Here is a 57,671-nt window from a genome sequence, read left to right as displayed (position 1 = left end):
CATGTGACGATCACCCTGACCGAAACCGTCCTCGGCTACATCATCGGCACCGGCCTCGGCGTCGGCGCGGGTGTCTGGCTCGGCCTCTCACAATCGGCGGCACGTATTCTCGATCCCTTCATCAAGGGACTCAACGCCATTCCGCGCGTGGTGCTGGCGCCGATCTTCGTGCTGTGGCTCGGGCTTGGCCTCTGGTCCAAGGTGGCGTTGGCAGTGACGCTCGTCTTCTTCGTGACGTTCTTCAACGCCATGCAGGGCGTGCGGGAAGTCAACCCGGTGGTGCTCTCCAATGCACGCATTCTCGGCGCCAAGCGCTCCGACCTGCTCCGTCATGTCTATTTCCCGGCGGCGGCGAGCTGGATTCTCTCCTCGCTGAGAACATCGGTCGGCTTTGCCGTGGTCGGCGCGATCATCGGCGAGTATCTGGGCTCGTCGGCGGGTCTCGGGCATCTAATCGCCCGGGCGGAAGGCAATTTCGACGCGGTGGGCGTGTTCGCCGGTATCCTCATCCTGGCCGTGTTCGTCCTGCTGATCGACCTTGTGCTCGACATGGTCGAAAAACGCCTGATCAAATGGCGGCCAAACACCAGCGAACGACCCGCTTAATAGAGGGCGTTTGAGGGAGGGGCGATCCTGCGCCAAGGTTGGCCAACGACCTTTGCCCGTAGTGTAGGTGCTCTCAACCAAGTAGAGAGACTAGCGTGGGATCGCCGGACCGAGTACGTCGGTGATTGCCCAGGTCAAGCCGGGCGGAAAGACCTTGCGGTGGTTTTTGCCCGGCACGACCAGCGACTTTACCGTCAGGCTTCGGTAGCCACGTTGCTTCAGCTGCGACTCGAATGCCCTCATATCGCCAACCATGTCTTGGGTATTGCCCCCACGAGCGGCGTCGTGGCGACTGACCTCTTCTCCGCCGACAAAGAGCAGGACATTAGCCTTCAGGTCTTTATTGGCTTGGGCATAGTTGGCCTCGAACCGCAGAATTGCATGGTTCGCAAACCAGATGGATGGGCTGCCGAGTATGTAGGTGTGGAAGAGGTCGGGTTCGGTCAGCAGGATGTGCGCGCCAAGAAGCCCTCCATAGGAATGCCCCAGATAGATGCGCCGACCGGGATCGGCATGATAGCGGCTTTCGACAAAGGGGATCACGGTCAGACGAAGATAGCGCTGATAGGCTTCGGCTCCGCCATAGGCAGTGTCGCCGGGTTTGCGGGGAACCGGGGTGTAGTCGCGCTTACGGCTCACTTCCAGGCTCTCGCCCTTCGCATAGGACAGGCCTACCAGAATAGGCTCCTCCGCCAGATCTCCCTTTTCGTAAAGCGCTTTGATCTGGCAGGCCACGGGCCGTGTCCCGCGATCACCATCGGCCAGATATATTATCGGGTAGCGCGCCGATGCATTGGGGGCGTAACTGGCCGGCAGGCTGATCTCGACATTATAAGACCGCCCCGAAATCGGGTCTGGCACGGACAGCGTCTGGACGCCACCCGGATCGCATTCATTCCACTTGACGCGCTTGGCTTCGGCCTCACCTGCGAACAGTGAAATAGCAACGGCTATGATGATGTTAAACGGGCGCATAAACCGTAATAACTCCGTGGAATTATGTATATTTGGGGGACTGTTTGTTACAGCAGATGAAACTTACGAGCTATTCCCCGCCCTGTTGCGCCGTGCTTTGGGGCGTGCGTCCCGAATTCGCGCCCAGTTCTACGCTCGCCAGCGTCCAGCCCTGCGTTTTGAGCGTGCTCTCGATCCGCCATTTCAGGATTTCCATGATCAGCTCTTGCTTCACCGCTTGATGTACCGGATCATCCCATAGATTGTTGATTTCCCTGGGGTCATTGTCCATGTCGAACAGCTGGCCTTCCTCACTGTCGACGAAGTGGACGAGCTTGTAGCGCTGGCTGCGGATCATGGTCATGAACGCCGAGCCGCTGAATATGCGATCGCCGGCATGTTCGGAGAAAACGAACTTCCTTGGCTCGCATGACGCGCCATTCAAATAAGGCAGAAGCGACTGTGCCTCCATCCAGCCGGGGACCGGCAGGCCGGCGAGTTCGAGGATGGTCGGCGCAAAGTCGAAAAGGGAAATGAGGTCGTCTACCACCCTCCCCTCCGCCACGCGACCGGGCGACCAGACGATGGCGGGGACGCGGACGCTCTGCTCATACATCGACCATTTCTGGCTATGGCCATGGTCGTTGAGGCTGTCGCCATGGTCGGAAGTGAAGATGATGATCGTGTCTTCCAGCACCCCGCGCCGCTCGATCGCGTCGATAAGCAATCCCATCTGGGTGTCGATCATCGAGACATTGGCGAAATAGTGTTGGCGCTGGCGGCGCAATTGCTCCTTCGTCGGATCCGGAAGATGCACGACAGCGTCATGATCGACGGCAAGATGCTGCTCGCGGAGTTTCTTCAAGGCAGTCGGCTGAGCAGCGATATCTTCATCGCTCAGGATGGGTTCGGGGAGATCGGCATCGGAGTAGAGATCGAGATATTCCTGCGTTGGATCATAGGGCGGATGAGGACCTGGAATGCCGATCTGTAGGAAGAAAGGCTCCTCGCCGGTATAGGAATCGAGCCACATTCGCGCGAGTCCCGGCACGAAATTGTCCGAATGGAGATCGTCGGGAAGCTCCCAGACGAAGGCGCCGAGCGATGAGCGGTAATCCTCCCGCCGGCGATAGGTGACGCGGCTGGGTTTTTCGAAGCCACGCGTCCATATCGCCTTGTCCCACTGATCGAGATAGAACGGCAGGCGTGACGTCGCACGGTCCTTGTTCTCCACGACATGGCGCTCGTGAAAACCGAAGGAATCCTCGAAAGGCGAGGTGTGCATTTTGCCGACATTGACGCAGCGATAGCCGGATTGCGCCAATAGCTGCACCCAGCTGAACGCCCAGGGCTCGTCATTGCGGAAGACGCCATTGGTATGCGGATAGACGCCCGTGAACAGGCTCGCGCGTGACGGCGCGCAGGAGGGCGAAGTCACATAGGTCTGGCGGAAATAAGTGCCTTCCCTGACCATACGATCAAGGTTCGGCGTCTTCATATAGGGAAAGCCTCCGGCGGCGATCGTGTCGAAGCGCTGCTGATCGGTGATGACGAAGATGATGTTTGGGCGCTTTTGCGATCTGGTCATCTATTCCTCCCCTTGGTGACCGGCATTCTATGGAAAAACTACTTTTATTACATTGACTTATCAATGAATTCCTTGATGCTGAATTAGAAATGTTTTTCGTCCCCGTGACGATGATTTTCAGGGAGTTGGCGTTCTATGGCAACCGTGCTGATCACTGGCTGCGACCGCGGCCTTGGCCAGGAATTTGCGCTGCAATATGCGATGCAGGGCGACCGGGTCATCGCGACCTGCCTTGATCCCACTGGGCTCGCCGCCCGTCATCAATTCGGCTCCAATGTCGAGCTCGTCCGGCTGGATGTGACGGATGGGAACGCCATCACCCGGCTTGGCCGCGACCTTGAGGGGCAGAAGATCGACATCCTCATCAACAATGCCGGCATTCCCGGTCCGCATCCGGCGCTGGAGGATACCGATATCGCGCTATGGCGCAGCATGCTGGAGGTGAATCTCATCGCGCCCTTCGTTGTGTCCAAAGCCTTCATCGAGCATGTCGCATCGAGCGACCGGAAGGTGATCGCCTTCATCTCCAGCCGCATGGGCTCGATCGGACTCAACAATAGCGGACGATCCTATGCGTATCGCTCCAGCAAGGCAGGCCTGAATATGGTGATGAAGAGCCTCGCCATCGATCTCGCTCCCCGGCAGGTTTGCGTCATCGGGCTCCATCCGGGCAACGTGGCTGCCCAGGGCGAAAGCGGCCTGTCGGTAGCGGCGAGCGTTGAACGGATGCGCGCGGTGATCCAGGAACTCGGCCCGCACCAGACGGGAACCGTTTACAATTACAACGGCCAGATCTTGCCATGGTAGCGGGCAATCCGGCGGCGCCTACCCCTTGCCGCCCGTCCTGATATTATAGGCGACCCGGAATCCGGTATTGCTGGAGGCGCTGTCGGGGGAGAGGCCCATGCGGGCGGCGATGCGGTAGCGGTAGCAATAGCTCTTATGGCAAAGGAATGAACCGCCCTTGAGCACCTTGTCGCCGTTCTTTCTCGCCTGCTCGTTTCGGACCACGGCATGGCGCGCCAGCGAGCGGATGCGGAACGGATCGGCCGTCCACTCCCAGACATTTCCGGCAAGATTGTAAAAACCATCCTCGGTCGGTGTGAGACTGCGCGCCGGCGCGGTGCCGAAATATCCGTCAGCCATCGTATTGTGATGGGGGAAGCTGCCCTGCCAGATATTGCAGAAAATCTTCGTGTCGGTCGGCTCTTCCTCGCCCCATGGATAGCGGCGGCGGTGGTTGCCGCCCCGGGCCGCATGCTCCCATTCCGCCTCGGTGGGAAGCCTGCCGCCCACCCATCGCGCAAAAGCCACGGCATCGTTCCACGAGACCTGCGTCACCGGATGGTCCATCCGGTCCTCGATTGAGCTCCCAGGCCCTTCCGGCGATTTCCAGGTCGCTCCTTCCACCCGTCCCCACCATGGCGTAGTCGCTACATTGTTCGCCGCGATCTGCCGGTCCCGCATCAATCCAAGGAATACGGCGGAGCAGCCGAACTTCTCCGCCTCCGTGACATAGCCGGTCGCCTCGACGAATGCGGCGAAGCGCTTGACGGTCACCGTCTCGGCCTCCAGCAGAAAATCATCGATGGTGACCTTGCGTTCCGGACCCTCCCCATCGATTTCCAGCGCCGGCTGATGGGTTCCGACGAAGGTTTCGCCGCCTTTGACGAGGATGGGCTCCCCTTCCCTTCCGCGCGGCAAAATTGTCGCGGCTTCGCCCGACCCTGCGCTCCCGTTGTTCCGACTGACCGCAGAACAGCAATCTCTCATCATTATCCTCACGAGCTACGATTTCAAAATGGCTGTCGAAACTGGCTTCGAGCTGCTCACCGCATTGCCTATTACACTTGCTTACGTATCCCTGCGCTGGTTTTCGGGTCTGCGTAACGCCAGCTAAGGCAGATGTGATATTGCAGGCACGATCAGGGACAAACCAGACAGCAGCAGGAGCACGAACACCGATCGTCTTAAGGCACTGGCCGAAACCGGAGGCGGCCATCGGCGCGCGATATAGGAAGCTGCGACGACGCTTGGCAAGCCGGCAAGGGCCCACAACAGCGTATGATTTTGCCATTGCCCTGCGATTGTCACGAGGGCGAGACGTGACAGGGAATTAATGGCGAAGATAGCAACCAGGGTTTCCCGGATCACCGCATGGGACATGGGCTGACGATAGAACTGGTAAACCAAAGGCGGGCCAGCCGTTGAAAAAAGGCCGCCCATTAAACCGCCGATGGCGCCATATGCAGCAAAGACCGGCCCCGAAGATTCCGTGTCCAGAGGTGAATATCGGCGGATCAGTTGCATGCTCGATAGTAAGATCACCAATCCGAGCACCATCCTGACCACCGCCAGCGATTCGGACGCGAGAAAATCGAGCAGTGCGTAACCTGCAACAACCATCGGCAACGCGCCGGTCAGCGATAGCAGCATGGGCTTTGCTGCAATATGGCGCCATCCGCGCCCAAGCATGACAACTGCATTGGCGAGAGTGAGAATATTGATAACGATGGCGGCCTCTGTCAGCGGAATGAGCTGGGTGAGAGCCAGAAGCGCAAAGATGAAAAATTCCAACGGTTCGCTCACGATCCGCCAGCTACAAGAACCAGCGACTTGTACGGCTCGAGACCAAGAAGGTCTGGCACAACACCAAGACCCGGCCCGAGTGGAAGTTCGACACATCCCAGCTCTATCGAAGGCCAAGCCGGCACAATGGCATCGCGCAGCGGGTTGGGATTGACGTCGATCTCAAGCAGCCCATCTCCGCCTGCCGCCGCCAGGATGTGAGCTGACGCCGCCAGGCCGATGCCGGCTCCGAGGAAATGCGGGCAATAGCGCCGCCCTACCCGCCTCGCAGCATTGGCGACGGCGAAGCATCCGCTCGGACCGCCCCATTTGGCCGCATCCGGCTGGATGATGGAGAGATGGCCCGCGGCGATGGCGGCATCGAAGGCGGCAAATCCGATCAGGTTCTCTCCGCCTGCAAGCGGGATGCCGGTCGATCGCGAAAGATCCGACCAGATATTCGCTGGGGCGTCCACCCGGATCGGCTCCTCCACCCAGCCGAGGCCTAGATCACTAACAGCCAGCAGAAACTTCCGTGCCTCCTTCGCAGAAAAGCCCTGATTGGCGTCGGCATAAAGGGTTTCGTCCGCCTCCAAAGCGGCGGCAAGCCGACGGACGCGTTCCAGGTCGCTGTCGAAATCGAAACCGACTTTCACCTTGAAGTCCTGATAGCCATTCTGGCGGGATTGCGCGACGATCGCCTCAGCATCGCGAATGTGGATGCCGCTGGCATAGGCACGCACCACAGTTCCTGCACCTGGCGAAAGCGCCCCGGCAAGAGGGAGGCCACGCCGGCGCGCGGTCAGATCCCAATAGGCCATATCGAAGCCGGCAATGACCTGCGCATATGGACCGAACTCGCCGGTCTGGAGACCGAGAATTTCGGTCGCCGCCGTCAGTTCCTTCCAAAGCTTGGCAGGCTCGGGCAGCGGCCGGGCAATGACGCGTGGCGCGACATCCGAGACAAGCAAGCGCGCGCGGTGTTCCGCGCCGCAAGCTGGCCAGTTGCACCAGATTTCACCCCAGCCAACCGTGCCATCCCGATCTTCGAGCCTGACCAGCACCGCTGGCCGGTCTCGCATCGTGCCGAACGATGTGGAAACAGGGCGATTGAGCGGAACGCGGAAGACATGAGCTTCCACGGAAATTATGGTGCAGTCGGAAAAAGCCTCTTCTGCCTTCATCATCAGCTATCCTGCTAAAAATCCGCCATCGACGGCATAGACGGTTCCGGTCACATATCGGGCAGCAGGCATCGCAAGGAAAACAACCGCACCGGCCACTTCGTCCGGGCTTCCCCACCGTTTCAGCGCCGTGCGGGCTGCGATGCGATCGCGATGCGCGATATCCTTGCGGCCCTCAACATTGATTGCTGTTTCGATATAGCCGGGCGCGACCGCATTCACCCGAATCCCTTCCTCCGCCCAAGCGAGCGCCAGCGCCTTTGTCAGCATGACGACACCGCCTTTGCTGGCGCAATAGGCCGGAATGCGTGGGAGCGCAGCGAAAGCATTCATCGAAGCGATATTGACAATCGATCCGCGGGTTGCCGCAAGAAGCGGGCGGAAAGCCATCGCCGTGCGGAATGTACCGGTCAGATTAACGTCCAGCACGCGCTGGAAGGTTGCGATTTCGAATTCCTCATCGCGAGCGAGAATGCCGGCACAATTGACAAGCACGTCGACCCGTTTGAAACGGGACGCGTACGCGGTAACCGCGCCGTCGGAGGTTACGTCCAGCACGTCGAGGTCTACTTCCGGCAGGCTCGCCAGGGACGAGCGGTCGAGCGAGGCCTGGTCGTGCCCCGTGGCTGTGACCTTCGCGCCGCGTGCGTGGAACAGCGTTGCGATTGCGGAGCCGATATCGCCCGCGCCGCCAATGACGACGGCATGGAAACCCGTCTGAAAGGAAAACGGGTCGTTCATCCCAGCCATCAGATGCCTGCCACCGCGACATATTTCAGTTCCAGAAAACTCTCGATGCCGTAAGAGGACCCCTCCCGACCCAGGCCAGACTGCTTGACGCCGCCGAACGGCGCCATTTCGTTGGCGAGCATGCCGGTATTGACGCCAACCATGCCGGCCTGCAGGGCTTCGGCCACGCGCCAGACACGTCCCAGATCGCGCGAGTAAAAATAGGAAGCAAGGCCAAATTCGCTGTCATTCGCCATGGCGATAACTTCTTTCTCGTCGCGGAATGTGATGACGGGCGCGAGCGGTGCGAAGGTCTCTTCTCTTGCGACCTTCATCGCCTGCGAGATTCCGCTCATTACGGTCGGCTCGAAGAACGTACCGCCCAGAGCGCTGCGCTTGCCGCCTGTAAGGAGAAGACCACCCTTGGCGAGCGCGTCGGCGATATGCTCCTCGATCTTTGCGACAGCCCGTTCGTCTATCAGCGGTCCTTGGCCGACGCCGGCTTCGGTGCTGCGTCCAAGCTTCAGGGCCGAAACTCTATCGAGCAGTTTTGCTGTGAATTCCTCGACCACTGCGTCCTGAACATAGATTCTGTTGGCGCAGACACAAGTCTGTCCGGCATTGCGGAACTTCGAAATCATGGCGCCTTCGACTGCCGCATCGATATCGGCATCATCAAAAACAATGAAAGGGGCGTTGCCGCCGAGTTCGAGGGAAAGCCGTTTGATACCATCAGCCGCTTCTTTCATCAGCCAGCGGCCGACGGCGGTCGAACCGGTAAAGGTAATCTTCGCCACTTTCGGGTTGTGACAGAATTCCAGGCCGATCGGCTGCGCCTCGCCGGTGATTACAGAGAAAACACCCGCCGGCACGCCGGCGCGCTCCGCCAGAACGGCGAGCGCGAGAGCCGACAGCGGAGTCTGCGAGGCAGGCTTCAGGATCATGCTACAGCCGGCGGCGAGTGCCGGACCGGCTTTGCGGGTGATCATGCCGTTCGGAAAATTCCACGGCGTGATCGCTGCGCACACCCCAACCGGCTGCTTCAACACCATAACGCGTTGGTTACGGTTAGGACCGGGAATAAGGTTCCCGTCTATCCGCTTGGCTTCTTCGGCGAACCATTCCAGATAGGCGGCATTCGATATAATCTCGCCTTTCGCCTCGCTGAGCGGCTTGCCCTGCTCCGCGGTGAGAATATGCGCAAGATCATCGGCATTCTCAACGATCAGATCAAACCAGCGCTTGAGCACGGCGGCCCGTTCCTTGGCAGATCGTAGCGCCCAGTCGATTTGGGCGCTGGCCGCTACATCAATCGCCTCGCGCACGATCGCAATGTCCAGATTGGGGACATGAGCAATAACCGATCCATCATAGGGATCGGTTACTATGATGGATTTTCCATTTTCGGCTGGAATCCAATGGCCGGCTACATAGGCTTTGTCCGTCAGCAAAGACCTGTCTTTCAAGGCCGGAACCGGTTGCGCCGATTGCTTTTCCATTTTCTCTCCTCCCCGCGCGGCTCAGGCCGCCAAGTAGCTACTGGCAAAGTCACCTTCATTGCGGATAGCGTGGAAGGAAGGCACGGACGCCTTCCAGCGCGATGCCTTCTTCGTCGTCAATGCGCTCAGGCTGTTCAACACCGCGACGCCTTCCTCGGAAAGCGCCTTGCCGACCGCGTCCGTATCCGGAAAATGCGAACGGATCGCGTTGAGCCAGATGGTACGCCCGGCAAGGAAACCGGACGCACCGGACGCATAGGCGTAATCGAGCACCAACTCGAACTTCTCCGGTGCCGCGCCACCGGACAGCAGCACCCATGGGATACCGGCGCCGGCGCAGATTTCACCCACCGCATCGAATTCCCTCTGGGCGGCCAGAACTGCCTCGCTGCCGTCGCGCGGCGGCAGGCTGCTGGCGGCGAGAGGGCTTTCGAGCTTCAAAAGGTCGACGCCATATTCGGGCTTTGCAAATTCACGCACGCTCTCGATGACGAGCTCCGGCAGCTTTCCGGGTGACTCCACATAATCAGCAGTATGCCCTGCCGATCCCAGAAAGGGGAAGACCAGCAGTTCCAGAACATACGCAATGTCATGACGCCGGCAATCCTCGCCGATCTTGCGGACGAAATCCTTTTGATGCTCCAGCACATCGGCGGACGCATCCGGCCGGTACCACGCCAATACCTTGACGGCGTCGCCGCCGAGGCGCCGTATTTTCTCGACGCTCCAATCCGCGATAACCCGTGATTTGCGCCCGCCCGCCGTCTCTTCCGTTCTATGATCCTCGAGCGTGACGATCAGGCCGCAATCAGGTGGCAACACGTCGATTGCAGCCGGGATGGCATAATTCGGGTCGAACAGCATCGAACTGCAATGAGGCGCGAGCTTTTCGACCAAGAGCCGCTTGGCCGTAATCATATCGGAGAAAGGCACGGCTGATTTATCGATACCGCGCGCCGCCGCAATGGCGTCGAAGAGCGGCGGGCGCTGGTCGAGCGCCACCATGCAAAAATGCCCTTCGCGGTTGGCTAGGCGAGCAAGACCGCGCGTTTTACCGAGTGTGAGCATAGGATTTCCTTTCAAAATGACTTCAGATCGTCGAGGGAGGGAATGGCTGCGCGTCCACCAGGCCGCGTGCATTTGAAGGCGGCGACGGAACTGGCAAAGAGGAAGGCGTCCGCAACACGCAGATGGGCGCCAAGGCCGAAGGCATAGGCGCCGTGGAAGACGTCACCGGCGGCCGTCGTGTCGATGGCCTCAACGCGGGGCGCGCCCAGATCATGCAAACCGCCGGAGTCGCGCCAGGTCAGGCCGGCGGGACCGCGCGTTACCGCCACGACGCGGCAGCCGAAGCCGGCGGCGCTATCGAGCGCTTTCCCATCTATATCGCCCGCAAATCCTCGCAGTCCCGGTTCTGAGAAGATCGCATGGTCTGTGAGCGGCAGAAGCCGTTCGAACATTTCGATATCCGCCACGTCGCCGTCGAGAACCGTCGGTATTCCGCGTCGTCGCGCTTCCGCGAAAAGGGCTTCCGCGCCTTCCGGCCAGCGCGGGTCGGCAAGCACGCAATCGGCAGAAAGCGCGGTGAGCGGCAGCCATGAAGCGTCAGCCGGGTAACGGCCACGAAAATTGACGATCTGCCGTTCTCCGCCGGCATCGACGATGATGCCCGAGACCGACGATGCGCCGCCCTCGAACAGCCGGAAATTCCTGATATCGACGCCTTCGGCGACGAAGCCGTCCGACATGATACGGCCGGCTTCGTCGTCACCCGCCCTCCCCCAGAAGGATGCCCTGCCGCCCAGCCTTGCTATGGCGACAGCCGCATTGGCCGCCATGCCGCCCGGCTCGGTCAGGTGATCGCTTGCGCGGATTTTCTCGCTGCCGCCGGAAAATGGCGTCCCGACGCGCCAGACTCTGTCAAGCGCGGACAGGCCCAGACAGACCACGGCCGGCGATGCGTCCGCCGGAAAGGCAGAGATCGGAATCATCGGATAGCCCTTCCGTCCGTCTTGTCGAAGACATGCAGCCTGCCGGGTTGGACCGTGAAAGCAAGGCGATTGCCCACCTTGGGACGCAGTTCAGGATCGACACGTGCGACGGTGCGTGTTCCCGCCAGATCGAAATGGACCAGTGTGTCCGACCCCAGCGGCTCCACAAGGTCGATCATCGCGGGTATGGCACCCGGCACGCCATCACCCGGCACAAGATGTTCCGGCCTGATGCCGAGCAGGGCTTCGCTCTTGTCGCCAAGCGCAAACTGTATCGATGGAGGAACCGGCGCTGCCAGATCCGGTGCGCCTGTAAAGACGAGACTGTTGCCCGAGCGCCGGATGTCGAAGAAATTCATCGCCGGCGAACCGATGAAACCGGCAACGAACTGGTTGGCCGGCGTCTCGTAAACCTCTTCCGGTCGGCCATATTGCTGCACTTCTCCGCCCTTTAGTACGACGATACGGTCGGCCATCGTCATCGCCTCCACCTGATCGTGGGTGACGAAGACCATTGTGGTCTTCAGGTCCTGCGAGAGCGCCTTGATCTCGGTGCGCACCTGCCCGCGCAGCTTCGCGTCCAGGTTCGAAAGCGGCTCATCGAAAAGGAAGACCTTCGGATCGCGCACGATGGCCCGTCCCATGGCCACCCGCTGGCGCTGGCCTCCCGACAAGGCTTTTGGCTTCCGGTCGAGGAAAGACTCGATATGCAGCAGTGCCGCCGCGCGGCGGACGCGCTTGTCGATCTCGGTCTTGGTCATGCCGCGCAATTCAAGTGCGAAGGCCATATTGTCGTAGACCGTCATGTGCGGATAGAGCGCATAATCCTGGAAGACCATGGCTATGTCGCGCTTCGACGCCGGCACATCGTTGACTTTGGTGTCGCCTATGAAAAGCTCACCAGCGGTTGACGGTTCTAGCCCGGCGATCATGCGAAGCAGGGTGGATTTCCCGCAACCGGATGGGCCTACGAAAACGACGAATTCCTCATCCGCGATTTCGAGATCGAGCCCGGGGATAATGGTCAGGTCGCCGAACTTCTTGACGAGATTCTTGATGGTGATCGAAGCCATGGGGTTACCCAAAAGACAGAACGGGTTTGATGAGCTTGCCTTCGGCGAAGCGCGCGAAATTCTCCGGCAGGTCGTCAAGGCCGAAGGCCGCATCCACGAGGCGGCGATAACGGTCCTTGTTCGCGCGCAGCAACGCGACATTCGGCTCATAATCGCCGATGGGAAAATAGAAGGTACGGATCATGTAAAAGTCCTTGCGGCGGAAGACCTTGCCCTCTTCGATGGTCCAGGGCGCAGCGTTCTCGCCCACAAGCATCAGCGCGCCACGCGGCAGGATCAGTTCGATGCCGAGATTTCGCGCGGCATGCGCGCCCGAGCACTCGAAGATCAGCTGGAATCGCTGGTCCCGTGAACCGACCGGATGCGCTTTCGCGCCAAAAGACACGGCAATCGCCAGCCGTTCCGGATTGGGATCGCTGATATGGATGTTGTCGTAGCCAAGGCTCGTCAGGGCGAGCACCACGCCGAGCCCCACGGGACCCGCCCCCATGACGAGGACCGGTGTTCCTGCGGCCGGGGGTGCCAGCGGCATGGCGAAGCGGACGGCATGGGCCGAGGTGCCGATCGTATCGAGGAGCAGCGGCGCCAGATCATCCTCGATGTCATCGGGCACCGGCAGAAGGCAGTTTTCCGGAACCGGCACATATTCGGCGTAGCCGCCCGGACGGTTCCAGCCGATGAGGCTCGATACCTCAAGGCACATCTGGGTGTCGCCCGCGCGGCAGGCGTCGCAATGGCCGCAGTGGAGAGGAATGTAAACCGCGCAGCGTTGGCCATGACGATGATGTCCGGGCTGATCCACCACGCCTGATATCTCGTGACCGGCGGTAAATTCCGCACCCTTGTGCCAGAGCTTGAAGTCCGAGCCGCAAAGGGCAGTGCGCCGTACCTTGACGAGCACTTCGCCGTCTCCGACCGGCGGCAGGTCCGTGGTTTCAATGGTTATTCTGCAATCGCCATGGAAAACGGAGGCGCGCATGCGGGCATTTTTCCTGTCTGTCATTTCAATCATCCCTTCACGGCGCCCAGGGTCAGGCCAGCGACGAGCCAACGTTGAACGAGGATTGCGAGACCGAGCGGTGGCAGTGCAATGAGAGTGGCGGCCGCCATCAACGAACCCCATTGCGTGGATCCTTCGCCGATAAAATTGAAGGCGGCGGCGATCAGCGTCTTGGTGTCAGAATTCGAGAGGATCAGCGCAAAGAGGAAGAAATTCCAGGAGAAGACGAAAGCGAGGATTGCCGCTACGGCAACTCCAGAGCCGACAAGCGGCATGGCGATGCGCCACAGAATGCGCGTCACGGAGCAACCGTCGATCTGTGCCGCCTCGAAGACGCTGCGCGGAATATTGTCGAAAAATGGCAGCAGCACCCAGATGACGATCGGCATGGTGATGACGGCGTGGCTGAGGATAAGCGCCGTGTAGGAACCGATCAGCCCTACCTCGCGAAACATAATGTACCATGGCAGGAGAAAGAGCGTTCCGGGCGCCATGCGTGCTGCGAGCGTCAAGATTGCAGGCCAGGTGACGCGCGACCACGAAACGGCGAAAGCAGCCGGAATGCCGAAAATGAGGCCGAGCAGCGTCGAACCGATCGTCACCACGAAACTGTTGACGGCATAGGAGAAAAAAGGCGTCGTTCCCCATAGTGTCACATAGTTCTCGAATGTCGGCTTGAATATCAGCGTCGGTGGATAGGCGGTCACCTCGAAAGACGGCTTGAAAGAGGACAGGACCATCCAGACGGTCGGCGCGAGGATAAGAATGCCGGCGATGGTGAGCTGGGCTGTGTTCAGCCAATGCAGCCAGCGGTCGGAGCGTGAGTTGTTGTTTATCGTCATGTTCCCCCTCCCCTACCAGGCAACCGCGTTGCGCAGGCGGCTGAGCATGAGTACGGCGGCGAGGACGATCGCCGACAGTGTGATCATCAGCGCGCTGGCATAACCAATGTTGAAGAACTCAAAACCGACCCGGAAGCCATAAATGTTAAGCGTATTGGACGCATTTCCCGGTCCGCCCTGGGTGGTGATGTAAATGATATCGAAAAAGCGAAGCAGATCGACGCTGCGCAGGACCGCGGCGGTCACGATGGTCGGCAGCAGAAGCGGGAGGGTAATGCGCCGGAAAATGTGTGCCGAAGATGCACCATCGATTTGGGCCGCCTCATAGACGCTTGGCGGCAAGGATTGCAGCCCGCCAAGCACGATCAGCGCGACATAGGGAGCCCACTGCCATGTTTCGATGAGCGTGATCGTCGGGATGACCCAGGTCGGCGATGCTAGCCACTCGGACGGAGGGAGGCCGATGGATGTCAGAATATAATTCGCCGCGCCGAGCGAGGGGTCGAGGATGACCAGCCACATCATGCCGGCCACCACGGGCGGCATCATGAAGGGCGATATCAGCAGCGAGCGCATCAATCCCGACAGCCGCTTCGAGTTGAAAAGCAGCATGGCGAGATAGATGCCGCCTGCCAATTGCAGCATCAGCGACAGGAGATAGAGGGCCAGGGTGACGTAGAGCCCGTTCCAGAACTCGCCATCATGGATAAGTGTGCTGTAGTTGGCGAAGCCGGTAAAGCTCGCCTCCCCCGTTGTAGAGAAGGAATGGAAGCCAAGCCAGATCGTATAAACGACAGGGAAGGCAATCATCGAGACGGTGAAGAGGACCGCCGGTGCGGACAAGGCAGCAAGCTGCCGTCCCTGGCTGTTGGTTGAGCCTGGTGTCATGATCCAGTCTTTCCAATAATATTCGCCCGGCGGCGACAGATCACTTGCGGGCGATAAGGCCGTTGAGTGCGCTATCGGCGGCGGCGCACGCTTCTTCGACCGGTTTCTGCCCCAGAAGCACGACCTGCACGACCTGCCCGATATAATCGCGCGATTCCGGATTGGCGACGATCGGGTATCCCACCTCGGAAGAACCGCTGGCAGCAAGCACGCCAAGCGCGGACTGCCAGCTTGCGCGCACCGGCGCTTCGGCGACCCAGGCCTTGTATTCTGCATTGTCCAGAACGGAGGCGCGCGGCGCGGAAATACCATGCAACGCCAGACGCTTTTGCATCTCCGGGCTTGAGGCCCATTGCACGAAATACCAGGCCGCATCTTTTTTGGCGCTATGGCTGGAAATCGCAAGACCCCAGCCGATCGCAGTTGGCACCGAGCCCGCCTCGCCTGCCGGCAGCGGAATGATATTGGTGTCCTTCAGCCGCTCACCGCCCTCCATAATGGAACGAAATTCATTGGAAGACTCGAATGCCATGACAGCGCGCCCGCTGCGATAGAGCGCGGAGATCTGATGAAAGCTGTAGTTCGCAGCACCCGGAGGACCATATTCCCGCATCAGATCGCCGTAATAGGCGATCGCATTCCGCGCTGCAGGCGAGCAAAGGGCGGACTTGCCGTCAACCATATAGGTGCCGCCCATATTGTGCAGCACGTTGCTGAACGTATAGGCAAGGGCCGGCTTCAGGCCTCGGGAAACGAAAGGGGTGAGGCCGCTCTCGCATTCCTTGAGCTTTTTCGCGGCCGCGCGCAGATCATCAAGGGAGGCAGGCTTGGCGATGCCGCATTTCTCGAAAAGGTCGGTCCTGTAATAGAGCAGCGGCCCCTCCAGATTGAGCGGAATGCTCGTCAGTTTGCCGCCGAAAGTGGCCGCCTTTACCAGTGCCGGGCTGATACCGGCGAAATCATAATCAGGCGCAACGGCATTCTGCGTATAGGCCGAAAGGTCGGCATACCAGCCGGACGCCGCAAACTGTTCCCCTTCTCGGGAAGACAGCGTCATGAACACGTCGACCTCATCGCTGCCGGAGTTCAGCACCGTGATGAGACGCTGGCGCATTTGCTGCTCGTGGTAGGAATCGATCCTGAGCTTGATGCCCGTTAGCTGCGTGAATTCATCCTTATAGGGCAATATCGCCTGGAACCAGGTATTGTTGTTGGCAAGGAAGGACACGGCCTCTCCCTCATGAGCCTTCCAGTCGAATGCGAATGCGGATGACACGACGCCTGATAGCGGCAATGCGAGGGCCACGGTATGGACCCAACGGTTTTTCAGCATGCTTTCCTCCCCAAAGGACGCCTGATGCGACGGATCGAGCGCTCCTCCTCGAGCGCGGAACCAATGTAAGCGGTTACATAAATTATTTTGCGTATGTCTGTCAATCGATCAAATCTCCACAATAGTCATTGCTTCTAGAATGAAAAATCCGTTGACAATAGAAAATGAACGCCCCAATGGGAATGTAACGTTACATGATCGAGCGTGGGATGAGCAGCGAGAAAGAGAAGACAGGGATACGAGAAGTCGCCAGACTATCCGGTGTTTCGACGGCAACGGTTTCGCGTGCGCTCAATAACCCCCAAAGCGTAAGCGAAGAGCTGCGCGCCCGCATTCAAAGCGTGATCGAGCAGACCGGCTATATGCCGCATGGGATGGCACGAGCGCTCTCGAGCAACCGTACGCGCACGATCGGCGCGATCATACCGACCATAGACAATGCCATGTTCGCGCGCGGTATCGAGTCGCTCCAGAAATATTTGTCCTCGCGCGGCTACATGCTCATCCTGTCTACCAATGGTTACGATATCGATGTCGAACTGGAGCAGGCCCGCAACCTCATCGGCCGCGGTGTCGACGGGCTTATTCTTCGCGGCGACTGCCACCATCAGGCACTGCGCGATCTGCTTGCGGCGCGCGATATTCCTTTTATCAATGTGGGCATTTATAAACCGAACCAGCCTTACCCGAGCATTGGCGTGGACAATGAGGCGGCGGCGCATCGAGCCATGATGCATCTGATCGAGATCGGGCACCGGCGCATCGGCATCGTAAGCGCGCTGCTGCGCAACAACGACCGCGCAAGCGCCCGTGTTCGCGGGTTTCGTAGAGCGCTCGAAGCGCACGGCCTGGAATTACCCGATGCATGGCATGTGGAGGTGCGATACACGCTTGATGACGCGCGTGAGGCGGCAAGGCAGATACTTACCCGCAAGGATGTCCCGACCGCAATCGCCTGCGGCAACGACGTGCTTGCCTATGGTGTGATGCTGGAAGCAGAGCGGCGTGGCCTGACCGTCCCGGCCGATCTCTCCGTTATTGGCTTCGACGATCTCGAATGGAGCCGCCATCTCCGTCCCGCGCTGACCACGCTTCATGTACCGACAGACCTGACATGGAGGGGAGCGGGTGAATATCTCCTCGCCCGGCTCGATGGGCATAAGGTGCCTATTCATTACGAGGTTGATTACGCCCTCGTCATCCGTGAATCCACAGCTTCACCTCGGGGTCATTAGATAGCCCACATCAGGTGTACGGAGATCTGTTACTAGCTAATAAAGAGAGGAATAAATGCAGTCCCTTTGCCTCCAACATCTGTCACGTCGTTTAGGGAAGTTCCCCGCGGGGAACTTTCTCGGATGTAGCTGATTCTACATCCTACGTCAGTCGCATCATGTTATTCTGGTCCTACAGTAGAGTTCCCCGCGGGGAACTCTACTGGTATTGATGCGATGGCGCGCAGCGGCGGCATCGTCGCCTTGCGGTCCTTCTTGCGACAAACTCGAAGAAATGGGGATCAGTGCACGATGCAGATATGCACGATGGTCTGCGGAAATACCACGCCGATGGCTTCGGGGAAGCCCTTGAGCCCATCCACGAGGGAGATCAGCTTCGGATCGACGCTACTGGTCCGGTCACGCGGAATCGACAAATCCATCCGCGGCGTGCCGATCAGCACCGTCTTCTTCGAATGTCCGTTGCGACGGTTGGTCCTAAGACTGTCTAGATAACGAACCGAACGCTTAATGCGAACCGCACTTTGATAGTGGGCGTGCCAGAGCATAGCAGGCTCCCAACCATCGTGCCGTCTGCTGCTAGCCTGGTCACCTTGCTATAACTAGCACAGTACCCACGTGAGCCTAAAAATTCCAAACGCCGATCAGCAGGCTCGGTCTGACCGGCGACAACCTTTTGACTGCTCCGCTCGCGCTGCTACATCAAGCATCACCACGGAATATGATAAGAACGTGCGAACCAGCGAGTTGCCATCAACTCGCCGCCACGACAAAGTTTTGCTGCCAAGCGCAAGTATTTCGGGGGAGGGGAGCACCAGACAATGGGTTGCTGGAATACCATGGCGTGGCGAAACTGTATCATGTCTCCCCGTCCGCCCGTGTGAAGTTCCCCGTGGGGAACTTTGCCGCTGTCTAGGGCCCTGATTAAGGAAGGGGCAGGCGAGAAGCTTATTGTTCGCAAACCCTCCTCGCTCTTCGATTTTTCCAGCAGCAGCTAATTGAGTCTCAGCCGCGCCAAGTATGATGCAATAGTACGTGAGTTACGATACCAACGTACCTTTGGCAATCGCGTTCGGTAGGGCGTCGATCAATATGTCAACAAGCCCGAAGTTAAGCCTTCGTCGATAACAGCTAGGGTTTAGGCGTGGAGCAAACAAGAGGTTGTCCTTGGTCAGACCGGGTCTACTGATTGGCGTTTGGCACTTTTAGGCTCCCGTGGGATCCTGTGCTAACTATAGCGATGCAGCCAGATTGGCAGCAAGGCGGCGCGATGGTTGGAAGCCAGACATGCGGTAGCGTAGCCCCCAACCCTCTGGTAGATCAGTTTATCACGCTAGTCGCGCTCGAAGCGCCGTACCAGTTGGGCTCGATGTCCTTGAGCCCTGACAAGCCGCCGGAGCACTGGCTGACAGTCGCCTCTAACACGCCCCTCCGTCGGACAGTATGCCTGTCCGTAACCGCTGACAGCGCAATTGCGCGATCTTGTCGGCAATATATGTCGTGGATCGCCACGGGCTAGTTCTAGGCCACGAGGGGTGATCGGCTATACCGACAGGGCCTTCCGCTTCGAAGCGCTTCACCCAACGCCTCACGATTTTGGCCCTCACGCCATAAGTCAGGTTGTGGATATTCCATTCGGCCCCCAAGAACCACTAAAGTTTAGATAACTTCAGCTCCGGCGAACGGAACCGAGCAGATAGCGTCCGTCAAGGTGGTGTAAATTTGGGTGTAGGCCCGGGCCGTCATAATCAGGCGGCTTTCGGTGTAATCTGGAGAGGCTTTTCCATCCTCGATGGTTGGGGTATTGAGTTCAGCCATGCCCTCGATTTGCATGTATCGGTTCTGAAGCTGACATGCGTCGTTGGCTTCGAGGAGAACTGCGCCAATCAAACGAACGATGCTGTTTTCGTTCGGGAAGATGCCGATGACATCGGCGCGGCGTTTTACTTCCTTGTTGAGCCGTTCCAGCGGGTTCGTGCGGTGCAGCTTGGTGCGGTGCTGGGCGGGGAAGGCCATGTAGGCGAGTACGTCGGCTTCGGCATCGTCCATAAAAGGTGCCCAGCTTCGGCCATCTGACGCGAAGCTGATCGGCGACATGCCGCCATGTCTGCACGGCGCCGGCGTGGTCGGGGCTGGATGAAGGCCTGACGGATGGCGGCGGCGACCATGGTGTGCTGGCCTTTGGGAACATAGGCCAGCACATTGCGCATGGCATGGACCCAGCATCTTTGCCATGTCGCGCCAAGCACACGGGTAATGGCGGCCTTCAGTCCCTCATGGGCGTCGGAGATGACGAGCTTTACGCCGGTGAGACCACGACGCGTGAGATCGCGCAGGAAAGCGCTCCAGAACGGCTCGGCTTCGGAAGGGCCGATATGCAGCCCGACAATCTCGCGCTTTCCTTCCGTGTTGACGGCCACTGCGATTATCGCCGCCACCGAGACGATGCGTCCGCCTTCGCGCACCTTCAGATAGGTCGCGTCGAGCCATAGATAGGGCCAGTCGCCCGAAAGCGGCCGCTTGAGGAAGGCATTGACCCGCTCGTCGATATCCTTGCACAATTTCGATACCGATGATTTCGAGATGCCGGTCATGCCCATGGCCTGCACCAGTTCATCAACCTTGCGCGTCGAAACGCCATTGATCCACGCTTCCTGAATCACGGCAACGAGTGCTTTTTCCACCATCTTCCTCGGCTCCAGAAAGCCGGGAAAATACGCTCCGCTTCGCATCTTCGGGATCATCAGGTTCAGCGTCCCAAGCCGTGTGTCGAGCGAACGCTCGCGATAGCCGTTGCGCCAATTCTGGCACGCTTCGCCGCGCTCGTAGCGACCGGCGCCGATCAGGCCGTCGACATTGGCCTCCATGGGCAGTTGCAGCACGCTTTCGGCAATCGCGCGAAGAAAATCCTTGTCGCCGCTCTTTGCAGCGAGCTCGGCAAGCGGTAGTCTGTCTTCGGTCATCGGGCTCTCCGTTTCGGTCAGTTGAAGTCGTCAAACTCCACCTTCTCCGACGGACCCGGTGCCCACCTTGCGCCTTGAAAAAACGGCAGCGTATTCTCCACCGCAGTCTCCACTCAAAACGCCTCCGAATTTACACCACCACCGCGGACGCTATCACCGAGCAGCCAAATACCTTGGCGATCCTGTCCCCCCCTCCTGGTTAAACTAATCCACACTTGCAATTGATGCCCCAGGCCGAATCGGATTAGGCATTTAGTTGCGGAAAAATTTCGAAATTTCGGATTTCGGAGTAGTTACGTGGTTGTTAACGGATCGTTAACCACAATATCGGTTAATTCAAGCGAGCGACCACCAAGGATTCTTTTTATGACGCGACATCTCAGCAGCCTAGCCTTCATGGAGAATTTCTCCAGCAAGCTCGAATTGGCGTTGAACAATCTAAGTATGGCGCAGTTTCCTCCCGATGCGCGCCGGACGATGAGAAAGTTTACTTCGACCGAAGTCGCCGCTTTGCTCGATGTGACTGAAGCTTACATTCGCCAAGTCACGGCAAAAGAGCCAAGCTCGGCGCCGGAAATCGTCAATGGAAGGCGTCTTTATACACTTGAGCAAGTCCTCGAACTGCGCATGGCGCTTGCCGAGAATGGCCGCAAGAAATGGATGAACCCAAGACGCACCGGAACTGAACAATGCCAGGTGATTGCCATTACAAATTTCAAGGGCGGCTCGAGCAAAACGTCTACCACGATTCATCTCGGACATTACCTGGCGCTCAGGGGGTACCGTGTTCTGGCGGTTGACCTCGATCCTCAAGCATCGCTTACCGCCCTCCATGGCAGTCTGCCTGAATTTGACTATCGTGGCGGCGACACTCTTTACTCTGCAATCCGGTTTGAAAATCCGGTGCCGACGAAAAATATCGTCCATAACACGCATATCATTGGCTTTGATGTCATTTGCGCAGGCCTAGAACTAACAGAATTTGAAACGGCCGTCGCTCTTGAAATGCGCCGGGCCGGTGGAACGGAGTTCCTGCTCCGTGTATCTCAAGCGTTGGAGCAGGTCATCGATGATTACGATTTCATCCTTATGGACTCCGCGCCGTCGTTGAACTTCTTGACACTTTCCTCGCTTACAGCTGCGACAGGCGTCGTCATCCCTGTACCGGCCCATATGCTTGACGTGGATTCAACGGCGAAATTCCTAGAATTGGCCGCCTCATATATGCAGATATTGAATGAAATAGGACCGACGACGCAATGGGATTTTGCCAAATTTCTGATCACCAAATTTGAGCCGAATGATCATCCGCAAGCGAATATGGCAGCACTTATGCGGCAAGTATTCGGCGACGACTTGCTGCTCAATTCAGTCATCAAATCGACAGCGGTGGCAGACGCTCTAACATGGAAGCAAAGCCTTTATGAAGTTCAGCGCGCTCGGTTCTCGGCGCCAAAGACCTATGATCGCGCAATCGAGTCGATCAATGCCGCGAACGCCGAACTCGAGGCCCTCTTCTGGAAAGCATGGGGGAGAGCATGAGCAGGAAGGATTCGAAAGGTCTGTTTGCGAATGTTCTCGGCCAATTAGAGCATTCGGCTGATAAGGGAGAAGTGCAACGCTCCACTTCGCCGCATCTATTGAAGGTTGCAGCCGGCGTTCGTCAAATCCAAGAACGTAGCGAGCTTGCAGAGAAGCTGCTCAAGGACGGCGGCCAAATTATTGAGATTGAACCAAACGAGGTATTAGCTTCAGCCATACCTGATCGCTTTTCGTCAGCTTACGATGAAAGCAACCTCGCAGATCTGATTCAGTCCATGCGAGAGCATGGGCAAAGCACCCCCGGTTTAGTTCGTCCGATGTTGGGCGCATCCACGCGCTTCCAAGTGGTTTTTGGTCGCCGAAGGCTTGCGGTCGCAAAGCTTCTTGGCATCAAGTTCAAAGCGATCGTTCGGGAACTGAGCGACGAAGATGCTGTCATCTTTCAGGGCGAAGAAAACAGCAACCGCAACGATTTATCCTATATCGAGCGCAGCCTATTTGCTCACTCGCAGGAGATGGCTGGGTACAGCAGAGACGTAATCTGTAAATCTCTACGCACTGGAAAGTCCCATATTTCTGAAATGATCCGGCTAGCGGCGGCGATACCACGCGATATTCTTCTTAAAATTGGCCCCGCGCCTGAGATTGGGCGACGAAAATGGATCGATTTTGAGGAGCGTTGGTCTACCCATAAAGATCCTTTGAAAAAGGCTCTCGTCGTGTTGGAACAAGGCTCTATCGCTGTCGCATCAAGTGAAGCCAAGTTCGCTGCCGTTTTCAATGCACTTGCCCACACTGAGTCATCGGCTGTGACGTCTTCATCCGCCACTAATTTGATCTCGCACGGTCTCGTGCTTGGTCAGATACAGCATGGGAAATCCACTTCGAAACTCACTTTCAACAAGTCGGTACCAAGTGAGTTTGTTGATTTCGTTGCTGAACAAATAGAAAAGCTGCACGATCAGTTCATGCAGAAGCACGCTGAGCATAACATAAATCAGAAACCAGGAGACTAAGCCGCAAAAGAAAAAGGCCCCCGGACGACGAGCGTCGTGGAAGCCTTCCTCATGTTTCGCACCCTGAGAATCGCATTTCCACGAATCACTGTCAAGAGTCCTTGTGACTTGAGCGCCGTTTTGGTGAGCGGATTTCTTTTGCCTTTTGATAGGTGAAGGAAAATGCAGACGCATGTATCAACGACGCCCTTCGGGCGGCGAAGGGTGTCGCTTGGCCAGATTTCGAGCCAGAAAGCGGCGCGGGAGATGCCCGAGGACGCTACCGTCCAGAAATGGCATGTCTTCCAGCATATCCGCGAGGCCAAGGACCTGCTCGGCGCGACCGATCGTGCCCTGGCGATCCTCAACGCCCTGTTGTCGTTCCATCCTGAGACGGCGCTGGCGGGGAACAGCGAACTCGTGGTCTGGCCGTCGAACGAGCAATTGAGCGCGCGCGCTAACGGCATGCCTGCGACGACGCTGCGACGGCATCTGGCCGTGCTCGTCGATTGCGGGCTCATCATCCGGCGCGACAGCCCGAACGGCAAGCGCTTCGCCCGAAAGGGTAGGGGAGGGGAGATCGAGCAGGCCTATGGCTTCGACCTGTCGCCGCTCGTCGCCCGCGCCGCAGAGTTCAGGGAGCTAGCCGAAGCGGTACAGGCCGAGAAGAAGGCTTTCCGGGTTGCCAAGGAGCGACTGACGCTCGTTCGCCGCGACGTCGTCAAGATGATCGACACGGGCCTCGAGGAGGGCGTGCCGGGGCCATGGGGCAAAATGCAGCTTGTCTATCGGGAGATCCTTGCGAAGCTTCCGCGCAGTGCGCCGCGACAGGTGATCGATGCGGTCTGTGAGGAGTTGAATCTGCTCTGGCAGGAAATCCGTGACATATTGGAATCCTTCGTGAATTCTCAAAATCAGGACGGCAATGAGTCCCATTCCGGTCGCCACATACAGAATTCAAAACCAGACTCTTATTCTGAATCTGAATTTGGCTCAGGAATAAAACAAGAAGCGGGCAGCAGCGTTGCGGATAGCGACAACGTTCGTACCCTGCCCAAACGGGAATTGCCTTTGGGGATCGTGCTGGACGCCTGCCCCGGCCTGGGCCAACTTGCCAACGGCGGGGCGATCCGGCATTGGCGCGAATTTCTGGCTGCGGCGGAAAAAGCCCGGCCGATGCTGGGGATCAGCCCGAGCGCCTGGAGCGAGGCCCGCGACGTGATGGGCGCGCAGCAGGCGGCGATCACGCTGGCGGCGATTTTCGAGCGATCGGATCAGATCGGCAATGCCGGCGGCTATCTTCGAAGCCTGACGGAGCGCGCGAAAGACGGTAAATTCTCCACCTGGCCGATGATCATGGCCCTGCTGCGCGCCAAGCTTGACGGGCGGAAAGGCGCGGAGACGTCAGGCGGAAAATCGCCGGCCGCAAGGGGGGAGGAGGGCGACCGACTGCAGATTTCCGAGGCGCTGCTCAAAAGCTTGAGGAAACCGGGAGCGTGATTGGTGAAGGCCAGATAGCATCCCAGGTTTCAAGCCTGCCGGACAATGGCGGCGATCGCGTTGACGAGCAGGCGCGAAGCGGTCAGCGCGGACAAGCCGTCAAGATCGGCGGGAGGATAGAGCTCGACAAGGTCGAAACCCACGATCCTCGCCCGCTTGCCGAGACCGGCGATCAGGTCGATGACCTGCGTATAGGTGAGGCCTCCGGGTGTCCGGGCCGCGACGCCCGGCATGATGCTGGGATCAAGGCCATCGCAGTCGAGAGTGACGATAACCTTGGCGCCTTCCGGAATATGCCGGAGCGCGGCGTCGAAGCCGTGGGCATGAACCTCGCGGGCGGTTACGAAGCGGCTGCCATATTGTCGCGCTGCTTCGATCTCGGCGGGGCGGGCGCTGCCGACGCCGCGAAGGCCAACCTGCACGATACCCGCCACATGCGGCATTTCGCTCGCGCGCCGCATCGGGCTCGAATAGCCGTAGGGCTCACCATGAACCTCATCGCGCCAATCGATATGCGCATCGATCTGCAGGATCCAGACTGGCCCATGACCCGCAAAACCGGCGAGAAAGGGAATGACAACGGAATCGTCGCCGCCAAGCAGAACCGGCACGGCAGGCAATGCCAGGATATCGCGTGTCTTTTCCTCGATCCGTGCGCGGTTGCCGGCATTGTCATGCATGGTGGTTGGGATATTACCGGCATCGACGCAGCACACCGGCTGGCCGTCGAACAACGGGCTGCCGAGGTCGAAGTCCCAATGCGAAACTAGCCCGGCATCTTCCTGGCTCGCGCGGCGGATAGCACCGGCAGCCAAGGCATGGCCGCTGCTGTCCTTCCCCAGATAGGTGCTGCCGTGGCCGGCGCCGAAGATCACCGCGCGCGGCTTGACGCCGTCGGTGAGACGATCAGGTAAGCTAAGAAACGAAGGCGAGGTGCTCATGCCTGAATCCTGATTGATGCTGGTGCGGCGGAATTTGCGGAGCCAGCCCATCCTGCATTTAAACACATCGCCCACTATTATGCAGCACTGGCGTCCTGATCGTCGTCGCTGCCGACCAATCCTATCCGGCGCGCACGGTCGAGGAGGTTCTTTACCGATGAGGGCGACCATTTCGATCCGCCGCGCGGAGTGCGCTCGTGGAGCTTTTCGAGTTGGGCCCCGATCTGGCGCAGGGTAAGTTTGGGGTTCGACGCGTGTATGCTGGCTACCAGCGTCATCAGGCGGTCCTCGGGCGGACGGGGACGGGACTTCTTCAGCAAAACTGGATCCGCCATGCCTTCAGCGACCAGCCATTTCACCGCGCGGCGCAGACGCTCCGGCGTCCAATCCAGCCCGCGCTGCTTCAGCACACGCGCGATATCGTCCCAGCTGTGGTCCGGGCGCATCCGGCGAACCGTCGGTAGCCATTGGTTGGCGCTCGTTCGCACGCGGTCGCCATAAGCCGCCTTCTGCGCAGCAGTCATCTTCGCCAGCATGTCAGGCCGCTTTTCGCGAATGCCGGGGTTGCCCGGCAGCCTGCCTTTCGCCTTTGCTGCTTTGATCCCCGCCTTGGTTCGCTCGGAGATCAGAGCGCGCTCGAGCTGCGCGACGGCGCCCAGGACCTGCAGTGAGAACATCCCTTGTGGCGTCGAGGTGTCGATCGGATCATAAATCGACCGAAAATGCGCGCCTTTCGCCGTCAGATCTTCGATCACCTCAAGCAGATGGCTGACCGAGCGCGCCAGACGATCGAGCCGCACAACGACCAGCGTGTCGCCCTTGCCAATCTCGCGGATGAGCGTTGCAAGCGCAGGCCGCGCGCGCGATGCGCCGGAACCGTGCTCCTGAACGACAATATCGCAGCCGGTCGAGCGCAGTTCCATCTCCTGCGCCTCGGTCTCCTGCTCGTCCGTCGAGACGCGCGCATAGCCGATGAGTTTGCCACTTCGGTTGCTCATCTCATTTGCCTTTGAAGAATTCGAGCTGCAACGTGTCGCTGCCGGCAACACGAATAAATAATGTGTCGCTAGAACCGCTAAACGTCGACATATCTGTTCGCTCTGTTTGGCTCACAGTTGCTGAAACTCCCGAAGATTGAGCGCATAGCGTGTGTGGCGGCGCTCGCCGGTGCGTGTCAGCGCGCCTTTTTCCACAAGATCATGGAGATCGCGCGTCGCCGTGGCGCGCGAGGTCTGCGTGATGGCAAGATAATTTTCCGCGCTTAACCCGCCCTTGAAACCCACTGGGCCCTCCCGAAACAGGCGTGCGATGACCTTCTCCTGGCGTTCATTGAATTTTCCGCGGAAGCGGTCATAGAATTGCGCCTTGGCGATATAAAAGGCCACGCGCGCCAGTGTCGTCTGCTGCGCCTCCACAACGGTTTGCGCAAAAAAGACCAGCCATTGCGTGATGTCGAGCGTTCGCTGATTACGCTCGAGCTGTTCGTAATAAGCCTTGCGATGCCGCTCGATCGTGTAGGCGAGAGCGATCAGGCTCGGCTGTCCGATGTTCTGCGCGAGAGATTTCTCCGCGAGGGCCCGGCCAAGCCTGCCGTTTCCATCCTCGAAGGGATGGATACTTTCGAAATATAAATGGCCTATTCCGGCGCGGGTCAGCGCGGGGAGGGGACTTTTCCCTTCGGGCGCCGATTCGTTGAACCAGTCGATATAGGCGTCCATCTCGGCTGGAACCTGATTTGAGGGCGGCGCTTCGAAATGAACGACGGGCTTGTCAACACGGCCGGATACAATCTGCATGGCGTCCGCATGCGTCCGGTAGCCGCCAATCGTGCCGAGATGGTGGTTTTCCGTCATCAGCATGCCGTGCCAGCGAAACAGGGTCGCGTGGTCGAGCATGTTGGACCAACTTTCATAGACATCGGCCATCATTTCCGCGATGCCGCGCTCTTGCGGCTTTACCGGCCGGTTGTCCGCTTCGAGGCTGAATTGCCGGCGCAGGGAGGATTGCACGCTCAGGCGGTCGAGCATTTCGCCCTCGATCTGCGAGGTTTTCACAGCCTCGTCGCTTAGAAGCTCGATCCGCAGTAAACTTCGGTCTGCGTCGCCGATGTGACGGACAGTTCCGATCACTTCGCCCGAAGCCAGGAGAAATCGCCTCTCCAATGGTTCGAACTGCGCGGCATCATAGGTGAAATGGGGCCAACCTTCCTGCGTCCAGTTCCATTGCATGAGCTATAGAACTCCTTTTTATAACTCATTATATGTCGAAATCGCGAGTGATAGCAATATAACTATTCCTCATGCCGGGTCCGCTTGTCGGAAAGCCGTTCCTCCTGAAGACAGCTTTGTCCCGTCAGTGCAGTCCACTGTGACAAATGGCCAGGGCTTTTGAGACAAAAGCCTACCATCAACACTTTTTCCAAATGCAGAATATGGTGATAAATGATCGCTTGTAAACGTCTCCAATGCAGCTTGTCCGACGTTACTGTCTCCTGAAAGATCAGTGTTTCAGCTTCAACGGCCGCCGCCTGCAAACGTGGTGGATGACATGGCGTCACCCTGCGTCTCGCCGGATTTCGGCGTAAATTGTCTCAATCCGAGCGGCCTCTGCGTCGCTGAGCGCCGAAAACTCCTTGTCGCGAGCCCGCTTTGACAGTCGCCCTTCGTTCTGGCGTAGGAAGCGGAACAAGAGGTCCAGCGAGCGATCGGGCATGTCGATCATTTGCTGCACTTCGATCTTGAACGCGTCATAGATGCGTAGGAATGCCGTCTCGGCCGGCAGATCCACATCGATCGTTCGGGCTACGCATTCGAACAGGAATTCGGCGTGCGGCGTTGCGTCGAAGTAGCGGTAGAAGTCTGCGGTGTCATTCAGCACCGCGACATTGCCACGATCCGTTGATTGCCAACGAACCAGCGGCAAAAGGCGGCGTGAGTAGCTTTCCAATACGGTTCGATAGGCATCGATGCGGTCCAGGATGACGGACGAGACCGGAAAGACGAGACCGGGAGGGTTGAACCCGCGCTCGGCGAGAACATGATGGATCAGATAGCGGTGCAGTCGACCGTTTCCGTCCTCGAAAGGGTGGATGTAGACGAAGCCGAAGGCGAGAGCCGCGGCAGCGAGAACAGGATCGAGGCGCTGTGCCGCGCCGTTGTCGAAAGAGGTCAGGCCGTCGATCAGCGAGGGTAGATCTTCATGTCGGGCGCTGACATGATCCGGGATCGGTGCGCCCGTCACGCGATCATGCTCGCCGATGAAGCCGCCCTCGACGCGCAGGCCGAGATGGACGAAGCGCGCGTCGCCGATGACAATGCGCTGCAGCCGCTCCAGTTCGGCGCGGTCTATCGGCCGGCGGCCGGCTTCACCGATCACCTGGCCCCAGCGCTGGATGCGATCTTGCGGCGGATCTTCTCCCTCGATCTGGAAGCTCGAGCGTGAATCCTTGAGCAGCAGGAATGCAGCGGTGCGTGCAAGCAAGTCCGCCGGCACTTCGGCGATCAACTGCTGCGCTTCATCGCCAAGTCCGCGCGCAACGAACGCTTCGAGTGCGGGCGTACGGAAGATCATCGGGCAGAAGGCTGGCGTGCCGGGCAAATTGTTCTTCACCCGATGTCTTGTCGAACTCGTTCCGCCCACCGCGAATTGCCGCTTGGGATCGACGACAAGGGCATAGGTGCCCTGTGTCGCGTCGGGCAGATCGAGCCGTGTATCGAGCAGCCATTCGTAGAGAAACCACAGCCGCCGCGCATAGGCGCCAGTAGGCGCCGCGCGCACCAGGTTGGTGATCGGTACAGGACCTGTTTCCCGAAACAGGGCTTTCAGAACCGCAAGATCTAGCCCTTCATAGCGCAGCGCGAAGGTCAGGTGTCCGGCAAGGTCATTGTCCGGCTGGTGGCGTGGGGTATAAATGTTCCAGCTCTCAGCCTGATAGACTTTGTGGCGTGGACCGATCGCGGACAGGGTGATTGGCACGGGCACGGGTAATTCAAAGGCATCGATGAGGGCCGCATAGCCGACAGGGATGGCGTCTTCCGGCATCCAGCGGCCGTGAAAAATGCTGACCGCGCCTGAAAACGGCTTTCTTTGTCCCTGCTCCATGAATCCTGATATCCGGTTCTGAAAATTAGCTTCGGTGAGAAACTCTCATGAAATTCGATCATCCGCAATGAATTTTGATGACAATGAGGCTAAATTTGCGAAGATTGATTCTGAGAGGCAGTGTAAGCCAGAAACTGTTCTACAAGCGGCTGATCGACCTGGCGGACAAACGCTACGATGAGCATGTGAGCGAGTTGGAGAAGAAACATGGATGATCTCGACAAGCTGATACAGACGCTGCCCGAAGATGAACAGCGGGCAATCGCTGCCCGCACCGAGGAACTCGTCACCGCGCACAATCTGCGCGAATTGCGGGCGCTTGCCGGACGGACGCAGGAAAACGTGTCTGCCAGGACAGGTTTCAAGCAGACCAACGTCTCACGGCTGGAGAAGCGCGCCGACATGAAGCTGTCGACGCTTCGCGATTATGTCGAATCGCTCGGCGGCACGTTGAAGATCGTCGCGGATGTCGCAGGCAAGAAAGTCGATCTTTCCAGCATCGCGGCGCGCTCCCGACACGGTTCCAAGGTGTGAACGCGCCACCGGCAGGGCAGGGGGAGCTACAACCCCGCCGCCTTGGTGAGATTGACGCGGAAGCGGTCGCGGCGGCGCTGGTAGCGGCGGGTCATCTCGGCGGAGGCATGGCCGAGCTGCTTCTGGACGTGGCGCTCGTCGACCGCGGCCGAGGAGGCGAGGCCGGCGCGCAGCGAGTGGCCGGCGAATTTCAGGCCCCGCTCGCTCTCCGGCAGGTCGCCGCGCAGGCCGGCGGCGCGCGCGGTTTTCTTGACCAGCCGGGCGATTTCCTGGTCGGCGAGGCGGTCCGGTCCGACGTCCTTGCCCTGGCCGCGGACGCGGCGGAACAGCGGCCCCCTGGCGATCCGCGCGAAGGCGATCCAGGTCTCGACCGCCGTCACCGGGCAGGTGCTATGTGACGAGCCGCGGCCGATCTCGACCTCGCGCCAGCCGGTCTTGCCGTTGAGGGTGATGAGCAGGCCCTTGTCAAAAATCTCGATCCAGCCGCGGCCGTCCTCGCTCTGGTCGCGGCCGAGATCGAGCCCGGTGATTTCCGAGCGCCGCAATCCGCCGGCGAAGCCGAGCAGCAGCATGGCGCGGTCGCGCAGGCCGCGCAGCGTGCCGCGCGGGAGCGTCTCGAGCATGGCGATCAGATCTTCGGGCAGGATGGCTTCCTTCTGCCGCGGCGGGGCGGCGTGGGTGTTGCGGATGCCGGCCATCACCGTGGCGATGGCGCGGTTCTTGCGGTCGAGCGGCATGCCGCGCTGGGCGCAGTTCCAGCCGATCGCGGCGAGGCGGCGCTCGATGGTCGAGACGCTGTTCGGCGCGCCAACGGCGCCGCCGGAGGCGCAGGCGGTGATGTAGAGCCCGACGATTTCGGGGTCCGGGGGGAGGGGCGACAGGTTCTGGCGCCGGCACCAGGCGCAAAAGTGCCGCCAGTCGGACGCATAGGCGCGCCGCGTGTTGGCCGAGGAGGCCGCCTGGACATAGGCGCGGGCGCGCGCGGTGAGGGCCTGCAGATGCGCCGGCAGGGCAGGGGCGGGCGTCTCGGTCGGGGCGCGGCCCATCTCCAGCACGAGATCGACGATGTCGGGCAGCTCGCTGTCGAGACAGTCGCCGGCGACGGGCGCGGCGGGCCCGACCGCGGTCTGCATCCCAGCTGAAGGCTCGCCATCCGCGGCCGTGCCCCGTGATCGAGGAGCGCCCGGCTGCGGGCCGTTTTCGGGATTGTCGTCGCTCTGAGAGGCCATTTTTGGAGGATTTCACAAAACGAACGATAATGCAAACTTATCGGACATAAAACAAGCGCGACATGTGCGGCGGTTTTAGGCGGATTGGAGGGAAATAAGCGCCGTTGCTGGTTGGCCGCCGAGTCGGCGAAATCAACCCCGCAATGCGCTGCCAGCCCCGCCGTCCTTTCCCGCCGCGCAGCGGTGCTGCGCCCGCGCGGCATCCCGGAGGTCCGGCGGATGCAGGGTTTTTGGCCGGTGCAGCCCTTGCCTGCATCCGAAGGCCCGGGACGAGCACCCGATCGGCAATCGCTGGCGGCAGCGTCTGGTCGCCGACAAGCTCAAAAGTGAGCAGAGCGAACACGCACAGGAACTGTGGGCCGGAAAGGGGAAAGCGGCGTTTGCAGAGGAACAGGCAACAGATTCGGTGACGACCTCATAGAAGCAGCAAGATTGCGCGTGACCGATGGCGGGCAGCGCGGAGACCCACATATCGCAGCGCTGCACGCCATCGCGCGGCTGGCCGCGCATCTGCTTGTTAGTTCATGGGTTTTGGTCGAAAACTGTGTCGCTAGTTTTGGGAATTGCGCGACACGCACATTGGGCTATAGTCAGCGAATAGGCTTGGCCCGCGCCTCCTCCCTCCCATCGGGGAAGTATCGTTCATACGGGGTATTGAGATCATCGAACCATCTGTTCGAGCGCCGCATAAGGAGGGGTTGCGTTTCCTGCTCGGAATGGAGGTTCCTTGATGAAGCTGTCTGCTCCAATCTACCAATTGAAGCGCCGAGCCAAATTGATGGCTCGGAATGAAAAAAATCCTCTGCATACGGCGTTGGACCGCATAGCACGCGATGAAGGTTTTGCAGGGTGGAGCTTGCTTTCCGCCCGAGTTGCAACGTGTGCAGCGGCGAGTGAAATGCTGTCCCGGCTTTCCGATGGCGATATGCTCTTGCTGGGAGCGCGGCCGGGTCATGGCAAGACCCTGCTCGGGCTTCAGCTCCTGCTCGATGCCATCCGTGACGGCCGGCGAGGTGTCTTCTTCACCCTCGAATATACCGAGCAGGAAACCCATGCGCGTATCCGGTCACTGGAAGGCGAATCGTCGGGCCTCGGTGCTGCTCTGGAAATCGTGACCTCTGACGAAATTTGCGCTGACTATATCATGCGCCATCTTGCCGATGCCTCCCCAGGGACGGTCGCCGTTATCGACTACCTGCAAATCCTCGATCAACGGCGAAACAAGCCCGAACTTTCGGAGCAAATAACTACCCTTCAAAAATTCGCTCGAAAGACCGGCATTATTCTCGCCTTCATCTCCCAGATTGACCGTTCATATGATCCGGAGGCGAAGCCTTTACCGGATATGCAGGATATACGCTTGCCCAACAAAGTAGATGTGGGGCTTTTCTCAAAAGCGTGCTTCTTGCATGAAGGTAAGGCGCAGTTTCGTGGCGCTCCAAGCAACATCCGGCGGCGGCGGAAATTCGGCGGGACGTGTCGAAGTTCAGCAGTCAGCCGATCCGTCCGCAATCGGGATCTTGTACACAAAATGGTTCGAATCCCTCTTGATCCGCCAGCCCCGCCGATTTCACGCCATGGCCCGATATTCTGCGCGATGGCTACTCATTCACCGCCGATTGCCGCATTGGACGTCCAACCGGAATTGGAATAACACGCAGGCCTGCACGTAAGGGCAGGAATCGCCCCATACTTGGCCGTTGCCGGGCAGCGGGACGTGTCCTTGACCCGCAATCGGTGGAAGTGCACGCCGTTGAGGCCGTGCAATACACCACCGACCGCAATCGTGTTCGATGGCACCGCCATGAGAATGTCGATCCGCCGTTCTGACAATGCGGCCGCGTTCTCGCCGGCGATGCCTCGGCTCCTAGTCTGACTGGACGTGCAAGCCGGAGCACGAAGCCGCTCTTGATGCGACTGACGCCTTATCATAGCGGCGCGGAAAGGTACCCGGTCACAGCATCGCTTGGAGCGATCCGATCGCCATCCCGATCTTTTTCGTAACCGATCGAAGCGGGGCGCAGTCAGGATAATGATCGGTCAGGATCTTTCTGGCGCGCTCGAGACTTTCGATATGCCGTTCAGGCGTTGGTGTGCCCTTGGACGTTCGTGCGCCATCTTCCTCGTGATAATAAAGGTCGAAGAAAACTGCGTCCGACAGCGACTTTCGGTCGTGTTCACATTGCACCCAATCGTCGAGCTCGCTCCGGACGGAATCGATACGTCTGTAAACTCCGGCGCGCTCACGCGTCTTGACCAATACGTTCTTCAGCAGACCGCCCACCTCGGCATGCAGTTCCACTGGCATTGTGGCCTTGGGTCGATGCTGGTGTCCGCCGAGTACGAGACGATACCCAACGGAGTTGGACGGCCCACGGGGCGCTGCCGTCTTTCGCTCCGCTGCTTTCTTGAGTTTGCTTGCAGCGTCGGCCTGCTCGCCTGGCGTTTCGAACGTCACCCGGCTGTCGAACACCACCCTGTCGCAGTTATCCGGTACGATCGGAGGGGCCGTCTTCTGCAGGGCGTCCACGACGCCTTCAAGCGAATAGCCCTTGCTGGCATCGGCAACAAGATAAAGCTCACTGCCGCCTTCCGGATAATACATCCCCTTCCACGAGGGCTGGACGACCGACCAGTTGTGCTCGCGCGCCCAAGCTTCCCGCTCCGCTTTCTTGGATCGAACACTGGCGGCATAGGGTTCGTCCGCCGCAACGTGGTGCTTGGCGATCGGATCGTACCAGACGCTTCCGTGATCGTGTCCAGGCAGCCGTGCATTGTGGCGCCCGCGAGGTTCGACACGGGCGTTTGACGGGCGCAACCCGGTGGCGTCCAGAAACTGTAGAACCCTTGCTGCCCCGCAGGACTGGGCGAGAGCCACGTCCGCCGAATCGGGCCGGTAATCGGCAACGACGTGATCGGAAGCGTATCGTCTGAAGCGCCCGAGTTTATGAGCGTGCCTGTACTGCGCCGGCTTTATCAACTCGTCGAGCGGTTTCGATATGATCATGCGGATCGTCTCACGACCCGAAGCCCGAGTTTTTCCATCCCGCCAATAGGTGGAGATGTAGATGGCATATTCAGGATTTTTGACCCCCGTGGTCCGTTCGATTAGTGATCGACGCGCATGGGTGAAATTGGCAAAGCCAGATGCCTTGGATGCTTGGTCCAGTGCTTGGCTGTGCTTGATTTTGTCTCTTTTGGAAATCGCCTTCGCAAGGCGCTTGATGCCCTCGATCGAGGACGGCCGAACGTCAGTTGTGGACATGCCAGTTCTCCTGGCTCGTTATGAAGCGTCACCCGTCAACCACCTCGCGAGCCCGAACATGACATGATCGGGGGAGTTTGAAACGGCAGTGCTGTCAACAGCTTTGCGATGACGGGCGGCACGCTCCTACCAAAGAGCGAAGACTCACAGCCTACCTCCGTTTTGCCGGGTTGAAAAGATCTCCGTGCAGAAGAAACAAAGACGACGTTAAACGATCCGGAAACTCCGGGGGTGAGGTTGTCGAGGATTACGGACATGTCGGACTGACTTTGTGTGTCCACCCCGTATCCTTCCTGCGGACGGAACTCAAAAGCCGCGGCGTCATCACGTGCGACGCGGCCATGGCCCCCGGGGGTCGGTTCCGGCTGACGAGATCGACGACATAGAAGAACCGGCCGCGTGTGCCATTGCGGATGAGCGCTCGTGCAATGGCGATGGCCAGATGGCTCTTAGGGTGTAACGCTTGATCTCGCCACCATCGAGCAGGAAGATCCAGCGACCTATGCGATGATCCGCAAGGCTGACACGCTCGGCACCTTCCAGATCGAATCCCGGGCCCAGATGTCGATGCTGCCGCGGCTGAAACCCCAGACCTATTACGACCTGGTCATTCAGGTGGCGATCGTTCACCCCGGTCCGATCCAGGGCGACATGGTGCATCCTTACCTGAGACGGCGCGAGGGCAAGGAGGCGGTCGTCTATCCGAAGCCGGAACTGGAGGCTGTTCTCGGCAAGACGCTGGGCGTGCCATTGTTTCAGGAGAGCGCCATGAAGGTCGCGATCGTCTGCGCTGGTTTTACCGCCGACGAGGCCGATGCGCTCAGGCGCTCTATGGCGACATTCAAGTTCACCGGCGGCGTCAGCAAGTTCAAGGACAAGCTCGTCCAGGGGACGGTGAAGAATGGCTACACCGAGGAATTCGCCGAAAAGACCTTCTCGCAGCTCGAGGGTTTTGGCTCCTATGGCTTTCCCGAGAGCCATGCCGCCTCCTTTGCCCTCATCGCTTACGCCTCGTCTTATATCAAATGTCACTACCCGGATGTGTTCTGTGCCGCCCTCATCAATGCGCAACCGATGGGGTTCTATGCGCCAGCTCAGATCGTCACCGATGCCCGCGCCCACGGGGTTGCGATCCGACCGGTCTGCATCAATCGTTCGCGGTGGGATTGCACGCTGGAAGAGATCAGGGGAACCGACGACCATGCGGTGCGTCTCGGTATGCGTTTGGTAAAGGGCCTGCCCGAACAGGATGCGGCGAAAATTGCGGTGGCGCGTGGCGACGATCCGTTCGTTTCCATCGACGATATGTGGCGGCGCGCCGGTGTGTCGTCGGCGTCCCTGGTCAAGCTGGCCGAAGCTGATGCGTTCCGACCATCCCTCAAACTTGAAAGTCGCGATGCGCTCTGGGCGATTAAGGCCTTGCGCGATGAACCGCTTCCGCTGTTTGCCGCGGCCGCCGATCGCGCGCAGGCGGTCATTGTTGAACAGCAGGAACCGAATGTGGCGCTTCGGCAGATGACCGAAGGCGCCAATGTCGTCGAGGACTATGGTCATACCGGCGTGACGTTGCGTGCCCATCCGGTCAGCTTCCTGCGCGAGGATCTCACCCGCCGAAACATCGTCACCTGCACTGACGCGACATCGGCGCGTGACGGGCGCTGGCTGATGACGGCCGGTCTTGTCCTGGTGCGGCAGAAACCCGGCAGTGCCAAGGGCGTCATGTTCATGACCATCGAGGACGAGACAGGCGTTGCCAATATCGTCGTCTGGCCAAGCCTGTTCGAAAAGCAGCGTCGCGCCGTGCTCGGATCCGCAATGATGGCGATCAACGGCAAGATCCAACGGGAAGGCGGCGTCGTGCATCTGGTGGCGCAACGAATGTTCGATCTGACCAGCGATCTGGCAAGCCTTAGCGAGCGGGACACCTTCCGTCTGCCGAGCGGGCGTGGCGATGAGTTCGCCCACGGATCACCGGGTAGTCCAGATAGCCGTGAGCGACCGCCGGCAGGTGTGAAACCGCGGGACATGTTCGTCCCCGATTTGCACATCGATACGCTAAAGGTGAAAGCCCGGAATTTTCAGTGATGGGAATACAACTTCGGGCGCAGTCGGTCCCGATTTCCGCCGTGCCGGCGGCGCTTCACTAGATGATGAAGGAGATGGCAACACCGGCCAGCACGAGTTGCGTCCTGTCGGTGCCGTGCGACAGGACGGTATCTACAAGGGCAGGAAAAAGAACGTCGATGACACCGAAATCCGCAGGCGGATCACTGCTGGGGCGACTAAGGCCGCCGTCGCCCGGGACCTGAACATTTCAAGGATGACGGTCTACCGCTCAAGTCGGCATCGGTCAGATTGGCATGATTGAACGAATTGCCGCCCAGATTGGTCCCGGTGAAATCCGTGCCTTTCAGGCTGGCGCCGTCCCATTTCATGCTACCCAGCGCGGATCCGGCAGGGACACCCAAAGGTCTGCGCAAATTGGTCGGTGGCAAGATCCGCGAGGAGCTGATTGTTGGCGAACTGGCCCGACCTGTTTCGTTGCGCCGCCACGATGCTGCCGGCAAGATCAAGCCGAGCCAGTTGCTCCGTAAGCTTGCCTCCTACCCACGCCAGAACGATCTTGGGGTTGCGCTGCGGGAGGTTGGTCGCGTGGAACGGACACTTTTTATTATAGAGTGGATTCTCGACACCGACATGCAACGCGTGCCCAGATCGGCCTCAACAAGGGTGAGGCCCGCTCGCCAATAAAGCAAAGCGGGGCTCGATTAGGTCGATGTCATCAGCTGTGCGTTCATGTCGCCGGGCGGTGACAGAGCAATTACTGTTGGAGCCCGGGATAGGCCCAAACACCTGATACGCGCATCAGGTCACGATAAATCACCAGCCGCTCGTCTGTCCCAACCTTTGCAGCCTCTTCCTCAGACGGCGCATCGAGTGCGTTGAGAGGTACGACAGTGGTTGGCAAATTGCGCTGTGTGAGAGCATCTTCCATGACCGTAAGCGCACGGCGCATGTGGCTTGAACTTGTCACCAAGATTACGGCATCGGCCTGGTGCCGCACCAGGAGATTGGCAGCGTTGAGGACATTGCCGATTGTATCCTTTGATTTGTCCTCGATGATGATGCGATCGCGGTTAACGCCCTTGTCGACAAGCCACTTAGACATGATATCTCCCTCAGTGACGCCATTCTTCGGCACCCCGCCGCTGACCATAATGAGCGCGTTGGGATTGGCCTGAGCGGCTTTCAACGTCACGTCGAGGCGATCAAGTAACGTTTGCTGCGCCGTGCCGTCGTCCGCCAAGGCATACCCGAGCGCGACCACCATGACCTTGCCGGGCAGGGTGGGTACGTCGAAATTAGGCTTTTCGGCCATGATCTGCTCTGCACGGGCAAATCGCTTGCGATAGATCTCCGCCTTGTCCCGATCGAGCCCGGCGAGAGCCTGATGAGCCAACGACATATTGGTCTTGTCCCCGCGGATCTGTGCAATCGCCTCTAGCCAGCTTTGGGCGTCAAAGGCCGTGGGATCCCTTTCCAGAATTCCCTGAAATGTCGTCTGTGCCTCGGCGAGTTTCTTTTGAATGATCTGGGTGGATGCGATTGCGTACTGAAAATCCAGTCGCTCCGGCGCTAACGTCGATGCCTCCTTGAAAGCCGCCTCCACAACATCGTATTTGCCGTGCAGTGTGATCCCCTTGAAGACCTCTGCTTCGGCCTTTTTGACGTCGCCGCCCGACCAGTAATACTGCATGCCCGTATCGACCAACTGTTTGATGCGGTCGGCATTCGCCTGATCATATGCACCGGCTGGCATTGCCAAAATAAAGCACGCCGTCGCCGCCAGAACGCCCATAATATAGCATCTCGCCCGACCGTTTCTCCGCGCGCGGGTCATGTTGCACAGGGGCACGGTCCCGGCAAAAAGGTATTTCGGCGTCATTTGACTTCTCCATGTATGTTGATTCGCTGTTCCAGCTCTCGCCTATCCGACACGCATCCTTCCGGCGGCTGCGGCAAGCGCTTCACCGTTCTAGGTCTTCGGATAGGTGACAATGATACAAAAAGAAACCACGTGTCCAGCCAATGTCGAGCAAGCCAGGTGCCTCTCGCCGGGGTGGTTAGGCTAAGCCTGGCAAGCTTGGCCACTCTTTGATTTTTCTTGCCACGCGACAGGAACTTTCAGAGAGCGACTTGGTTTCGTAGCCGAGGTCGCGGCGTGTCAATCTGGACTTGCTGCGGAAAAGTGGGATCTGCCAGCGCACCCAGCTTCTGCTGACCTGCCGCTGGTGTTACCCAGCAAAGGGCTCACTTTTCTCGTCAAAAGTATCGTTCAAGATTCGAGCGGATGCGATCCAGCACGGTGTGCCTGGAAAGGTCTGGCAAGAATTCGTTGCCAGTGATTGCCTCATAGGCCAGCGTGTAGACCCGCGAAGCTTGCTCGACGATCTCGTCGGGAATCGCCGGAATCGGTTCCTTGTAAGGATCGCACCGCGCCGAGACCCATGATCTTATAAAATCTTTATCGAAGCTTTCGGGCCGCTCGCCGCTCGCGAAGGCCTGTTCGTAGCTCGCTGCGCTCCAGTACCGGCTGCTGTCGGGTGTGTGGATTTCGTCGGCAAGAATGATGGTCCCGCTTTTATCACAGCCGAATTCGTATTTGGTGTCGGCGAGGATGAGGCCGCGTTCGGCGGCGCGCGCCTGGCCGCGGGCGAACAGTTGCAAGGCATAGCCCGATACGGTGTCCCACTGTGCTTTGGTGAGAAGCCCCTGTTCGATGATCCCGGTCTCGGACAACGGCTCATCATGACCACCGCTGAAAGCCTTGCTCGTCGGCGTAATGATCGCCTCGGGCAGTTTTTCATTGTCACGCAACCCGTCCGGCAGAACCATTCCGTACATGTCGCGATCACCATTCCTGTACTTGGTCAGAATAGAAGTGCTGGTGGTTCCCGCCAGATAGCCACGCACGACAATCTCGACTGGCAGGATGTCGAGCCGGGTGCCGACGACGACGTTTGGGTCGGGGTATTCAAGAACATGGTTCGGGCAAATATCGCCAGTCTCCTCGAACCAGTACCGCGCCGTTTGTGTGAGGATTTCTCCCTTGAACGGGACCGAGGTCAGGATGGTGTCGAACGCGCTGAGACGGTCAGTGGCGATGATGATGCGTCGCCCATCCGGCAAGTCGTAGTTTTCGCGTACTTTGCCCTTGTAGTGCTTGGGAAGTTCGGGAATGAAAGCGTCGGAAAGAACGCGCATAGGATTTTCTGCCTACCGGAGATCGGGTGATGCTATCGTATAGGCCCTCGACCTTGACCACATCAAGTAAGGTCTGGTCTGCGTAGGCCTTTTCCCAATGAAGGGCAGAAATGCCTTAACTGTTGAACGTCCCGTTTCGTCCAATCAAGGCCGACGACAAAGAGGAGAGCCAATTTATAACCGATCATCGGCGGGTTTGATCGCGCCGCTCACATTCAGGCGCCTGGTTGCCGGAAACGACGAGTTCAGCGTCACGTTCCATTTTCTTGAGGGAAAGCCGTGCAAAAAATCTTGGTAGGTATGTTCAAACGGGATCAGACATAAGAGCTTATGCTACCAGGAAATTCAGTCGGGCAGCCACATACAATCGACCCATTGCTGTTGATAGCGCTTTGCAAAATCCCTCATCTCGCGCGCATTGGCCTGCGGTGTCTGACAGGCGCGGGCACAGGCGGAGACGACATCCCGGTAAAAAGCCGGCGAAACCGGACGAATTCCCTCGTAGTTCATGATCAGGTCCGGAAGGCGTTCCGTGATTGCCTCGCCACGAGGCGCCATGACAAACGTCGGTGGTTTCCCGTAGGCATTGATCAATATATATCGCCAGCTCGGGTCAGATGAGCCCTGAGCGGGGACGAGTTCGCAAGGCCATGCATTCCCGCCATCGGAAATTTCGTCACAGACCGCCTCGAGTGCCTGAGCCTTCTGGGCTACCAGAACATATGGCCCAGCCGGAGTGTAACAGCCCATTCGTTCGTCATACTCGATGCCCAACAGGCGCTCCAGGCCGAGGCGCGCTGACCGATCCAGGGTGGAGCGTTTCGACATGAACCATTGGAGTTGCCGCAGGGTAATCCCGGCGGCGACAGCAATCTCCTTCGGCATATTGGGCCAGCAGGCTACCACGTTTTTGGTGATTTCAGCTGCATTGTCATACTCTTCGTAGGCTGGAATCTCATTATCGTCGGTTTCCTCCGATTGATCCTCTCCCAAAAGCAGCCAAGTCCTGCCGCTAACACCGTCATGATGGAAATAACGCGGCTGATCAGGTGGACGTGAGATCTCCCATGCTGACACCCAGGGACCGACTTTCCAATCCACTTCTTCGGGGGGAGTTGTTGCCGGCTGTCGCATCGGCAATTCCAACCAACGCTCGATGTTCTCCTCAAGTTTTCGATTGCTTCCGCGAAGACGACGACCCGCTCTCCAATCGTGATCCTCATGTGCATCGCGACAAAGGGCTTCGACGGATGCGATCAGAGATGAATCAATTGGGTCGTGCCTTTTTGACAACCATCGGGATGCATCCTGGGCCGAGCGCAACGATGCAGGCCCTGTTTTATCCTTGGCGTCCGCCACCTCAAGTCGAACGCCGAGATTGGCGATATCCGCTGCCAGCGCCGGATCGGCCTGCGTCACATAGCGGTTTATACGGAGGATATCTGGCAGGCCACGCAAACCCTCCGCGTTTCTCCACGCGGTCAGCAGCACTTCGCGAAATGTTCTTCGTTGGCCGATGGTGGAGAATGTCAGCCAGCGGATCGGCAGGCCAGCGACGGTGAGCCCATACAGTATGATAGGGCTCAGCCCATATCGTTCGGCGTCCGCTAGCCTTATGGGATCACGAACAGCCACAATGCCATGTTGAGGGTGGTGGAACAGGAATTTGGCGGTTGAGACGTAAAAATGATGTTCCCGGTTTGGCTGTTGCGCCTGATTGTCCATGGCTGCTCTCAAAATGATGAAATCATTATTCCGCATCCTATGGTTTCGACGTCGGGACCGAAAGTACTTCCTTGCTTGGAATAGCGCTTGTTCGCAGCTCCTTCGCCGAACGTTGCGAGGGAAAGGGCCCTGATCGGCACGTCGTTGCGCGCTCCGGGTCGATGCGGATTGTGTTCTCGATTACGCCGCAATCGGATTGAAATAGGATGCGCTCGCAATTCGGCTTCTTTGCATTCTGCTGTTCTGCCGGAGGAAAAACTCGACGAGGAATTACAATCCTCAGGACGAAAACTATCGTTGGGAAGCCGATCCTCCAGTCAAACATTTGACCGCGTTAGATCGTTTCAACGTAGGCGCAGTCGCCTATAGGCCTCGAAGAGGGCGGGGAGATCGGTTCCAGTCCATGATCGTCTTGCGGGAATGGGAGCTTTTTGGTGTTTCTCCATGAAACCCACAAAACCAGCGATCAATTCGTCGTGGCCGCCCGCCGTCAGAATGCTGGCGCGCATGCATGACCGCCGCGGTCGTGTCGGCGGCCGCCCAAATTGCCGATTTGTCGGCGAGCAATTCAAAGCAGCGAATGCGCGCCGAGGTGGAGAGGCCTGTGAGAATATTCGTAGAAGGGGCGCGGGCCACGGCTGGCGCGCGCAGCAGGCGCGAAATCAGATCGGTGATCGTCGGCGAGCCCTTGGCCAGCTCCACCCGGCAGATATCCGCGACCGCCTGTTCCAGCCGCCGAGCCGCTGCCTTGACAGAGACCTTTGCCGCTTTACGCAAATCGAAGCCGCATCGCGCACAGAAATGCTGGGGAACAAGTTCTCTCTGGTCGAAGGCGACGATCCCGCTACGGCAGGCCGGGCAGCGATCCCGCAGACCGCAACGATGCACGAAGCATGAAATCCGTGGCGCCAGCCGCCATTGCCGCCGAAAATACGGCGCCTCGTCGGCAGCAAGGCACAGAGGGCAATATTGCATCCAGGTCGAACGGCCCCGATGGGCATTCTGGCGCAGCGGCAGCACGAGCGGCGTTAACGCCCAGCCCGTCAGCGCCATCGCTGCGATTTTGCCAGCCGGGAGGTCCGTTTGATTGCCGAGCAGCATGGCGAGAGGGTGCGGAAGCCGCAGGTCGAGACGAGGCGACCACATCCCGGTATTCAGCCCGAGGACACTGGCGAACGGCTGCGGCGCGATGCCATTGGCGAGCGCAAGGCGATGGATCCAGCTCGACAGGAGTTCATCTGGTAGGGGATCAACGGCAACGGGCCAGCGGTCGCGAGCCACGTCCTCGTAACGAGCACGGATTTCGATGGCGAAACTTGCGCCATTCGCCTCGCCGTTCATAACAGGTCGTCGCGCACCGACGCTCGGCGGCGTTTCGAAAGCGGAATATAGTGCAGTTTATTGAGAGCGGATTTCGTAATTCTCTCTGTACCGGATCTGACCGTGGTGACTGCTGCCGCCGTGACGATTGCCACGATCTCGCCTATCAGCCCTTCGGAGAGCTGGAATATCGTTCGCGCCATCGGCTCTTCTGAGAGATTGGAAGCGTGGGCAAGAGGCAAGGCGGCCTCGAGGCTGTCTAGGAGCGCTAGGAATTCCTCGTCATACTGCCATCGCGGCACCGCGTGCAGATCAAACCGGCTCGCCATTTCGGCGGTCTCATTGATGAAATCATAAACAGCAACTTCGCCGATCAGAACCGGTGAGATGTCGAACTGGCGACCGATCCGTCTCAAAAAAGCAAGGACCGCCTCCACGTCCCGGGTGCGGCCGCGCAACGCATTATGGAATTCGTCGAAGATCAGAATTCTTGGTTTCAGGTTGTCGAGCAGTGGTCGATCTGCTCGGCTTTGCGGCTGACATTCCGACCGGGGCTCGTCGGGGCGTGCAGGGCCTGAAGGATACTTCCGTAAAAGTGTGCAAGGCCGGCGCCCTCCCGCGTCTGCACGATCCAGACGCGCTGCTGTTGGCCAGTTTTCAGATGTGCGACGGCGAACCGTTCCACGATCATCGTCTTGCCGTTGGAATAAGGCCCGACCAGCACCAGGCCCCTGGGCCGTAACGCTGGCGGCCGGGTTAGCAACCCGGCGAGCCGGTCATGCGCCCGTACCGCCACCTGATGTCCGATCCATCGCGGTGCCTGGATGTGGGCGATCCGCTCCTCCATGCTGCGGTCGAGATATGGGCGAACATGATCGAGCAGATGGTCCGCCACGTCACCAATCCTCAACCGGCAGATGACGCTTGGGACGTACGGGGTGTTCGGCAGGCGGTAACGTCGCCGGGCGCATGGAGTCATAGGGCTTGGGCGCCTTTGCCGCATGGGTTTTGCGCGCAGCATTCCGCAGTTCGGTTTTCGACGGCTTGCGATCGCTGGCGATTTCCGCAATCTGTCGGCGGAGCGCGACCTTCTCGACGTTCGATCGCATATTCTCCGCGCGTCGATGCGTGCGGTCAGCTTCGTGCTCCCACAGCGTAACCGGCGCAAGCATTCCATCGCGTCGTTCTACTGACCGAAACTTATTCGTCTCCGGATCCCGGACGTAGACATGGCTGATGTCGCGGGGATCGTAACGCACCTCGAGTTTACCCAGCCGGTCGCGCTGCCGAACCAGACTGCCGAGCCATGGTGAATAGTAGTCGTGCGCGAACATGCTGACGCCTTGCGGCGAAATACGCCTCTCTTTCCTCGGCATAAATGCCAGCAGAACCCGCATCGGATCATCGTCGAAGCTGGCAAGACTGTCCGCATGCCGCTCCCATTCTTTGGCTGACACCTTCAGGGTCTTTGCGTTCTCCTGGAGGTTATGGTCAATCACCGCCAGTGTGACGCATCGCTCCAGATCGGAAAAGCTAAGGCGGGCGCGCCGCTCTGCGGGATATCCGTCGCGATCCGCCACGGATCGACCGGTCGAACCAGGCTGGGTTGCAAGAACAGCGTTGAGCTTCCCGAGCAGCCTCTCGACCACACCGCCGTGATGCACTCGGCCACGGTCCCGGTAGCGGATGCGGATGTTATAGTCATCGCAGCCGGCCTGAAACGCTTGTCCTTTGAACTCCTTGGCGGAATCGGTGACCAGTGCTCGCGGCCGACCGAACATCGGCCAGTTGTGCTTGATTCCGCGCGCAGCCAGCCATGTCTCTTTTGGACACATCGCCTGTGCCAGGCAAAGCGCGACCGACAGCACGGATGGCTTTTCAAGCGTGAGGCAGAAGCCAAGAATGCAGCGCGTCGCCACGTCGGTGAGAAGCGTCAGATATGCCCTGCCGATGAATTTTCCACCGTCCTCGATGACCTCGACGAAGTTGATGTCGGTGGGGGTGTGATCGATCTGGCAGACATCCAGCGGGTGCGCTGCGTGGATGTATCTCGGTCGCGGCTTGAGCCTTTGAAGATGTGCGGGATTGGCTGATCGCTTTTTCGCAATCTCCTCGGGGGTAAATAATGTGGGTATACGGCGGGCGATGGAGGTATAAGTTGGAATGGCCAGGCCGGCCTCCTCGCAACGAGCCCGGATCTCGGCTACCACGGGAGCGAGCGGCGTTGGTTCCAGAACGAGCCACTTCTCCCGCAGCGTTTTCGCGATAATCTCCTCGATCTCCTTGCTGAAGCGTTTCTTACGAACCTTTCGGAGCCGGGGCAGCAGCGATGTCACGGTGCGATCGACACGGTAGCGCTTCAGCAGATTGTAAAGCTGCCGGGTCGTAAGGCGTAGCTCGGCGGCCGCCCGATCAATGGCTACTAATCGTGAGCCGGAACCGTCGAGTACTTTGTCCAATTCTCGAGCAACACGCCGCGCCACCGACCATGTGTCATCGGCGTGTGAGGAAACGGGAGCTGTTTTTTGCGATCGATTCTGCACAGTGAGCGGCGATTGAAATCGTTGGCGAAAATCCCTGCCGTTTTTGGCACCATAACCTAACCGCCATATGACAATTTTGCTGTTTGAAATCGTTAAGTAAAAATGGAAGCGGGGTTGAAATCGTTAGCAAAAAACTTCCCGCTTTTCAGCGCGCAAACCACGGTTCTATAAAGGATTTTGCCATTTGAAATGTTAAGTAAAAGCGACAAAGGCACGGATTTTTACCTTGCGATTGCAATCGCGGCTCATGCATACGGTGGCATGCAGCAGCGGTCCGGTGCAGGGTGACGGCCGATTTCGCCCGCTGAAGCCGCATGAGATGGCGGAGCCACCCGAAAACACCCAGTCGACCGACGAATTGCAATTCTATGTGCAAGGAAGTGTGAGTTGAAATCGTTAGTGCAAAATCCGCGCCTTTCAGCGCGCTAAACCTCGGCGCAGTATGCATTTTTGCGATTTGAAATTGTTAAGCAAAAAAACGACAGCCACACTTTTTACTTTAGGCTTTCAAAGCGGACTTTTTGGAGCGCCGGGTTCACGGCTGATTATAAAGGAAGCTAAATGGTAACGCGGTATGGCGAAGATGCAGTGAGATCCATTCCCTGGGCCGATATCGCCAGCCCACTCGTCGCCGCGGAGGAGGCCGTCGCCCGGCTTGACGAGCGCCTCGCGCGTTCGCCGGTGCGCAGCGGTCTCATCGAGAGGTTTCATTTTCATGATGCCGTCGCGGCGCTGTGGCTGGAAGGGGAACTCGTCCAGCTTGAGGACTTGGTGCTGCACGACGCGCACATGGATATCCGCACCCCGACGCATGAGCTGACCCGCGCCCATGCGGTGCTGCGCGCTAGGCGGCAGATTTCTACTCGCAGGCCGGATTGGGCGCTTGGCCGGAAAGGGGTGCGGCAATTGAGCGGCGGCGGGGCGCTGGATGTCACAATGGGAGGCGGTGAGGAAGGGGAGGGGGCCGTAGGCGTTGCTGCCGGGCTGGACGCCGCCGCGCTTGACACGGAAGACAAGCTCGCAGCGGAGTTCGCTGCAATCGACGCGGTGCTGGCGCGGGCCAGCGCGGTGCTTGATGGCGCGACGGTTGCACGTCCGACCGCGCCGTTGCCGCGCGACCCGCTGATCTTCGACCCGGAATGGGACGAGGCGGCGCGGCTTGACGACTGGCGTGCCGTCCTCGACCGCAGCGCCGACCTTCCGCCGGTTCTTGCCGCCGCCATCCTCTGGGATGTTTGGGAGGAAATCGGCCCACTGCAGCGCCGGGGCTGGCTCGGCACGCTGCTGATCGAAGCGCTGTTACGCCAGCGCGGCAAAACAAAAACCCACCTCTTGGCCCTCAATAGCGGTCTGCGCGCCATCGCCCGCGACCGCCGCCGCCATCGCGACCGCACCACGCGGCTGAAGGCGTTTCTAGCGGCGGTATCGGAAGCTGCTGCGCTCGGCCTGAAAGAGCACGACCGCCTAACGTTGGCGCACGAGCAGATGCAACGTCGGACAGGTAACCGGCGGCAAAACTCCCGGCTTCCGCAGTTCGTCGATTTCGTACTGGCCAGGCCGCTGGTGTCGAGTGCGATGATTGAAAAGGAACTGGAGATATCGACCCGAGGCGCGCTCAACCTTGTCGGTGAACTCGGCCTCAGGGAGATCACTGGCCGCGGGCGCTATCGCGCCTGGGCCATTATGTAAGCGGACGCCCGTGTTTGAACCGGGTGCGTTCGCTCGATTAACAAATCTTGCTCGAACGCGCGATGGCGTTGAGCACGTTCATGGCCATCATGCCAGCCGAGTTGTTGAGGTCGCGTCGCCGGCACGATCCGCTGATGTTCGCGGTATCAACCCTGAAAATACTTTATGCCGAAGGGCGGCGCGTTCTGCTCGATCAAACTGATCCTCCAGGGTGGAAAGTCTGATCGTCGGCTTTACGCGACCTTCATCATTCTCTCTTGAATAGTTTTTCCAGGAATGTTGCGAGCGACATACGCCATACGTCCATTTCGTGGTGGAGGTCTTTGTATTCCATGTAGTCGTGGGCGATCTTTTTTTCGTCCAGGATTGCCTTGAGGCCGGCGATGTCCTTACCTGTGATCTCGTCCTTGGTGCCGACGGTGACGGTGAAGTTGCGCAGTGTCCTGTTGATCTTCTCTGGGTCGTTCAGCGCCGCCTCGACGGCCTTGTCCGGTACGGTGGTCGTGGAGACGCCGCTGAAGGTGGCGATCCAGCCGAAGGTGCCCAGATGGGCAAGTCCCGAGACGAGGGCTTGGTAGCCGCCTTGCGAGAGGCCGGCGACGGCGCGTCCGTCTGCGTCGTCACGCACGCGGTAGTGCTGCCTCATGTACGGAATGAGGTCTTCCACCAATTCCCGGTCCACCGCGCCGGCATTCAGCGGGTAGAAGGTCTTGCGGCGGTCGGCTCCGGGGAAGTCTTCCGGGATGGCTTCTGGAATGTCGGCCTCGGTATCGGGAATGACGACGATCATCGGCTCGATCTTCTTTTCCGCCAGCAGATTGTCGAGGATCTGCGGCGCACGGCCCTGTGTAACCCATGAGGCGACCGTGTCACCGAAGCCGTGGTAGAGATAAAGCACGGGCAACGGTTCAGATGAGCTGGTATATCCCGGCGGAGTGTAGACATAGGTCTGGCGCTGCGATTTCAGGGCCTTGGACGGTATCGTCACGAGACGAAGTTCACCATGCGGCACATCGCGAATATCGAGAATGCCGCCCGGCACCAGAATGAGGCTCGTATTCACCTGTCGCTGCGGCTTGGGGGAATTGGTGCCGGTATCGATACTGCGGAAGCCATCGATGTTGAAATAATATTCATAGAGATTGGGCTTCAGCGCCTCACTTTTCACGCTCCACAGCCCATTCTCCCCCTTCTTCATCTCCAGCGGCGCGCGCTGTCCCAGAACCACCGATACCGCCTTGGCGGAGGGCGCGAAGAGGCGGAAGGTGATCGAGCCGTCCTTTTCGACGGAGGTGACGAATTCCCTCAAAGGGCGGTCGGCGGGGGGCGTCGCGGGCGGGTCTATGGCCATGGCGGGTCCGCTCCCAATACAGCTGGCGATAAGGATGCAAGGCAGAAATAAACGCATGAAAATCTCCTCCAGATCAAATGTCCCCCACCGAGACTGGCAGAGGTATCTGGCCTTATCAAGTGCTCGGTAGTTTAAGCCGCGCCTGCGCAGTCTCGAATCCCGATGTCGTTTGGCATTTATTCGTAAGAATGCGTCCGTTCCGGTTGGTGATGGCACCTAATTTGAGATTATTCGGTGCGATTTTCCCGCGCCTGACGCCTTCCGATTCGGCAATAACGTTCTGTAGTATAAGGCATTTGCCGACGGAAGCGTGGCCATAGACAGCCATCTTTTCCGCGGCGGCGAATCTCACATTAAGTGCCAATAATCGAAGCCAGAATCTCGAATTAAATGCCAAGTCTCAAATTAAGTGCTCGGCTATCTTGTTGAAACTGTTGGGAGTAGAGTCTTACGATTAAATGCAAAACGACACTTCTTTCGCGGCTCCGCGCAGGAAGAAAGGCCCAACCTCCAGATCTATTTCAACCCTTTGTCGTACCGCATCCCGGCGGATCCCCGCGCTGGCCTGAAGCCTGAGCCCTATTCCGGTTTTTTGCTGGCGTTCAACGCCTGCCGTCCGACCAGTCGCGGAACAGTGCAGATCGTATCGCCGGATGCCGTCCAAGCGCCCCGGATCAACCCAAATTACCTCAGCACTGTCCATGACGAGGCGGAGGCGATTCAGGCGAGCCAACTGGTCCGCAGGATCATGTCCACGGCGGCGTTGCGAGCTATTACCGAATGTGAAATGCCACCTTCGGCGGGCGCGTCAAGTGATGAAGAACTGCTCGATTACTTCCGGCAGAACAGCGGCTCGATCTATCATCTCTGCGGCACGGCGGCGATGGGATCGGACGCCCGGACCGCCGTCGTGGACAAATCGTTGAAAGTCCATGGCGTGGCCGGTCTCCGCGTCATCGATGCCTCAATCTTTCCCAACATAACTGCCGGAAACATCAATGCCCCGACGATGATGGTCGCGGAAAAGGGCGCGGCCATGATTATGGATGAAGAGCGGAAGGTATAGTGGGGAGGGGGTAGGTTTTAAAAAAGGGTTCAAGGGGCGGATGATCCGCTCCCTTGAACCTGATAGATGCCGCGCGCCTCAGACCGGTGCGGTGATCTTCAGTCTTTTCTTTGCACGTCTGGCCAGGATTATCGGAAGAACGGCCATTCCAGCGGCAAGCACCCATAGTACCAGGGAAATTTTGCTCTGAAACAGAATGGAGACGTCTCCGCCGCTGATCGCCAGCGCATTGCGCAGATTGATTTCCATGACGTGACCAAGGACGAAGCCGAGGATGATCGGTGCCATATCGAAGCCGAGCTTGCGCAACAGCCAGCCTACCATGCCGATCGACAACATCAGCAAGACAGAAAAGCTGGATGCATGGGTCGAATAGACGCCGACGATCGACAAGACCAGAATGCCGGGAACGAGGAGCCAGTTGGGAACCGTCAGCACCCGGGCGAACAGATTGACGAGCGGCAGGTTGAGGATCAAGAGCAGGATATTGCCGATGAAAAGCGAGGCGACGAGGCCGCCGACGATTTCCGGGCGCTCGGTAAGCAGCATGGGGCCAGGCTGGATATTGTACAGCATCAGCGCGCCAAGCATGACTGCGGTAGTACCGGAGCCTGGTACGCCAAGCGTCAGCATCGGCACAAACGCGCCGCAGGCGGTGGCATTGTTCGCCGCTTCCGGCGCGACAAGGCCCCGCATGTCGCCCTTGCCGAACGTGCCCTCCGTATCGGACAGGCGCTTGGCGGTCGTATAGGCGATCGCACTCGAAACCGATGCGCCGGTTCCCGGGAGGACGCCGACGACAAAGCCTATGATGGAACTGCGCAAGGCGGTGCCAACGGATTTGCGGACATCGTCAGCCCGCACGATCATCCGCCCGAGTTGCTTGATGACGGTAAAGCCTGAAGCCTGGTTTTCAAGGATGAGAAGCGCTTCCGAGATCGAGAACAGCCCGATCACCAGAACCACGAATTCAATGCCGTCACCCAGTTCCGGCTCATTGAAGGTAAAGCGGTACGCGCCGGAAGTGGCGTCGAGACCGACAGTGGCGAGCATCAGCCCGAGCGTGCAGCCGATCAGCGTTTTCACCGGCTGGCTACCCACCATCGAACCGAGCGTGGCAAAGGCGAAAACCATGAGCACGAAATATTCAGCCGGTCCGAAGCCGATCGCAAGACTGGCAAGCACTGGCGCAAACAGCGCCAGCCCGGTCGCACCGATCATTCCCCCCACGAAGGATGAAAGCCCGCTCAGCATCAAAGCCTCGCCGGCACGGCCCTGACGCGCAAGCGGATAGCCGTCGAGAGCGCTCATCACGGCGCCGGCATCTCCCGGCACGTTGAGCAGAATGGATGAAATCCGGCCGCCATATTCGGCACCGCAATAGATCGAAGCCAGCAGGATCATCGTGCTTTCGGCCGGCAGGCCCATCGTGTAGGCGATCGGCAAAAGCAGCGCGATACCATTGATGGGACCGATCGCCGGCAATGCTCCGACCATTGTGCCGATGAAACAGCCGATGAAGCCGATCGCCAGGTTCTGAAATGTGAGGGCAACAGCAAAGCCGCCCCAGAGATATTCAAGGTTCATGAAATTATCCTCGGTCAGTTTTCTGCCTGCCGCTCAGCCGAAAAGCGCGCCTTTCGGCAAATAAACGTCTAGAAGAAAAGAGAAGACGAACCACCACAGCAAGGCGTGCCCGGCTGCGCCGATCAATGCCTTGTGCAAAGGTGCTCCAAAAATCCATCCGATTCCCGCGGTGAGCACAAAGATCGACATTGCAAACCCAAGTGGCTCCAGAAGAAGCACGGCAACAACGATAAGCGCCGGTACAGCCAGGGTTTTGAGCAAAAGCGAACCGGTTGGAAACGGCTCCGTCAGACCGGGCTTTCGGAAATGGAACAGACACAGCACCCCAAGAATGATCGCCAGCATCACCGGTATGATGCGCGGCCCCAGCGGATCGGAGGCAAAGGCATATTCAATCCTGCCGCCGCCGATGCCATAGGCGATCGCCAGCAGCAGAAGACAGGCGCCCCCTATCCTGCCGGCGCGGGAAGCGTTTTTTATTTTGTCCGTCATCGATTTCTCCGTCATTCGCGCAGCCAGGACGAGGTGGTCCGCCGATACCCGGCAGACCCACTTTGTTACTTCACTTGCATGCCGGATTCCTTGGCGAGTATCTTGAAGCGGGTGACGTCAGTCTTCACCTGATCTTCAAAATCCTTGCCGATGAGGGTGAATTCGAAAAGACCGCGCGCTTCGCGTTCTTTCTTGAACTCTGGCGTTTCGGCCAGCTTCTTGAAACTGTCGGCCCACCAATCATAGTCTGCATCGGACACGTCCTTGCCGACATAATAGCCACGCCATACCGGCCAATCGATATCGATGCCCTGCTCCTTGGCCGTGGGCACGGCGGCCAGTTCACCGGGCAGGCGTTCCCTCGACATGACGGCAAGGATGCGGACCTTGCCGGCAACATGATGCTTCGCCATTTCGCCGGCATCGCCTGCGCCGACCTTGACATGACCGCCTTCCAGTGCGGTCAGCACCGCGCCGCCGCCCTCGAGCGCGACATAGCGCATCGACTTCGGATCCTGGTCTGCAGCCTTTGCAAGGATCGCGCCTTTCATCCAGTCCTGCGACCCGACGGCGCCGCCGCCGGCGATGGCGAAGCTTGAAGGATCGGCCTTATAAGCTTCGATGAGTTCACCAAGCGTCTTGATGGAGGAATCGGCGGCAACGACCAGCACGCCATAATCGGTGCCAAGTGCACCGAGCCACCGTACGGCGGTTTCGTCATACTTGCCGAATTTGCCCTGGGCGATCAGCAGCGCCGACCCAGCGGAAGCGGCGGTGATGAGATTGCCATCGGAGCCACGCTTGCCTATCACGTGGTTGTAGGCCACGGCGCCAACGCCACCTTCCATATAGGTGACGGCCATCGGCTTGCTGATCATCTTGGCTTCGAGCAACGCATTGGCCGCGAGACGACAGGTCAGGTCGAAGCCGCCGCCGGGCTTTGCCCCGGCAAGGCATTCCGGCTTGGCTGGTTCAGCCAATGCGCTTCCGGTCGCCAATGACGCAAATATGACGCCGGCGACAAGGGCTCCAGTCTTCATTCTTTTCACGATCTTCTCCCACTTTAGATTTTTCCATCGACCCGCAGCGGCGTGCATGACCAAGCATCGGGACCCTCACCTCGCATGAGGTCTGGTGCGTCTGCTCGATTGCAAAACACCCACGGATGCGCTGTTGCTTCCGTATTCGGGTGAGTTTTTTGCGATGTCCTCCGCGCCGCCGTCTGATCCTTCTCCCACAGACAGGCAGGTAATCTTCATAGGGGAGAAACCTGTCATCATGCTGTCACGTCGATCCGGCGGCTATTCAGCTTTCGAAGTGTCGTTCCATTCCATGCTTTTCCTTGATCGTCGGCCGGTTCCATGCAAATGCATCGAAAATGCGCATTCTTCTTGTCGAGGATACCCAGGATGTGGGGGAGGCTATCAGCCGCCGGTTCGAGACGGTCGGACATACGGTGGATTGGGAAACCGACGGTCAGGTCGCCTCCGATATCCTTGACTTCACGGATTATGATCTTGTCATTCTCGACGTAATGCTTCCGGGCCTCAACGGATTCGAAATATTGCGCCGGTTGCGGCAGGCGAAAAAATCCATCCCGGTGCTCGTGCTGACCGCGCGATCCGAGATTGAGGACCGGGTGGGGGCGCTGGATCTCGGCGCCGACGACTATCTCGTCAAGCCGTTCGATTTCCGCGAACTGGAGGCGCGTGCCCGCGTCCTCTTGCGCCGCAGCGCCGGTGAAGCGACGAACGTCATTGAATGCGGCGACATCGTTCTCGACCGTTCGAGCCGTAGCGTGCGTGTCGGCAAGCGCGAAGTGCAATTGAAGCGTCGGGAAATGACGCTTCTGGAAATCCTTGCCACCCGCCCGGGCCGCGTCTTCAGCAAGGATGAGTTGCTGGACCAGCTTTTCGGGTTCGACGAGGCCGCCGGACATAATGCCATCGAACTCTATGTCGGTCGGTTGAGGAAAAAGCTCGAGGGGTCGCGTGCCCGCATCGTTACCGTTCGTGGCCTTGGCTATCAACTGGTATCAGATGCCGAGGCGTGAGCCTTCCCTTTTCTGGCGCCTTGCACTGCGTGTTGCGGTGGTCTTGGCTGTCGGAGCGGGATTGCTGACGACCGCCGCCTGGTATTACGCCAGGGCAGCCGCCGACGACGCCTATGATCGATTGCTGCTCGGCGCGGCGATCCAGATGGCGGAGGGCTTGACTGTCGAGGCAGGCCATCTCGTCATCAACCTTCCGTCCTCGGCGTTCGAACTGCTGGGGCTGGCGGCCAGCGACCGGATATTCTATCGCGTCGTTGATCCGGGCGGTCGGACGCTGACGGGGTATGACGATCTCGAAACGGTCGTCGATCTCAACACGGTTCGCGCCGACCCTGTTTTCGCCTCGGCCCAGTTCCGCGGTGCTCCGGTGCGCCTGACCATCGTCGCCCGGGCGCTCTCCGATCCGACCCTTTCCGGCCGGGCCCACGTCATTGTCGCGCAAACGACCGAAGCGCGCCGCGCCCTTGCCGGCGAACTGACCTACCGTGCCGTCATTCTCGTTGCCGCAATGAGTATTCTCGCGCTTGCCGGCACGATGCTCGCCATTCGCTATTCGCTCCAGCCGATCGCTCATCTCGCAGCGGCGATGCACCGTCGCGACCCGCAGGATCTGACGCCTGTCGAGGTCGAAGCGCCGCGCGAGCTTCAACCCTTCCTTGCCTCCATCAATCATTTCATGGGGCGGCTGAGTGAACGGGTTGACCTTTTGCAGCGCTTCATCGCGGATGCTGCCCATCAGATCAGGACCCCGTTGACCGCGCTTTCGGCGCAGGTCGATCTGCTTGGCCAGGTTCAGATGGATGAATCCGGGCGTCGGCATCTGGCCCGTGTCAAGAAGCGGGCCGATGAACTGGCCCGGCTGACGAACCAGCTTCTGAGCCATGCCATGGTGATCCACCGGTCGGAATCAGTGCAGCTTGCGCCGGTCAATCTGGTGGAAATCGCAAGGCGCGCGTTTCGCGCAGCCATACCGATCACCATCGACCCCGATATCGTGGTCTCGTTCGAGGCTAGCAGCGAGGCCCCGATGGTGCTGGGCGACCCCGTCAGTCTTCGAGAAGCCATCGTCAATGTCATCGACAATTCGCTCCGGCATGGAACGATCTCGCGTCTCGAGGTGCGGGTCGCGAGCGACGGATACACCGCAAGAGTGGAAGTTGAGGATGACGGCCCCGGCATTCCCATCAGGGAGTGGGAAAGAGTGACGCAGCGCTTCGTCTCGTCCAAGTCCCATGAGGGCAGCGGCGGCCTCGGCTTCGCCATTGCATCGGAAGTTGCAACGGCTCATAGCGGGAGGCTAGGGTTCAGGGAACGGGGAGTGCGCGGCTTTACCGTCTATCTCGAAATTCCACGTGCTCCCCAGGAAGCAGAAGCGAGGAAACAGAAATGAAGACGATGGCCATCCGCTTTTCTGCTGTGGCTGTTGCCGTCATCATCGCCGGTTCGGCAAGCGCGTTGGAAGGCAGCCGGCACGTCTTTCCGGCACAACAGCATGAACGCAACGTTCTCTCCATCCATGCCGCCACCGATATTGACGCCATGGAGCCCCTCATCCTCGACTTCCAGAAAACGGCGCCCGATATCGCCGTAGAATATGTCGAGTACGTCACCAACGATCTTTACAACGAAGCCGACAAAGCCTGCCGTGACGGCTCGGCGCTCGGTGATATTTATCTCTCATCCTCCGTCGATCAACTGGTGAAACTCGCCAATGACGGTTGCGCGACGCGGCACCGGTCACCGGTGACGCAAAGTGTCGCCCCTTGGGCGAACTGGCGCGATGAGGTCTTTGGTTTCACCTTCGAGCCATCGGTATTCGTTTATAACAGTGATGTGGTGCCTGCCGAAGATGTGCCGCGGACGCATGTGGAACTCGCCGACCTGCTTCGCCGCAAGCTCGACTTTTATCACGGGCGCATTGGCACCTACGATCTGCGCCAGTCCGGCATTGGTTATCTGCTGGCATTTTATGACGCGCGCCAGACGACCACCGTCTATGGCCGCCTGCTCGAAAGCATGAGCCGGGCTGGTGCCGCAGTCCGTTGCTGCAACAGTGAAGTCCTTCAGCAGGTATCGAGCGGCAATTTTTACATCGGCTATAATATACTGGGCTCCTATGCCTATGCCGAGCACAAGCGCAATCCGCAGTTGGAAATCGTACTCCCCCGCGACTACACGCTGATCCTCAGCCGCGGCGCCCTGATACCGAAACACGCGGCGCACGGCGATCTCGGTGCCAGGTTTCTCGGCTATCTCCTGTCTGCGCGGGGCCAGGAGATAGCCCGCGAGAAAGCATTCTTCTTTTCCGAAAAAGGGCCATTGCCGCTCGATGTCGACGGTCCGCTTGCGCTGGTCGAATCCGGTATAGCGCGACCGATCCGCATCGGCCCGGAACTTCTTGCCGCACAGGATCATGCGCAGCGCGAGCGCTTCATTGCCGATTGGAGCAATCTGATCATCGGTCAGGGAAAAACCGGGCGGTAAGAGCGGGAGCTGAATGTAGCCGAAGGATATTCCAGGAGGGCCTCCCGAGGGATGGGACGGACATTAAACCGGGCCATCAGAGCGCGTCCGCTTTCTGAGCCGACTGCCGCCGAAGTGGGATATGCCGGTTGCCTACCCGGCCACCAATTTTCACACCGAAACGGCCGTAGCCTTCACCAAATGCGTAGCCGACAGCACCAAGGGCTGATGGATCGCGTGAAAGCTGGCTTCGCTTTCCCGATGGAGGAATAACCGTTAGATGGGGTATGAGTAGCCCCCGCCAAACACATGCTGGGTGGAAAGTCGGGCATCGGAAACGGTGCGGCCATTTTCATGATACATTGTCGGAGATGGTCGGGTCAGGTGTCGCTGCTGCCGTCGCTGGTTGGCGCCCCTGCGACCCTGCGACTAGACGACCCCATCGACTCTGCCATCCACGAATGAACTCTCGAAGCTTTGTGGCTTGCAGATAGAATTCCTTCGGCCGAGCAATGTCGCCGCGGATTATCTCGGCTAATCCCGCGTGCACGATCGGGAAAATCTCCGAAGTCGCCGTGCGCGACACCATCCATGACAGGCCGATCGGCAACGATACCGCGCTCGCCAACCCCGCCTGTCTCGAAGTCTACCGCAACCTGCCGGCCTTGAGGGCATGAGCGGTGGAGGCGGAGCCAAGAAGCGCCGGCCGATAGGGGAGGCGGCGGTATCGGCCGTTGCAACTGTTGGAGCCGTTCATGTAGCGCCGCTGTGTGTATTCACTTCCCTGGACGCCATCGCTATCAGGTCTCGATGGCCGAGGCTTTCCGGTTTCGCAAGAGCACCAGCACCAACGGCACGACCAGAGCAAGGACCGACAGCGTGATGAGCGTCGCGGAGTTTGGTCTGGTGAAGAACACCGTCATGTCACCTTGGCTAATCGTCATGGCTCTGCGGACCTGCTGTTCGGCGAAAGGGCCGAGGATCATGCCGATGATGACTGGACTGGTAGGAAAATCGTAGCGGCGCATGAAGAAGCCGACGATGCCGATCGCATACAAGAGCGCCAGATCGAACACGGATTGACCGATCCCATAGGTGCCGATCGTCGCGAACAGCAAAATGCCGGCATAGAGATAGGGCGTCGGTATCTTCAGCACCTGTACCCAAAGCCCTACGAGCGGAAGGTTCAACACCAGCAGCAGGACGTTGCCGATAGAGGCTGGCAATGTGGCTCCATACGAGATCCGGTTGCGATACCCGAACGCGATCCAGACATGGGCGCAATCGGAGTGCCAGTGTTCGGTGTCGGAAACATCCTGGTCGGAGCACTCGGTTTGACCAAACAGATGCAGCGCTTTACGTCGGACGCACAGAAAACTCACCTGAGACTATTGATTGCCGTCGCAAGCGAACTTTTGGCAAAACTTCGCCAGTGCGACCCCGAGGACAAGCTGAGCACAAATTGCGCATTACGACATGATCAGGCCACCATCCACATTGATCGTCTGGCCGGTAATGTATCGTGCATCTTCGGAGGCCAGAAAGGCGACGAGGGCG

45 protein-coding genes and 8 pseudogenes (2 of these 53 only partly in view) are annotated in these 57,671 nt (G+C 59.1%); 17 read left to right on the top strand and 36 right to left on the bottom strand.

The features are described from left to right. Positions 1–606, top strand: partial view of an ABC transporter permease gene (locus IEX53_RS12010; RefSeq protein WP_188824389.1) — the 3' portion only. It extends 168 nt beyond the left edge of the window; 606 of the gene's 774 nt are visible here — the last part of the coding sequence; its start codon lies off the left edge, out of view; it ends in the stop codon at positions 604–606. A gap of 90 nt (positions 607–696) precedes the next feature. Here IEX53_RS12010 and IEX53_RS12005 read toward each other — a convergent pair whose 3' ends face one another. Both IEX53_RS12005 and IEX53_RS12000 read right to left on the bottom strand, forming a co-directional pair. Then, a complete protein-coding gene (locus IEX53_RS12005; RefSeq protein WP_210311644.1) occupies positions 697–1,581 on the bottom strand; it encodes an alpha/beta hydrolase in 885 nt (294 codons plus the stop codon). 70 nt (positions 1,582–1,651) lie between these two features. Continuing rightward, the gene (locus tag IEX53_RS12000) at positions 1,652–3,148 is read right to left on the bottom strand and encodes a sulfatase family protein (protein ID WP_188824388.1); all 1,497 of its coding nucleotides are present in this window, start codon (positions 3,146–3,148) and stop codon (positions 1,652–1,654) included. Positions 3,149–3,283: 135 nt separating this feature from the next. Here IEX53_RS12000 and IEX53_RS11995 point away from each other — a divergent pair, with 135 nt between their 5' ends. Further along, positions 3,284–3,955 (top strand): SDR family oxidoreductase, encoded by a 672-nt coding sequence (locus IEX53_RS11995; protein ID WP_188824387.1) that lies wholly within the window; start codon positions 3,284–3,286, stop codon positions 3,953–3,955. Positions 3,956–3,973: 18 nt separating this feature from the next. Here IEX53_RS11995 and IEX53_RS11990 read toward each other — a convergent pair whose 3' ends face one another. From IEX53_RS11990 to IEX53_RS11935, 12 genes are all read right to left on the bottom strand, one after another. After that, entirely contained in the window at positions 3,974–4,921 is a 948-nt protein-coding gene (locus IEX53_RS11990; protein ID WP_188824457.1) for a formylglycine-generating enzyme family protein, read from the bottom strand. A gap of 123 nt (positions 4,922–5,044) precedes the next feature. Beyond that, the gene (locus IEX53_RS11985; protein WP_188824386.1) at positions 5,045–5,725 is read right to left on the bottom strand and encodes a TSUP family transporter; all 681 of its coding nucleotides are present in this window, start codon (positions 5,723–5,725) and stop codon (positions 5,045–5,047) included. An 8-nt stretch (positions 5,726–5,733) separates the two neighbouring features. Continuing rightward, positions 5,734–6,903 carry a mandelate racemase/muconate lactonizing enzyme family protein gene (locus tag IEX53_RS11980; protein WP_210311643.1) on the bottom strand — a complete coding sequence of 390 codons (1,170 nt, stop codon included), beginning with the start codon at positions 6,901–6,903 and terminating at the stop codon, positions 5,734–5,736. Positions 6,904–6,906: 3 nt separating this feature from the next. Beyond that, a complete protein-coding gene (locus IEX53_RS11975; RefSeq protein WP_188824455.1) occupies positions 6,907–7,641 on the bottom strand; it encodes an SDR family NAD(P)-dependent oxidoreductase in 735 nt (244 codons plus the stop codon). Positions 7,642–7,649: 8 nt separating this feature from the next. Further along, positions 7,650–9,128 (bottom strand): NAD-dependent succinate-semialdehyde dehydrogenase, encoded by a 1,479-nt coding sequence (locus tag IEX53_RS11970; RefSeq protein ID WP_188824385.1) that lies wholly within the window; start codon positions 9,126–9,128, stop codon positions 7,650–7,652. A gap of 21 nt (positions 9,129–9,149) precedes the next feature. Beyond that, a complete protein-coding gene (locus IEX53_RS11965) occupies positions 9,150–10,196 on the bottom strand; it encodes a tagatose 1,6-diphosphate aldolase (RefSeq protein WP_188824384.1) in 1,047 nt (348 codons plus the stop codon). A gap of 11 nt (positions 10,197–10,207) precedes the next feature. Then, positions 10,208–11,119 (bottom strand): sugar kinase, encoded by a 912-nt coding sequence (locus tag IEX53_RS11960; protein WP_188824383.1) that lies wholly within the window; start codon positions 11,117–11,119, stop codon positions 10,208–10,210. Continuing rightward, positions 11,116–12,192 (bottom strand): ABC transporter ATP-binding protein, encoded by a 1,077-nt coding sequence (locus tag IEX53_RS11955; protein ID WP_188824382.1) that lies wholly within the window; start codon positions 12,190–12,192, stop codon positions 11,116–11,118. Before IEX53_RS11955 ends, IEX53_RS11960 begins: the two co-directional genes overlap by 4 nt. A gap of 4 nt (positions 12,193–12,196) precedes the next feature. After that, the gene (locus IEX53_RS11950; protein ID WP_373288633.1) at positions 12,197–13,195 is read right to left on the bottom strand and encodes an alcohol dehydrogenase catalytic domain-containing protein; all 999 of its coding nucleotides are present in this window, start codon (positions 13,193–13,195) and stop codon (positions 12,197–12,199) included. Between the two features lie 5 nt (positions 13,196–13,200). After that, entirely contained in the window at positions 13,201–14,034 is an 834-nt protein-coding gene (locus IEX53_RS11945) for a carbohydrate ABC transporter permease (RefSeq protein ID WP_236016166.1), read from the bottom strand. A gap of 12 nt (positions 14,035–14,046) precedes the next feature. Continuing rightward, complete coding sequence (locus IEX53_RS11940) at positions 14,047–14,922, bottom strand: carbohydrate ABC transporter permease (protein ID WP_188824381.1); 876 nt, start codon at positions 14,920–14,922, stop codon at positions 14,047–14,049. A 40-nt stretch (positions 14,923–14,962) separates the two neighbouring features. Beyond that, positions 14,963–16,255 carry an ABC transporter substrate-binding protein gene (locus IEX53_RS11935; protein ID WP_188824380.1) on the bottom strand — a complete coding sequence of 431 codons (1,293 nt, stop codon included), beginning with the start codon at positions 16,253–16,255 and terminating at the stop codon, positions 14,963–14,965. A gap of 209 nt (positions 16,256–16,464) precedes the next feature. Here IEX53_RS11935 and IEX53_RS11930 point away from each other — a divergent pair, with 209 nt between their 5' ends. Beyond that, a complete protein-coding gene (locus IEX53_RS11930; protein ID WP_188824379.1) occupies positions 16,465–17,490 on the top strand; it encodes a LacI family DNA-binding transcriptional regulator in 1,026 nt (341 codons plus the stop codon). 215 nt (positions 17,491–17,705) lie between these two features. On the opposite strand, the pseudogene IEX53_RS24175 reads toward IEX53_RS11930, so the two are convergent. Next, a pseudogene (locus tag IEX53_RS24175) lies at positions 17,706–17,963 on the bottom strand (transposase); the annotation flags it as partial. A 1,312-nt stretch (positions 17,964–19,275) separates the two neighbouring features. Then, positions 19,276–20,453: pseudogene (locus IEX53_RS11915) on the bottom strand (IS256 family transposase); the annotation flags it as partial. A 366-nt stretch (positions 20,454–20,819) separates the two neighbouring features. On the opposite strand from IEX53_RS11915, the gene repA reads away from it, so the two are divergent. The 3 genes from repA (at position 20,820) to repC (ending at position 24,490) form a co-directional block, all read left to right on the top strand. Then, complete coding sequence (gene repA, locus IEX53_RS11910; RefSeq protein WP_188824376.1) at positions 20,820–21,995, top strand: plasmid partitioning protein RepA; 1,176 nt, start codon at positions 20,820–20,822, stop codon at positions 21,993–21,995. Continuing rightward, the gene (gene repB / locus IEX53_RS11905; protein WP_188824375.1) at positions 21,992–23,011 is read left to right on the top strand and encodes a plasmid partitioning protein RepB; all 1,020 of its coding nucleotides are present in this window, start codon (positions 21,992–21,994) and stop codon (positions 23,009–23,011) included. The genes repA and repB overlap by 4 nt, the downstream gene beginning before the upstream one ends. A gap of 162 nt (positions 23,012–23,173) precedes the next feature. After that, the gene (repC, locus tag IEX53_RS11900) at positions 23,174–24,490 is read left to right on the top strand and encodes a plasmid replication protein RepC (RefSeq protein ID WP_188824374.1); all 1,317 of its coding nucleotides are present in this window, start codon (positions 23,174–23,176) and stop codon (positions 24,488–24,490) included. A gap of 29 nt (positions 24,491–24,519) precedes the next feature. Here the strand turns inward: repC and IEX53_RS11895 are convergent, their stop codons facing one another. The 4 genes from IEX53_RS11895 to IEX53_RS11880 form a co-directional block, all read right to left on the bottom strand. Beyond that, positions 24,520–25,431, bottom strand: coding sequence for an agmatinase (locus tag IEX53_RS11895; RefSeq protein ID WP_188824373.1), 912 nt, complete (start codon positions 25,429–25,431; stop codon positions 24,520–24,522). Between the two features lie 77 nt (positions 25,432–25,508). Then, entirely contained in the window at positions 25,509–26,429 is a 921-nt protein-coding gene (locus IEX53_RS11890) for a recombinase family protein (RefSeq protein WP_188824372.1), read from the bottom strand. A gap of 111 nt (positions 26,430–26,540) precedes the next feature. Then, positions 26,541–27,659, bottom strand: coding sequence for a Fic family protein (locus IEX53_RS11885; RefSeq protein WP_188824371.1), 1,119 nt, complete (start codon positions 27,657–27,659; stop codon positions 26,541–26,543). Between the two features lie 325 nt (positions 27,660–27,984). Next, positions 27,985–29,532 (bottom strand): Fic family protein, encoded by a 1,548-nt coding sequence (locus IEX53_RS11880; RefSeq protein WP_188824370.1) that lies wholly within the window; start codon positions 29,530–29,532, stop codon positions 27,985–27,987. A 207-nt stretch (positions 29,533–29,739) separates the two neighbouring features. Here IEX53_RS11880 and IEX53_RS11875 point away from each other — a divergent pair, with 207 nt between their 5' ends. Beyond that, positions 29,740–30,066: a helix-turn-helix domain-containing protein gene (locus IEX53_RS11875; RefSeq protein ID WP_188824369.1), complete on the top strand. Its 327-nt coding sequence runs from the start codon at positions 29,740–29,742 to the stop codon at positions 30,064–30,066. A 26-nt stretch (positions 30,067–30,092) separates the two neighbouring features. Here IEX53_RS11875 and IEX53_RS11870 read toward each other — a convergent pair whose 3' ends face one another. Continuing rightward, a complete protein-coding gene (locus IEX53_RS11870) occupies positions 30,093–31,295 on the bottom strand; it encodes a site-specific integrase (protein WP_188824368.1) in 1,203 nt (400 codons plus the stop codon). A gap of 730 nt (positions 31,296–32,025) precedes the next feature. On the opposite strand from IEX53_RS11870, the pseudogene IEX53_RS11865 reads away from it, so the two are divergent. Beyond that, a pseudogene (locus tag IEX53_RS11865) lies at positions 32,026–32,727 on the top strand (DNA helicase); the annotation flags it as partial. Between the two features lie 522 nt (positions 32,728–33,249). Here IEX53_RS11865 and IEX53_RS11860 read toward each other — a convergent pair. Both IEX53_RS11860 and IEX53_RS11855 read right to left on the bottom strand, forming a co-directional pair. Further along, entirely contained in the window at positions 33,250–34,560 is a 1,311-nt protein-coding gene (locus IEX53_RS11860; RefSeq protein WP_236016164.1) for a DUF5623 domain-containing protein, read from the bottom strand. Positions 34,561–34,921: 361 nt separating this feature from the next. Continuing rightward, positions 34,922–35,011, bottom strand: a pseudogene (locus IEX53_RS11855) (IS21-like element helper ATPase IstB); the annotation flags it as partial. Between the two features lie 11 nt (positions 35,012–35,022). Between IEX53_RS11855 and IEX53_RS11850 the strand changes: the two are divergent. Together IEX53_RS11850 and IEX53_RS11845 are read left to right on the top strand one after the other, a co-directional pair. Further along, a pseudogene (locus IEX53_RS11850) lies at positions 35,023–36,645 on the top strand (helix-hairpin-helix domain-containing protein); the annotation flags it as partial. A gap of 115 nt (positions 36,646–36,760) precedes the next feature. Further along, positions 36,761–36,883: pseudogene (locus IEX53_RS11845) on the top strand (recombinase family protein); the annotation flags it as partial. Here the strand turns inward: IEX53_RS11845 and IEX53_RS24375 are convergent. Next, a complete protein-coding gene (locus tag IEX53_RS24375) occupies positions 36,843–36,995 on the bottom strand; it encodes a pentapeptide repeat-containing protein (RefSeq protein ID WP_373288632.1) in 153 nt (50 codons plus the stop codon). The pseudogene IEX53_RS11845 and the gene IEX53_RS24375 overlap by 41 nt on opposite strands. On the opposite strand from IEX53_RS24375, the gene IEX53_RS11840 reads away from it, so the two are divergent. After that, positions 36,925–37,311 (top strand): Tn3 family transposase, encoded by a 387-nt coding sequence (locus IEX53_RS11840; protein WP_236016162.1) that lies wholly within the window; start codon positions 36,925–36,927, stop codon positions 37,309–37,311. The genes IEX53_RS24375 and IEX53_RS11840 overlap by 71 nt on opposite strands. A 70-nt stretch (positions 37,312–37,381) precedes the next feature. Here the strand turns inward: IEX53_RS11840 and IEX53_RS11835 are convergent, their stop codons facing one another. From IEX53_RS11835 to IEX53_RS11810, 6 genes and pseudogenes are all read right to left on the bottom strand, one after another. After that, positions 37,382–38,506 (bottom strand): YdcF family protein, encoded by a 1,125-nt coding sequence (locus IEX53_RS11835; protein WP_236016161.1) that lies wholly within the window; start codon positions 38,504–38,506, stop codon positions 37,382–37,384. A 377-nt stretch (positions 38,507–38,883) separates the two neighbouring features. Further along, positions 38,884–39,825, bottom strand: coding sequence for a phosphoribosylaminoimidazolesuccinocarboxamide synthase (locus tag IEX53_RS11830; protein ID WP_188824365.1), 942 nt, complete (start codon positions 39,823–39,825; stop codon positions 38,884–38,886). Between the two features lie 345 nt (positions 39,826–40,170). Continuing rightward, positions 40,171–41,550: a hypothetical protein gene (locus tag IEX53_RS11825; protein ID WP_188824364.1), complete on the bottom strand. Its 1,380-nt coding sequence runs from the start codon at positions 41,548–41,550 to the stop codon at positions 40,171–40,173. Positions 41,551–41,913: 363 nt separating this feature from the next. Further along, positions 41,914–42,891, bottom strand: a complete 978-nt coding sequence (locus IEX53_RS11820) for a TniQ family protein (RefSeq protein WP_236016160.1) — start codon at positions 42,889–42,891, stop codon at positions 41,914–41,916. After that, positions 42,888–43,717, bottom strand: a pseudogene (locus IEX53_RS11815) (TniB family NTP-binding protein). The gene IEX53_RS11820 and the pseudogene IEX53_RS11815 overlap by 4 nt, the downstream one beginning before the upstream one ends. Before the next feature lie 49 nt (positions 43,718–43,766). After that, positions 43,767–45,413, bottom strand: a complete 1,647-nt coding sequence (locus IEX53_RS11810; protein ID WP_188824363.1) for a TnsB C-terminal domain-containing protein — start codon at positions 45,411–45,413, stop codon at positions 43,767–43,769. A 561-nt stretch (positions 45,414–45,974) separates the two neighbouring features. Between IEX53_RS11810 and IEX53_RS11805 the strand changes: the two genes are divergently transcribed. Continuing rightward, positions 45,975–47,102, top strand: coding sequence for an RHE_PE00001 family protein (locus tag IEX53_RS11805; RefSeq protein WP_188824362.1), 1,128 nt, complete (start codon positions 45,975–45,977; stop codon positions 47,100–47,102). A 247-nt stretch (positions 47,103–47,349) separates the two neighbouring features. On the opposite strand, the gene IEX53_RS11800 is transcribed toward IEX53_RS11805, so the two are convergent. Next, entirely contained in the window at positions 47,350–48,453 is a 1,104-nt protein-coding gene (locus IEX53_RS11800; protein ID WP_236016159.1) for an esterase, read from the bottom strand. Positions 48,454–48,862: 409 nt separating this feature from the next. Between IEX53_RS11800 and IEX53_RS11795 the strand changes: the two genes are divergently transcribed. Then, a complete protein-coding gene (locus IEX53_RS11795) occupies positions 48,863–49,519 on the top strand; it encodes a GMC family oxidoreductase (RefSeq protein WP_188824360.1) in 657 nt (218 codons plus the stop codon). Positions 49,520–49,597: 78 nt separating this feature from the next. Here the strand turns inward: IEX53_RS11795 and IEX53_RS11790 are convergent, their stop codons facing one another. The 3 genes from IEX53_RS11790 to IEX53_RS11780 all read right to left on the bottom strand — a co-directional run bounded on the left by IEX53_RS11790 (position 49,598) and on the right by IEX53_RS11780 (position 52,638). Continuing rightward, entirely contained in the window at positions 49,598–51,106 is a 1,509-nt protein-coding gene (locus IEX53_RS11790; RefSeq protein ID WP_188824359.1) for a tripartite tricarboxylate transporter permease, read from the bottom strand. 33 nt (positions 51,107–51,139) lie between these two features. Continuing rightward, the gene (locus tag IEX53_RS11785; RefSeq protein ID WP_188824358.1) at positions 51,140–51,598 is read right to left on the bottom strand and encodes a tripartite tricarboxylate transporter TctB family protein; all 459 of its coding nucleotides are present in this window, start codon (positions 51,596–51,598) and stop codon (positions 51,140–51,142) included. A 65-nt stretch (positions 51,599–51,663) separates the two neighbouring features. After that, on the bottom strand, positions 51,664–52,638 hold the full coding sequence (locus IEX53_RS11780; protein ID WP_188824451.1) for a Bug family tripartite tricarboxylate transporter substrate binding protein: 975 nt from the start codon (positions 52,636–52,638) through the stop codon (positions 51,664–51,666). Between the two features lie 338 nt (positions 52,639–52,976). On the opposite strand from IEX53_RS11780, the gene IEX53_RS11775 reads away from it, so the two are divergent. From IEX53_RS11775 to IEX53_RS11760, 4 genes are all read left to right on the top strand, one after another. Next, on the top strand, positions 52,977–53,651 hold the full coding sequence (locus IEX53_RS11775) for a response regulator transcription factor (protein ID WP_188824357.1): 675 nt from the start codon (positions 52,977–52,979) through the stop codon (positions 53,649–53,651). Continuing rightward, positions 53,638–55,041, top strand: coding sequence for a sensor histidine kinase (locus IEX53_RS11770; protein WP_188824450.1), 1,404 nt, complete (start codon positions 53,638–53,640; stop codon positions 55,039–55,041). Before IEX53_RS11775 ends, IEX53_RS11770 begins: the two co-directional genes overlap by 14 nt. Then, a complete protein-coding gene (locus IEX53_RS11765; RefSeq protein WP_236016158.1) occupies positions 55,038–56,135 on the top strand; it encodes an ABC transporter substrate-binding protein in 1,098 nt (365 codons plus the stop codon). Before IEX53_RS11770 ends, IEX53_RS11765 begins: the two co-directional genes overlap by 4 nt. A gap of 491 nt (positions 56,136–56,626) precedes the next feature. Then, positions 56,627–56,791 (top strand): hypothetical protein, encoded by a 165-nt coding sequence (locus IEX53_RS11760; RefSeq protein WP_188824356.1) that lies wholly within the window; start codon positions 56,627–56,629, stop codon positions 56,789–56,791. 123 nt (positions 56,792–56,914) lie between these two features. Here IEX53_RS11760 and IEX53_RS11755 read toward each other — a convergent pair. Together IEX53_RS11755 and IEX53_RS11750 are read right to left on the bottom strand one after the other, a co-directional pair. After that, positions 56,915–57,368, bottom strand: a pseudogene (locus IEX53_RS11755) (tripartite tricarboxylate transporter permease); the annotation flags it as partial. Positions 57,369–57,583: 215 nt separating this feature from the next. After that, positions 57,584–57,671: the 3' end of an SDR family oxidoreductase gene (locus tag IEX53_RS11750; RefSeq protein ID WP_188824355.1), read on the bottom strand. It continues 698 nt past the right edge of the window; the window shows 88 of its 786 coding nt (coding positions 699–786); its start codon lies beyond the right edge, outside the window; its stop codon occupies positions 57,584–57,586.

It is taken from the genome of Paramesorhizobium endophyticum, from assembly GCF_014640615.1.
Taxonomy (GTDB): Bacteria; Pseudomonadota; Alphaproteobacteria; order Rhizobiales; family Rhizobiaceae; genus Paramesorhizobium; species Paramesorhizobium endophyticum.
This window is presented reverse-complemented; position numbering and strand designations above follow the sequence as displayed.

Bases quoted from the DNA above. Each gene is read 5' to 3' on its own strand.
- IEX53_RS11860 (WP_236016164.1), bottom strand. From the start codon at position 34,560: ATGTCCACAACTGACGTTCGGCCGTCCTCGATCGAGGGCATCAAGCGC.
- IEX53_RS11880 (WP_188824370.1), bottom strand. From the start codon at position 29,532: ATGGAGCAGGGACAAAGAAAGCCGTTTTCAGGCGCGGTCAGCATTTTT.
- IEX53_RS11825 (WP_188824364.1), bottom strand. From the start codon at position 41,550: ATGGACAATCAGGCGCAACAGCCAAACCGGGAACATCATTTTTACGTC.
- IEX53_RS11780 (WP_188824451.1), bottom strand. From the start codon at position 52,638: ATGAAGACTGGAGCCCTTGTCGCCGGCGTCATATTTGCGTCATTGGCG.
- IEX53_RS11805 (WP_188824362.1), top strand. From the start codon at position 45,975: ATGGTAACGCGGTATGGCGAAGATGCAGTGAGATCCATTCCCTGGGCC.
- IEX53_RS11930 (WP_188824379.1), top strand. From the start codon at position 16,465: ATGAGCAGCGAGAAAGAGAAGACAGGGATACGAGAAGTCGCCAGACTA.
- IEX53_RS11990 (WP_188824457.1), bottom strand. From the start codon at position 4,921: ATGAGAGATTGCTGTTCTGCGGTCAGTCGGAACAACGGGAGCGCAGGG.
- IEX53_RS11890 (WP_188824372.1), bottom strand. From the start codon at position 26,429: ATGAGCAACCGAAGTGGCAAACTCATCGGCTATGCGCGCGTCTCGACG.
- IEX53_RS11960 (WP_188824383.1), bottom strand. From the start codon at position 11,119: ATGATTCCGATCTCTGCCTTTCCGGCGGACGCATCGCCGGCCGTGGTC.
- IEX53_RS11895 (WP_188824373.1), bottom strand. From the start codon at position 25,431: ATGAGCACCTCGCCTTCGTTTCTTAGCTTACCTGATCGTCTCACCGAC.
- IEX53_RS11940 (WP_188824381.1), bottom strand. From the start codon at position 14,922: ATGACACCAGGCTCAACCAACAGCCAGGGACGGCAGCTTGCTGCCTTG.
- IEX53_RS24375 (WP_373288632.1), bottom strand. From the start codon at position 36,995: ATGAAATGGGACGGCGCCAGCCTGAAAGGCACGGATTTCACCGGGACC.
- IEX53_RS11950 (WP_373288633.1), bottom strand. From the start codon at position 13,195: ATGACAGACAGGAAAAATGCCCGCATGCGCGCCTCCGTTTTCCATGGC.
- IEX53_RS11945 (WP_236016166.1), bottom strand. From the start codon at position 14,034: ATGACGATAAACAACAACTCACGCTCCGACCGCTGGCTGCATTGGCTG.
- IEX53_RS11870 (WP_188824368.1), bottom strand. From the start codon at position 31,295: ATGGCCTCTCAGAGCGACGACAATCCCGAAAACGGCCCGCAGCCGGGC.
- repA (WP_188824376.1), top strand. From the start codon at position 20,820: ATGACGCGACATCTCAGCAGCCTAGCCTTCATGGAGAATTTCTCCAGC.
- IEX53_RS11830 (WP_188824365.1), bottom strand. From the start codon at position 39,825: ATGCGCGTTCTTTCCGACGCTTTCATTCCCGAACTTCCCAAGCACTAC.
- IEX53_RS11980 (WP_210311643.1), bottom strand. From the start codon at position 6,903: ATGATGAAGGCAGAAGAGGCTTTTTCCGACTGCACCATAATTTCCGTG.
- IEX53_RS11775 (WP_188824357.1), top strand. From the start codon at position 52,977: ATGCGCATTCTTCTTGTCGAGGATACCCAGGATGTGGGGGAGGCTATC.
- repC (WP_188824374.1), top strand. From the start codon at position 23,174: ATGCAGACGCATGTATCAACGACGCCCTTCGGGCGGCGAAGGGTGTCG.
- repB (WP_188824375.1), top strand. From the start codon at position 21,992: ATGAGCAGGAAGGATTCGAAAGGTCTGTTTGCGAATGTTCTCGGCCAA.
- IEX53_RS11885 (WP_188824371.1), bottom strand. From the start codon at position 27,659: ATGCAATGGAACTGGACGCAGGAAGGTTGGCCCCATTTCACCTATGAT.
- IEX53_RS11770 (WP_188824450.1), top strand. From the start codon at position 53,638: ATGCCGAGGCGTGAGCCTTCCCTTTTCTGGCGCCTTGCACTGCGTGTT.
- IEX53_RS11835 (WP_236016161.1), bottom strand. From the start codon at position 38,506: ATGACGCCGAAATACCTTTTTGCCGGGACCGTGCCCCTGTGCAACATG.
- IEX53_RS11965 (WP_188824384.1), bottom strand. From the start codon at position 10,196: ATGCTCACACTCGGTAAAACGCGCGGTCTTGCTCGCCTAGCCAACCGC.
- IEX53_RS12005 (WP_210311644.1), bottom strand. From the start codon at position 1,581: ATGCGCCCGTTTAACATCATCATAGCCGTTGCTATTTCACTGTTCGCA.
- IEX53_RS11800 (WP_236016159.1), bottom strand. From the start codon at position 48,453: ATGGCCATAGACCCGCCCGCGACGCCCCCCGCCGACCGCCCTTTGAGG.
- IEX53_RS11790 (WP_188824359.1), bottom strand. From the start codon at position 51,106: ATGAACCTTGAATATCTCTGGGGCGGCTTTGCTGTTGCCCTCACATTT.
- IEX53_RS11820 (WP_236016160.1), bottom strand. From the start codon at position 42,891: ATGAACGGCGAGGCGAATGGCGCAAGTTTCGCCATCGAAATCCGTGCT.
- IEX53_RS11785 (WP_188824358.1), bottom strand. From the start codon at position 51,598: ATGACGGACAAAATAAAAAACGCTTCCCGCGCCGGCAGGATAGGGGGC.
- IEX53_RS11765 (WP_236016158.1), top strand. From the start codon at position 55,038: ATGAAGACGATGGCCATCCGCTTTTCTGCTGTGGCTGTTGCCGTCATC.
- IEX53_RS11935 (WP_188824380.1), bottom strand. From the start codon at position 16,255: ATGCTGAAAAACCGTTGGGTCCATACCGTGGCCCTCGCATTGCCGCTA.
- IEX53_RS11955 (WP_188824382.1), bottom strand. From the start codon at position 12,192: ATGGCTTCGATCACCATCAAGAATCTCGTCAAGAAGTTCGGCGACCTG.
- IEX53_RS11875 (WP_188824369.1), top strand. From the start codon at position 29,740: ATGGATGATCTCGACAAGCTGATACAGACGCTGCCCGAAGATGAACAG.
- IEX53_RS11970 (WP_188824385.1), bottom strand. From the start codon at position 9,128: ATGGAAAAGCAATCGGCGCAACCGGTTCCGGCCTTGAAAGACAGGTCT.
- IEX53_RS11975 (WP_188824455.1), bottom strand. From the start codon at position 7,641: ATGAACGACCCGTTTTCCTTTCAGACGGGTTTCCATGCCGTCGTCATT.
- IEX53_RS12000 (WP_188824388.1), bottom strand. From the start codon at position 3,148: ATGACCAGATCGCAAAAGCGCCCAAACATCATCTTCGTCATCACCGAT.
- IEX53_RS11995 (WP_188824387.1), top strand. From the start codon at position 3,284: ATGGCAACCGTGCTGATCACTGGCTGCGACCGCGGCCTTGGCCAGGAA.
- IEX53_RS11760 (WP_188824356.1), top strand. From the start codon at position 56,627: ATGTCGCCGCGGATTATCTCGGCTAATCCCGCGTGCACGATCGGGAAA.